The 57,671-nt window shown below is 46.0% G+C and carries 53 protein-coding genes and 1 other annotated feature; of the genes, 41 read left to right on the forward strand and 12 right to left on the reverse strand.

Annotated features, from left to right (window positions below; genetic code table 11):
* Positions 1-146: 146 nt before the first annotated feature.
* The 3 genes from aspP to sacB form a co-directional block, all read right to left on the reverse strand.
* On the reverse strand, positions 147-1,709 hold the full coding sequence (gene aspP, locus WA279_RS11525) for an aspartate/proton symporter AspP (RefSeq protein ID WP_015384716.1): 1,563 nt from the start codon (positions 1,707-1,709) through the stop codon (positions 147-149).
* A 107-nt stretch (positions 1,710-1,816) separates the two neighbouring features.
* The gene (levB, locus tag WA279_RS11530) at positions 1,817-3,361 is read right to left on the reverse strand and encodes a 2,6-beta-fructan 6-levanbiohydrolase (RefSeq protein ID WP_251188187.1); all 1,545 of its coding nucleotides are present in this window, start codon (positions 3,359-3,361) and stop codon (positions 1,817-1,819) included.
* Positions 3,362-3,434: 73 nt separating this feature from the next.
* Complete coding sequence (gene sacB / locus WA279_RS11535) at positions 3,435-4,856, reverse strand: levansucrase (protein ID WP_251188186.1); 1,422 nt, start codon at positions 4,854-4,856, stop codon at positions 3,435-3,437.
* A gap of 725 nt (positions 4,857-5,581) precedes the next feature.
* On the opposite strand from sacB, the gene WA279_RS11540 reads away from it, so the two are divergent.
* The 5 genes from WA279_RS11540 to padC all read left to right on the forward strand — a co-directional run bounded on the left by WA279_RS11540 (position 5,582) and on the right by padC (position 9,377).
* Positions 5,582-6,079, forward strand: a complete 498-nt coding sequence (locus WA279_RS11540) for a C1q-like domain-containing protein (RefSeq protein ID WP_336155549.1) — start codon at positions 5,582-5,584, stop codon at positions 6,077-6,079.
* Positions 6,080-6,227: 148 nt separating this feature from the next.
* Positions 6,228-7,583 carry a serine hydrolase gene (locus tag WA279_RS11545; protein ID WP_336155448.1) on the forward strand — a complete coding sequence of 452 codons (1,356 nt, stop codon included), beginning with the start codon at positions 6,228-6,230 and terminating at the stop codon, positions 7,581-7,583.
* 15 nt (positions 7,584-7,598) lie between these two features.
* The gene (gene racX / locus WA279_RS11550; RefSeq protein WP_336155450.1) at positions 7,599-8,282 is read left to right on the forward strand and encodes a broad specificity amino-acid racemase RacX; all 684 of its coding nucleotides are present in this window, start codon (positions 7,599-7,601) and stop codon (positions 8,280-8,282) included.
* A 131-nt stretch (positions 8,283-8,413) separates the two neighbouring features.
* Positions 8,414-8,869 (forward strand): DUF3237 domain-containing protein, encoded by a 456-nt coding sequence (locus tag WA279_RS11555; RefSeq protein WP_336155451.1) that lies wholly within the window; start codon positions 8,414-8,416, stop codon positions 8,867-8,869.
* A 22-nt stretch (positions 8,870-8,891) separates the two neighbouring features.
* Positions 8,892-9,377 carry a phenolic acid decarboxylase gene (gene padC, locus WA279_RS11560; RefSeq protein WP_003228238.1) on the forward strand — a complete coding sequence of 162 codons (486 nt, stop codon included), beginning with the start codon at positions 8,892-8,894 and terminating at the stop codon, positions 9,375-9,377.
* Positions 9,378-9,403: 26 nt separating this feature from the next.
* On the opposite strand, the gene WA279_RS11565 is transcribed toward padC, so the two are convergent.
* From WA279_RS11565 to slrR, 3 genes are all read right to left on the reverse strand, one after another.
* Positions 9,404-9,595, reverse strand: coding sequence for a hypothetical protein (locus WA279_RS11565; RefSeq protein ID WP_003228241.1), 192 nt, complete (start codon positions 9,593-9,595; stop codon positions 9,404-9,406).
* A 2-nt stretch (positions 9,596-9,597) separates the two neighbouring features.
* Entirely contained in the window at positions 9,598-11,067 is a 1,470-nt protein-coding gene (pnbA, locus tag WA279_RS11570; RefSeq protein ID WP_336155452.1) for a para-nitrobenzyl esterase, read from the reverse strand.
* 75 nt (positions 11,068-11,142) lie between these two features.
* On the reverse strand, positions 11,143-11,601 hold the full coding sequence (slrR, locus tag WA279_RS11575; RefSeq protein ID WP_014478046.1) for an HTH-type transcriptional regulator SlrR: 459 nt from the start codon (positions 11,599-11,601) through the stop codon (positions 11,143-11,145).
* 245 nt (positions 11,602-11,846) lie between these two features.
* Here slrR and WA279_RS11580 point away from each other — a divergent pair, with 245 nt between their 5' ends.
* The 15 genes from WA279_RS11580 (at position 11,847) to WA279_RS11650 (ending at position 27,587) form a co-directional block, all read left to right on the forward strand.
* Positions 11,847-12,551: a YveK family protein gene (locus WA279_RS11580; RefSeq protein WP_336155453.1), complete on the forward strand. Its 705-nt coding sequence runs from the start codon at positions 11,847-11,849 to the stop codon at positions 12,549-12,551.
* Between the two features lie 5 nt (positions 12,552-12,556).
* Positions 12,557-13,240 (forward strand): protein tyrosine kinase EpsB, encoded by a 684-nt coding sequence (gene epsB / locus WA279_RS11585; RefSeq protein WP_336155454.1) that lies wholly within the window; start codon positions 12,557-12,559, stop codon positions 13,238-13,240.
* Between the two features lie 234 nt (positions 13,241-13,474).
* Entirely contained in the window at positions 13,475-15,295 is a 1,821-nt protein-coding gene (locus tag WA279_RS11590) for a polysaccharide biosynthesis protein (protein WP_206734035.1), read from the forward strand.
* Between the two features lie 11 nt (positions 15,296-15,306).
* Positions 15,307-16,452 carry a glycosyltransferase family 4 protein gene (locus WA279_RS11595; protein WP_336155455.1) on the forward strand — a complete coding sequence of 382 codons (1,146 nt, stop codon included), beginning with the start codon at positions 15,307-15,309 and terminating at the stop codon, positions 16,450-16,452.
* Positions 16,449-17,285 (forward strand): glycosyltransferase EpsE, encoded by an 837-nt coding sequence (epsE, locus tag WA279_RS11600; RefSeq protein WP_003228255.1) that lies wholly within the window; start codon positions 16,449-16,451, stop codon positions 17,283-17,285. The genes WA279_RS11595 and epsE overlap by 4 nt, the downstream gene beginning before the upstream one ends.
* Positions 17,278-18,432, forward strand: a complete 1,155-nt coding sequence (locus WA279_RS11605; RefSeq protein WP_336155456.1) for a glycosyltransferase family 1 protein — start codon at positions 17,278-17,280, stop codon at positions 18,430-18,432. The genes epsE and WA279_RS11605 overlap by 8 nt, the downstream gene beginning before the upstream one ends.
* The gene (gene epsG / locus WA279_RS11610) at positions 18,429-19,532 is read left to right on the forward strand and encodes a biofilm exopolysaccharide biosynthesis protein EpsG (protein ID WP_251188177.1); all 1,104 of its coding nucleotides are present in this window, start codon (positions 18,429-18,431) and stop codon (positions 19,530-19,532) included. The genes WA279_RS11605 and epsG overlap by 4 nt, the downstream gene beginning before the upstream one ends.
* Before the next feature lie 24 nt (positions 19,533-19,556).
* On the forward strand, positions 19,557-20,591 hold the full coding sequence (locus WA279_RS11615) for a glycosyltransferase family 2 protein (protein ID WP_335449629.1): 1,035 nt from the start codon (positions 19,557-19,559) through the stop codon (positions 20,589-20,591).
* A gap of 4 nt (positions 20,592-20,595) precedes the next feature.
* Positions 20,596-21,672 (forward strand): polysaccharide pyruvyl transferase family protein, encoded by a 1,077-nt coding sequence (locus WA279_RS11620; RefSeq protein WP_336155457.1) that lies wholly within the window; start codon positions 20,596-20,598, stop codon positions 21,670-21,672.
* Positions 21,669-22,703, forward strand: coding sequence for a glycosyltransferase (locus WA279_RS11625; RefSeq protein ID WP_336155458.1), 1,035 nt, complete (start codon positions 21,669-21,671; stop codon positions 22,701-22,703). The genes WA279_RS11620 and WA279_RS11625 overlap by 4 nt, the downstream gene beginning before the upstream one ends.
* Positions 22,700-24,217, forward strand: a complete 1,518-nt coding sequence (locus WA279_RS11630; RefSeq protein ID WP_336155459.1) for an MATE family efflux transporter — start codon at positions 22,700-22,702, stop codon at positions 24,215-24,217. Before WA279_RS11625 ends, WA279_RS11630 begins: the two co-directional genes overlap by 4 nt.
* Positions 24,214-24,822, forward strand: a complete 609-nt coding sequence (locus tag WA279_RS11635; protein WP_014480945.1) for a sugar transferase — start codon at positions 24,214-24,216, stop codon at positions 24,820-24,822. Before WA279_RS11630 ends, WA279_RS11635 begins: the two co-directional genes overlap by 4 nt.
* Positions 24,819-25,469, forward strand: coding sequence for an acetyltransferase (locus tag WA279_RS11640; RefSeq protein ID WP_336155460.1), 651 nt, complete (start codon positions 24,819-24,821; stop codon positions 25,467-25,469). The genes WA279_RS11635 and WA279_RS11640 overlap by 4 nt, the downstream gene beginning before the upstream one ends.
* A 4-nt stretch (positions 25,470-25,473) precedes the next feature.
* Positions 25,474-26,640 (forward strand): DegT/DnrJ/EryC1/StrS family aminotransferase, encoded by a 1,167-nt coding sequence (locus tag WA279_RS11645; RefSeq protein WP_336155461.1) that lies wholly within the window; start codon positions 25,474-25,476, stop codon positions 26,638-26,640.
* A complete protein-coding gene (locus WA279_RS11650; RefSeq protein ID WP_336155462.1) occupies positions 26,619-27,587 on the forward strand; it encodes a polysaccharide pyruvyl transferase family protein in 969 nt (322 codons plus the stop codon). The genes WA279_RS11645 and WA279_RS11650 overlap by 22 nt, the downstream gene beginning before the upstream one ends.
* A 9-nt stretch (positions 27,588-27,596) precedes the next feature.
* On the opposite strand, the gene yvfG is transcribed toward WA279_RS11650, so the two are convergent.
* Positions 27,597-27,815 (reverse strand): protein YvfG, encoded by a 219-nt coding sequence (gene yvfG, locus WA279_RS11655; RefSeq protein WP_003219905.1) that lies wholly within the window; start codon positions 27,813-27,815, stop codon positions 27,597-27,599.
* Between the two features lie 78 nt (positions 27,816-27,893).
* On the opposite strand from yvfG, the gene rpoN reads away from it, so the two are divergent.
* Positions 27,894-29,204, forward strand: a complete 1,311-nt coding sequence (gene rpoN / locus WA279_RS11660) for an RNA polymerase factor sigma-54 (protein ID WP_336155463.1) — start codon at positions 27,894-27,896, stop codon at positions 29,202-29,204.
* A gap of 26 nt (positions 29,205-29,230) precedes the next feature.
* Here rpoN and lutP read toward each other — a convergent pair whose 3' ends face one another.
* Complete coding sequence (gene lutP / locus WA279_RS11665; protein ID WP_336155464.1) at positions 29,231-30,922, reverse strand: L-lactate permease LutP; 1,692 nt, start codon at positions 30,920-30,922, stop codon at positions 29,231-29,233.
* A 227-nt stretch (positions 30,923-31,149) separates the two neighbouring features.
* Between lutP and lutR the strand changes: the two genes are divergently transcribed.
* The 7 genes from lutR to ganB all read left to right on the forward strand — a co-directional run bounded on the left by lutR (position 31,150) and on the right by ganB (position 40,055).
* Positions 31,150-31,872 (forward strand): L-lactate utilization/bacilysin biosynthesis transcriptional regulator LutR, encoded by a 723-nt coding sequence (gene lutR, locus WA279_RS11670; RefSeq protein ID WP_029318374.1) that lies wholly within the window; start codon positions 31,150-31,152, stop codon positions 31,870-31,872.
* A gap of 181 nt (positions 31,873-32,053) precedes the next feature.
* Positions 32,054-33,052: a galactan degradation operon transcriptional regulator GanR gene (gene ganR / locus WA279_RS11675; RefSeq protein ID WP_021480639.1), complete on the forward strand. Its 999-nt coding sequence runs from the start codon at positions 32,054-32,056 to the stop codon at positions 33,050-33,052.
* 135 nt (positions 33,053-33,187) lie between these two features.
* Positions 33,188-34,453, forward strand: a complete 1,266-nt coding sequence (ganS, locus tag WA279_RS11680; RefSeq protein ID WP_046160865.1) for an arabinogalactan oligomer ABC transporter substrate-binding protein GanS — start codon at positions 33,188-33,190, stop codon at positions 34,451-34,453.
* Between the two features lie 39 nt (positions 34,454-34,492).
* Positions 34,493-35,749, forward strand: coding sequence for an arabinogalactan oligomer ABC transporter permease GanP (gene ganP / locus WA279_RS11685; RefSeq protein ID WP_014480936.1), 1,257 nt, complete (start codon positions 34,493-34,495; stop codon positions 35,747-35,749).
* 3 nt (positions 35,750-35,752) lie between these two features.
* On the forward strand, positions 35,753-36,604 hold the full coding sequence (gene ganQ, locus WA279_RS11690) for an arabinogalactan oligomer ABC transporter permease GanQ (protein WP_015714737.1): 852 nt from the start codon (positions 35,753-35,755) through the stop codon (positions 36,602-36,604).
* 18 nt (positions 36,605-36,622) lie between these two features.
* A complete protein-coding gene (ganA, locus tag WA279_RS11695) occupies positions 36,623-38,686 on the forward strand; it encodes a beta-galactosidase GanA (RefSeq protein WP_336155467.1) in 2,064 nt (687 codons plus the stop codon).
* Between the two features lie 79 nt (positions 38,687-38,765).
* Positions 38,766-40,055 carry an arabinogalactan endo-beta-1,4-galactanase gene (gene ganB, locus WA279_RS11700; RefSeq protein WP_336155468.1) on the forward strand — a complete coding sequence of 430 codons (1,290 nt, stop codon included), beginning with the start codon at positions 38,766-38,768 and terminating at the stop codon, positions 40,053-40,055.
* Between the two features lie 53 nt (positions 40,056-40,108).
* Here ganB and rsbP read toward each other — a convergent pair whose 3' ends face one another.
* Positions 40,109-41,320 (reverse strand): phosphoserine phosphatase RsbP, encoded by a 1,212-nt coding sequence (rsbP, locus tag WA279_RS11705; RefSeq protein WP_336155469.1) that lies wholly within the window; start codon positions 41,318-41,320, stop codon positions 40,109-40,111.
* A 35-nt stretch (positions 41,321-41,355) separates the two neighbouring features.
* Positions 41,356-42,165 carry a sigma factor SigB/phosphatase RsbP regulator RsbQ gene (gene rsbQ, locus WA279_RS11710; protein ID WP_003228292.1) on the reverse strand — a complete coding sequence of 270 codons (810 nt, stop codon included), beginning with the start codon at positions 42,163-42,165 and terminating at the stop codon, positions 41,356-41,358.
* 137 nt (positions 42,166-42,302) lie between these two features.
* On the opposite strand from rsbQ, the gene WA279_RS11715 reads away from it, so the two are divergent.
* The 10 genes from WA279_RS11715 (at position 42,303) to WA279_RS11760 (ending at position 51,803) form a co-directional block, all read left to right on the forward strand.
* Positions 42,303-42,431 (forward strand): hypothetical protein, encoded by a 129-nt coding sequence (locus tag WA279_RS11715; RefSeq protein ID WP_336155470.1) that lies wholly within the window; start codon positions 42,303-42,305, stop codon positions 42,429-42,431.
* A gap of 19 nt (positions 42,432-42,450) precedes the next feature.
* Positions 42,451-43,356 carry an ABC transporter ATP-binding protein gene (locus WA279_RS11720; protein WP_336155471.1) on the forward strand — a complete coding sequence of 302 codons (906 nt, stop codon included), beginning with the start codon at positions 42,451-42,453 and terminating at the stop codon, positions 43,354-43,356.
* Complete coding sequence (locus WA279_RS11725; protein WP_336155472.1) at positions 43,357-44,094, forward strand: ABC transporter permease; 738 nt, start codon at positions 43,357-43,359, stop codon at positions 44,092-44,094.
* Positions 44,095-44,097: 3 nt separating this feature from the next.
* Positions 44,098-45,213: a two-component system sensor histidine kinase YvfT gene (gene yvfT / locus WA279_RS11730; protein WP_336155473.1), complete on the forward strand. Its 1,116-nt coding sequence runs from the start codon at positions 44,098-44,100 to the stop codon at positions 45,211-45,213.
* Positions 45,214-45,229: 16 nt separating this feature from the next.
* Positions 45,230-45,832 carry a two-component system response regulator YvfU gene (gene yvfU, locus WA279_RS11735; protein WP_015251201.1) on the forward strand — a complete coding sequence of 201 codons (603 nt, stop codon included), beginning with the start codon at positions 45,230-45,232 and terminating at the stop codon, positions 45,830-45,832.
* 179 nt (positions 45,833-46,011) lie between these two features.
* A complete protein-coding gene (gene lutA, locus WA279_RS11740; protein WP_336155474.1) occupies positions 46,012-46,728 on the forward strand; it encodes a lactate utilization iron-sulfur protein LutA in 717 nt (238 codons plus the stop codon).
* A gap of 26 nt (positions 46,729-46,754) precedes the next feature.
* On the forward strand, positions 46,755-48,194 hold the full coding sequence (gene lutB / locus WA279_RS11745; protein WP_336155475.1) for a lactate utilization iron-sulfur protein LutB: 1,440 nt from the start codon (positions 46,755-46,757) through the stop codon (positions 48,192-48,194).
* The gene (lutC, locus tag WA279_RS11750; RefSeq protein WP_336155476.1) at positions 48,194-48,916 is read left to right on the forward strand and encodes a lactate utilization protein LutC; all 723 of its coding nucleotides are present in this window, start codon (positions 48,194-48,196) and stop codon (positions 48,914-48,916) included. Before lutB ends, lutC begins: the two co-directional genes overlap by 1 nt.
* 107 nt (positions 48,917-49,023) lie before the next feature.
* A complete protein-coding gene (locus WA279_RS11755) occupies positions 49,024-50,058 on the forward strand; it encodes a glycoside hydrolase family 18 protein (RefSeq protein ID WP_336155477.1) in 1,035 nt (344 codons plus the stop codon).
* Between the two features lie 97 nt (positions 50,059-50,155).
* Positions 50,156-50,391: a binding site (T-box leader), on the forward strand.
* 68 nt (positions 50,392-50,459) lie between these two features.
* Entirely contained in the window at positions 50,460-51,803 is a 1,344-nt protein-coding gene (locus WA279_RS11760) for an amino acid permease (RefSeq protein WP_003228313.1), read from the forward strand.
* 40 nt (positions 51,804-51,843) lie between these two features.
* Here WA279_RS11760 and WA279_RS11765 read toward each other — a convergent pair whose 3' ends face one another.
* Entirely contained in the window at positions 51,844-52,761 is a 918-nt protein-coding gene (locus tag WA279_RS11765; RefSeq protein ID WP_029946021.1) for a DMT family transporter, read from the reverse strand.
* 99 nt (positions 52,762-52,860) lie between these two features.
* On the opposite strand from WA279_RS11765, the gene WA279_RS11770 reads away from it, so the two are divergent.
* Complete coding sequence (locus WA279_RS11770; protein ID WP_003228316.1) at positions 52,861-53,739, forward strand: LysR family transcriptional regulator; 879 nt, start codon at positions 52,861-52,863, stop codon at positions 53,737-53,739.
* Positions 53,740-53,895: 156 nt separating this feature from the next.
* Positions 53,896-54,906 (forward strand): LLM class flavin-dependent oxidoreductase, encoded by a 1,011-nt coding sequence (locus WA279_RS11775; RefSeq protein WP_003228318.1) that lies wholly within the window; start codon positions 53,896-53,898, stop codon positions 54,904-54,906.
* A gap of 48 nt (positions 54,907-54,954) precedes the next feature.
* On the opposite strand, the gene araR is transcribed toward WA279_RS11775, so the two are convergent.
* Positions 54,955-56,043, reverse strand: coding sequence for an arabinose utilization transcriptional regulator AraR (gene araR, locus WA279_RS11780; RefSeq protein WP_047183208.1), 1,089 nt, complete (start codon positions 56,041-56,043; stop codon positions 54,955-54,957).
* Positions 56,044-56,246: 203 nt separating this feature from the next.
* On the opposite strand from araR, the gene araE reads away from it, so the two are divergent.
* Positions 56,247-57,641 carry an arabinose-proton symporter AraE gene (araE, locus tag WA279_RS11785; RefSeq protein WP_047183207.1) on the forward strand — a complete coding sequence of 465 codons (1,395 nt, stop codon included), beginning with the start codon at positions 56,247-56,249 and terminating at the stop codon, positions 57,639-57,641.
* Positions 57,642-57,671 lie beyond the last annotated feature (30 nt).

Below are 57,671 nucleotides of genomic sequence, written 5' to 3' on the forward strand. Positions count from 1 at the left end.
GAAGAGTTTCTTGTGTGGAACATGAGAAAGACACCGTCCTTTTCAGTCTTTCTTTTATTTTATTACAGGGGAATTGATATTTTAAGGGAAAAATAAAGGCTGTCGAGATTTTCTCGACAGCCTGAAGCAAGAAACCTCTTGCTTCTTTATTTATCGTAATCAATGGCGGCTTTTGGGAGCCCGGTATACTTTGCCCAGTAATAAATCGCAAGTGAGCCGATCGCGACTAAAATGAGGTCGACGGGATTGCTGATAATCCCTAAACCATGTCCGAAAGAACCGATGTAGGAAAAGATCAGCATCATAATATAAAACCCGATAAGCCACCAGGCTGATTTCAGCTGCTGAGCGAGGCTGACATCTTCTTTAGGCGTATATTTGCTGAAACAGAGATAGATCAAAAACATCACGAGCTGTGAACCGAGCAGCCAGGAGACTGTTTTCCATCCTGACCAGTACACGATAAACGCTGTAAATATAAAGGAAAGCGGCCCGATAATGCTCATTCCCTTTAAATAAAACGGCCTGTTTAAGTCCTTCGCGTTGACCCTCAGCGCAGCTGAAGAAATGGGTGCAATCGCATATGAAAGAATGAGCGCGACTGAACAGACATTGACGAGCGCGTTCCACGAAGGAAAGGGAAGTGTCCAGAAAATGGACAGGGCAAACGAAAGCCAAAGTGAAGCGCGGGGTGTCCCCGTATCTTTATTGACCTTTGAGAATATGCCAAATAATGTGCCGTTACGCGCCCAGGCGTAAACAAGGCGGGATGTCGTATTCATAAAGATATTCCCGTTTCCTCCGGGAGACAGAATGGCGTCTAAAATGACAAGCGTTGCAAGCCAGCCTAACCCGAGCATGACCGCAATATCCTTAAACGGCAATGAGAACTCCCGGCCAATTGCCGGCCAGCCATGTTTCAGTGTTTCTGTCGGGATTGCACCAATAAAGGTGACCTGCAAAACAGTATAAATGATGGTAGAAACGATGATGCAAATGATTAAAGCGATCGGGATATTGCGTTTTGGATTTTGGACTTCACCTGCTACAGATACAATCGGGTGCAGGCCGAGATACGCAAACATGACGCCGCCTGTCGAGATTGCAGCCTGAATACCTGTAAATCCAAACGGTGCAAATCCTTCAACAGATAAATTCTCCGGCTGAAAATGAAAGATCAGTACAATAATGATGGTAATCGGCACAATATATTTAAAAATCGATATGATGAAATTCGCCTTAGCAAAGGTTTTGACGCTCCAATAATTCAGCAGGAAAAACAAGCATAATAGGGCAAACTGCAAGATCCAGCCGGAAATGGTCGGCGAATCAGACCCTTTAATGGTCAGGCCGGGAAACCAATAGGCCACATACTGGCGCACAGCTGTCACTTCAATTGAAATCAAGCTTGTATAAGCGACAATCGTGACAAACGAAATTAAGTAGCCGACAAGGTGGCCATGTGAATAAACGGGGTATCGAATGATGCCTCCGGTACGGGGCAGAGCGGCTCCGAGCTCTGCATATACGAGCCCGATTAACAAAATAATGGCTCCTCCGAGGATCCAGGAAAAAGCGCCGGAGGGCCCTGCTTTTGAAGCGACATTACTGACAGCGAACAGCCACGCTGATCCAAAGATGGCTCCCATCCCAATCAAAATCAGATCAAACAGCGACATTGATTTTTGAAAATTTCCTTGTTTAGACATTCGCTTCCTCCTTTGAAACCAGCCTTATATTCCTTACAATGCCCAATATGTAACAGAGAATACCGCTCCTAATAAAAAAACAGGGGCAGCCTGCGCCGCCCCTGTTTTTATTCATGAATCGAATCAAAGTGTTTCACTGTTATATTCTTGAAGGAGGCTGTGCCGCCGTCAGAATAAAGGGTAATGCCTTTATCTTCAGGCTTTGGGAAGACTTCATTTGAAAAAACGGTTTTCCCGTCGCCTACAAATACTTCTATCGTTGTTTTATCGACAAGTATTTTCAAATGCACCTTATGTTTGCTTACATTGTAAGGTGCTTTGCTTTCGACAAAGGTATTGCTTTTGTCAGGCTGATTTGTGGCTGCTCTATTGACATATGCATAGCCGCCTTCAGCGAAAATGCCGACATCAATATGGCGTTTTTGGTCTTCTGATTCTCTGAGCCTGACGCCTGCATTCTTTAGCTCTGACCAAGAAAGATCCGTATCAAGCTGGTACGTATCACCTGTTATCGACAATGTTTTTGATCCGTTCACATCCTGATCCTCTATTTCGTCAGTTGAAACAGTCAGCTGCTCCAAAGCTTCAATCGGCTGTGAGACGAGGCTGTATGTTCCACCCTGCTCCTTCAGCCGGAGTTCGCGTATGACAGAATCTGTGCCGTTAAAGCCGTTCTTCATTGTCGGGGTGTTGTTGGCATAATCCCAATTGTTCATCCAGGCAAGCGCGTACCGCTTTTCTAATGGATCTGTGCTTTTGCTGTCTTCGAACGTCACACCGCCATACCAGTCGAAGCCATAGTCAAGCCATTGGGCTTCAGTCTGATCCGCTTTGAATTCTTTTCCGTCGAAGCTTCCGGTCCAGTAGGCGTACGTATTTGGTTTGCCCCACGGTTTGCCGTTCGCGCTGGCACCGAGAACCCACTTATTCGTTCCGTCGCTTGCCCGCATCATGTAGAGGTCGGGACATTCCACCATTCCCGCCTGTTCTGGGAAGAATCCGCTTGTGTAATGCCAGTCCTTAAGATTATCGGATTCATAAAAGCCGATTTTTGATCCTTCAGCCATGACCATGACCCATTTGTTATCCTGGTCATCCCATATGACTTTCGGATCTCTGAAATCGTCTGTACCCGGATTAGGCATAACGGGGTTGCCACTGTAGAATTTGAATGATTTTCCTTTGTCTGTGCTGTACCACAAATATTGTTCCTGTTTTTTGTCTTTGGCTGAGGGCTGTGTCACAATCGCGACAAGCGCATTTTTCCCGAAGCCGGCTGTGTTCTCTTTATCAACCACGACGGAACCGGTCCAAATGTCACCGTCCGGGTTTGTATATTTCGGAATCGCCACGCCTTCATCGGTCCAGTGCACCAAATCCTCTGAGACGGCATGGCGCCATTCTGTGCCGTTGCCTTTTGGGTAATCCCGGTTATATAGATAGAAATAATGATACTTGCCATCAAAATAGATCGGTTTTTGAGGGTCATTTTTCCATTTATCCGGCGTCGTAAAATGATATGCCGCCCGGTAGTCCGGCTTCTGTTTTGTTTTTTGGTCATGTTCTTCTTTTGGAAATAAGTCGATAAACAGCAATATTCCTAAAAAGGTTAGGAATACGGTTAGCCATTTGCCTGCTTTTATATAGTTCATATGGGATTCACCTTTATGTTGATAAGAAATAAAAGAAAATGCCAATAGGATATCGGCATTTTCTTTTGCGTTTTTATTTGTTAACTGTTAATTGTCCTTGTTCAAGGATGCTGTCTTTGACAACAGATGTTTTCTTGCCTTTGATGTTCAGCAGGAAGCTTGGCGCAAACGTTGATTGTTTGTCTGCGTAGAACCCTCTGTTTGTCATGTAGCTTGTAATCACGACATTGTTTCCTTTAGCTTGAGGTACAGCAAAGTGTGAGTAAGTAAAGGTTACATCGTTAGGATCAAGATCCATTTTTAACACAAGGCCAGTTTTGTTCAGCGGCTTGTATGGGCCAGTTAAAGAATTAGAAACATAGCCAAGCATGTAAATATCGTTAGACGTAATGCCGTCAATCGTCATTTTTGATCCGCGGGAGTCAGTGAACAGGTACCATTTGCCGTTCATTTTAAAGACGTTCGCGCGTTCAATTTCATCTGTTACTGTGTTAGATGCAATCAGCGGTTTCATCACTTTTTTCAGTGTGTAGTCATCATTTAGCTCGATCATGCCGAGGGCGCCGTTTGCTAACTCAGCCGTGCGTTTTTTATCGCTTTGCAGAAGCTTTTGACTTTCTTGACGGAAGAACGATGTGCTTTTGCCATAGTATGCTTTGTTAAATAAAGATTCTTCGCCTTGGTAGCCATCTTCAGTTCCAGTGTTTGCTTCAAATACTAAGTATTTGTGGCCTTTATCTTCTACGTAGTGAGGATCTCTCAGCGTATGGTTGTCGCCTGAGCTGTAGTTGCCTTCATCGATGAACTGCTGTACATTTTGATACGTTTTGCCGTCACCGTCAAAGATTGATTTATAATCCTCTACACCGTTGATGTTCAAAGAGCTGTCTGATGCTGATACGTTAACCTGTGCAGTTGTCAGTGTTTGTTTGCCGTAATGTTTACCGGAGAAATCAGTGTAGAATAAACGGATGTGACCGTCAGATGTGAATGTCGCTGAGCCAGACCATTCTTGTGTTTGGTCTTTCAGGATTGAATCATTTGCATCGAATTTGTCGCTGTCTTTGAAGACGCGGCCAGCGTTTTTCCAGCTGTCAATAGAAGTTTCGCCGACTTTTTGATAGAACATGTAAATCGATGTGTCATCCGCGTTTTTAGGATCTCCGGCTAATGCAAAGACGATGTGGTAGCCGTGATAGTTTGCGACAGTGCCGTCAGCGTTTTGTAATGGCCAGCTGTCCCAAACGTCCAGGCCTTTTGCAGAAGAGATATTTTTAATTGTGGACGAATCGAATTCAGGCACTTGATATTTTTTATTTTTTTGCTGTTCAGGGATTTGCAGCATATCATGGCGTGTAATATGGGAAATGCCGTACGTTTCCTTATATGGCTTTTGGTTCGTTTCTTTCGCAAACGCTTGAGTTGCGCCTCCTGCCAGCAGTGCGGTAGTAAAGGTTAATACTGTTGCTTGTTTTGCAAACTTTTTGATGTTCATCGTTCATGTCTCCTTTTTTATGTACTGTGTTAGCGGTCTGCTTCTTCCAGCCCTCCTGTTTGAAGATGGCAAGTTAGTTACGCACAATAAAAAAAGACCTAAAATATGTAAGGGGTGACGCCAAAGTATACACTTTGCCCTTTACACATTTTAGGTCTTGCCTGCTTTATCAGTAACAAACCCGCGCGATTTACTTTTCGACCTCATTCTATTAGACTCTCGTTTGGATTGCAACTGGTCTATTTTCCTCTTTTGTTTGATAGTAAATCATAAAAGGATTTGCGGAATACAGGCCTAAAGAACTAAAAAATCTATCTGTTTCTTTTCATTCTCTGTATTTTTTATAGCTTCTGTTGCATGGGCATAAAGTTGCCTTTTTCATCATAATTCAGAAAATATGACAATATCTCATTTTCCTATTGATCGATTAAAAAGGATCTCTAACTGAGGTCTTTCATATAAGATTAGCTGATGCCTTGGTGAAGCATGCCTCTTGGATTAAAAAGCAGTAATTCGTTTTGGGAACATGCTGCTGTTATTTCTATTTTTGAGTACAGTCGGGCAGATACCGTTTCAATGTCTGTAACGATCAATATAATAATGTATTCACTAGCAAAAAAAGATAGAAGCTTAAGGCTTATAAGGAGGAAAAAGTTATGCCGCCACGGCCAACTAAATGGATTAAGAGGAACGATCGACCGGAACCTCTTTTATCACCAAGTGTCATGCAAGGCAGAAATGGAAATACCCCGCCAGCTCAACAAAACCAGCTCTTCGCACCAATTACAGCAAATAGTAACCAGCCTATTTCTGCTTTCCGAGCTACCAGCAATGCGAATCTGTCAGTGGCTGCAAATGCAGCTAGCGGAGTCCTTTTTCAAAATGTGCAATTTGATTTAGCGAATGAATATAACCCTAACACATCTACATTTTCACCGAGAACAGCAGGCGTGTATTCTCTTAATGCATCAGTTGAGTTTCAACCGAATGCAATTGTTGACTTCAACTTAGAAGTCGTATTTCTCGTGAATCAAGATGTGGTAGGCGGAAATAACAAATCTCAAGCAGGGAACATCCCGGCAGTCGTAGCAATAACTGAAATTCTTCAGTTAAACGCCGGAGATACGGTGACAGTTGCAATGAGGAGTACTGCCGCCGGAGTCATTCAAGCGACTACGAGAACCCATTTTGCAGCCGCTAGAGTTCCTTCTCCGACTTCATAAAAGGGGATTTTTTGATTCATACAGATCTAATACCGCTATATTAAAGTTGATTTTTCCTGTTTGAGGATTGATCAGCTTTTTTTATTATCTTCAAAATATTTGAAACGTTAGTAGCTTAGTAACGTACAGAGATATGGGAGGTGGAGGAATGAAGCAGAATAAAAGAAAGCATCTTCAGACGTTATTTGAGACATTAGGCGAAAAACATCAGTTTAACGGGACGGTTCTGGCTGCGGAGGGTGGCGATATTTTATATCACCACTCTTTTGGTTATGCGGAAATGACGGAAAAACGCCCGTTGCAAACCAACTCTTTGTTTGAGTTAGCGTCTTTGTCAAAGCCTTTTACAGCATTGGGAATCATCTTGCTGGAGGAGAAGGGGATTCTTGGCTATGAAGATAAAGTGGATCGCTGGCTGCCCGGTTTTCCGTATCAGGGCGTAACGATTCGGCATTTATTGAACCATACGTCAGGGCTTCCTGATTATATGGGATGGTTTTTTGCCAATTGGGATTCACACAAGATTGCGGTGAATCAGGATATTGTCGATATGCTGATGAATGAGGGGCTGCCCGGTTATTTTGAGCCGAATGAAGGCTGGATGTACAGCAATACGGGGTATGTGCTGCTGGCGGTTATCATTGAAAAAGCGTCTGGTATGAGCTATGCGGATTTTATGAAAACAAGTATTTTTTCACCGATCGGCATGAATGAAACAAGAGTGTATAACAGGAGGCTTTCGCCTGAGCGAATAGATCATTATGCATATGGATATGTGTATGATGTACACTCCGAAACATACGTCCTCCCTGATGATTTAGAGGAAACGGACTATGTTGTGTATCTCGATGGCATACAGGGAGACGGGACGGTGAACTCTGTCACAAGTGATTTGTTTCGATTTGATCAGGCTTTATATGAGGACGATTTAATCAGCAAGGCTTCTAAGGAATCCGCGTTTTCTCCAGTGCGCCTCAACAATGGAGAAACAATTGATTATGGCTTTGGCTGGGTACTGCAAAATAGTCCTGAAAAAGGGCGGATTGTCAGCCACAGCGGAGGGTGGCCCGGCTATTCGACGTTGATGATCCGATATATCGATCATCGTAAAACACTGATCTATTTGAGTAATAAGGAAGAGGATACTGAATATGAACAAGCGATTCTGAAGGCGGCGGAACATATTCTATTTGGCCAGCCATATGAGGTCCCGGAACGTCCTGCTGATAAAAAGAAAAAAGCAATTGATACGGCGATATACAGCCGCTACGTTGGCAGCTACTTGTTTCAGGATGGGACGGCTGCACAGGTGACAGCCCAGAATGAAAGGCTTTATTTGGAGATCACTGGACAGCTGAGACTGGAGTTATTTCCTTCCTCGGAAACCCGTTTCTTTCTACGAGCATTGTCTGTTGAAGTCGAGTTTATGTTAGGCGAGGATGCTGCGAAAAGCTTTATCCTCTATGAGGATGGCTCAGAAGAAGAAGCGGTCCGTACGAATTAGAAAGGAATGAACTAGATGATCGGAATATTAGCCGGAATGGGGCCGAAATCGACCTCGCCGTTTATTGATAAGGTGATTGATTACTGTCAGAAGCTGTATGGGGCTTCAAACGATATTGACTACCCGCACATGATGATCTATTCATGCCCGACGCCCTTCTATGCAGATCGTCCAATTGACCATGACGAGATGAAAAAAGCGATTATCGACGGAGCGGTAAAGCTCGAGAAAACAGGCGTGGATTTCATTGCGCTGCCTTGTAATACAGCGCATGTCTACTATGAAGAGATTCAGCAGGCATTGTCGGTTCCTATGTTGCATATTGTTGAGGAAACGATAAAAGAGATTCCGCATCCCGCAAAAAAAGCGGTGGTTTTAGGAACAGAGCCAACCATCCAATCCGCCATCTACCAAAAAGTTCTGAAGGGAAATGGACAAGAAGTTATTTACAAGGACCATTGGCAGCAGGCTGTGAACCAGCTTATCGCCGCAATCAAACAGCCAAATCATATGCAGCATACACAAGCATTGTGGCAGACGCTATATGAAGAAATCAGTCAGCATGCAGACATCATCATTTCAGCCTGCACGGATTTAAATGCGGTGTTAGATCATATTCAAAGTGAGATTCCGATGATAGATTCCTCTGCCTGTCTTGCCAAAAGCACTGTCAGCACATATCTTGCTTATCAAAGCTAGCTTCAGACAAGGACTGTCTTCAAACAGTCCTTGTTTTTTTATGTTCCTATTGTTTGACAGTTAACTGCAATGGTGTTAAAGTAAACATGTAAATAGTTACATGATTTTTTTCTGAAGGTGAGGTGGTTCTCGTGAAGAATCCGGTTTTAAAACCATTCGCCTCTTTAGAAATCAAGGTTGATCCGCCTATCACGATTGGTGAGACAAGCCTGGGACTGAGACGATTCATTCCGATTCGTTCGGGAACAATAACCGGGGAAGTAAAGGGACGTATTTTGCCGGGCGGTGCCGATTCACAAATGATTCGCGCTAACGGCAGAACAGATTTATCTGCCAGGTATGTGATTGAAACAGCAGATCATGAACTGATTTACATTGAAAACAATGGAATACGGCAAGTCAGCGAGCCGTTTCGAAAACAAGCGGCAGCCGGGGAAATTATTGAACCGGAGCATGTTTATTTTCGTACGGTACCGACGTTTGAAACAGGCAGTGAAGTCTATCAATGGCTCCATGACCGCTTGTTTATCGGTTCCGCAGAAAGAACCCCTGATTACGTTCTACTAGACATTTATGAAGTACAGTAAAAGACTAAGGAGAGTGTGTAAGATGGAAAACTTTATCGGAAGCCACATGATTTATACGTATGAAAACGGATGGGAATACGAGATTTATATTAAAAACGACCATACAATCGATTATAGAATTCATAGCGGAATGGTTGCCGGGCGCTGGGTTCGGGATCAGGAAGTGAATATTGTCAAACTGACAGAAGGCGTATATAAAGTGTCTTGGACAGAGCCGACTGGCACGGATGTTTCATTAAACTTTATGCCAAATGAAAAACGCATGCATGGCATTATTTTCTTCCCGAAATGGGTGCATGAACATCCTGAAATTACGGTTTGCTACCAAAATGACCACATTGATTTGATGGAGGAATCCCGCGAAAAATATGAAACGTATCCAAAATACGTTGTACCTGAATTTGCGGAAATTACATTTCTGAAAAATGAAGGAGTCGACAACGAAGAAGTGATTTCGAAGGCACCTTATGAGGGAATGACAGACGATATTCGCGCGGGAAGATTATAATAAACATAAAAACCCGGAAAAGAGAATTACTTCTCTTTTCCGGGTTTTCTTTTTGCTGAGTATGCGGGAACCATCACAATTCCCGCGAAAAACAGTATGATGCCAGTCCAGCGCATAGGCTGGTAATAGACTGTGTCCCGTAAACATACCACGGCCGACAAAATAATGATACAAGCTGCCACAACAATGGCAGCACCAATGTATCCTGTTTTCCCCATATTTATTCTCCTTTTGAAGGGAATAGCTTCTGCCTTTTTTCAGATTCGGGATCGTTTTCGATCGTAATCTCTGAGTCTAAAATCAGCGTCTCTCTCGTTTCTTCATGATACGCCGGCCAATTCACAGCTTCGGTGCTTGGGTTTCCTGTTTTAGCGAACGTGATCCACGCTGATTGTATCGTGTGAGAAAGCTGTTTCACCTCATCCGTAATCTCCGCTTTTGCCATTCGTTCCAATCCGTCCAGATTTCCAAAGACAAAAGGAAGTTCTAATGCGTGAAACGCTTTATTGTACGGCGGCTTCTTCGGGTGCCAATCGAACCTGTACATCCAGACAGGGGCGTAATGAGACTGTGCGGATGCATAGGCGACGGCAGGGCGCCAAAATAATAAATCAGTCATCATATGAATTTGGCTTTCCAGAGAACGCGGATACAAATCGGCAACTTTCTCTGCCAGCGGCTTCCCTAGTAAATACTCGAGCGCTGCATCAAGCGTTTCTTGAGAATGAACGTCTGAATCCGGGGTGAAAAATAAATATCCTTCATCACGGGTTGTTCCGATTAATAGCGGAATGCCGGAAGCAGCCCCTTCTGCGATCGCTTTTTCTGGTTCTTCAGGCAGCGTTTTCGGATCAAGGGCGGGCTGAAAGAACAGCTGAAAGATATTTTCTTTTTCTGCGATCCGAAGCTGATCGGCCGCTTTAAGCAAATCTTCCGCTGCTACAGTATGCAATCTGTCCAGCTGGCTCTCATTAATCCCAAGGACTTGTAAAAAGGCAGCCGCAGTGCTCGCCGCTTGTTCTTTCGTCATCGTTCGAGAAGCGCCGCTTTCCATGATTGCTTTCTGGAACAGGCCTTTTGCCGCAGGCATAGCAAGCAGCGCGGCAATGCTCATCCCGCCGGCGGATTCTCCAAATACTGTTACGTTATCGGGATCACCGCCAAACGCTGAAATATTCTCCCGCACCCATTTCAGCGCTGCGGCTTGGTCTAAAAGCCCAAGGTTATCGGAATACGCCTCATCAAACGAAGACAAGTGCAAAAAGCCAAACGGCCCCAGCCGATAGTTCAATGTAACGACAATGACTTCTCCCTGTGCCGCAAGTTTTGATCCGTCATACAATGGCTCACTGCCCGCTCCTAGATAAAAAGCGCCTCCGTGAATCCACACCATGACAGGAAGATTTTGACTTGGAGTGTCAGGCGCAAATACATTGACATACAAGCAATCCTCGGACTGGCGGGGCAGCTCTGTATACGACAGTGACAGCAAATCAGACGGCTGCGGGCAAATAGGGCCGTACGCTGTGGCATCAAGCACATCTTCCCACACTTCAGGCGGCTCAGGTGCTTTAAAACGCCATTGTCCGACAGGCGGCTTGGCATAGGGGATGCCTTTCCACTTATGTACGCCGTTTTCCGTTGTGCCTTTTACTTTGCCGTATTGAGTCGTTACTATTTGATGAGTCATTGTGTTCTCTCCCTTTTTCCCCCATTATAAACAGATTTCCCCTATAGATGCGAACGTTAGCCCTTTAACCGATCATCATCTTCCCATTGTTTTTAAAAAGGATTTGACTTCATGGACAGACAAGCCGATTTCTCTTGCCTCCGCCATCAGCGCTTTCCATTCTTCTATATTGGATTCCGTCAGTTTGCGGTTGCGGTAAGAGGCAGTTTCAGGCTGTTCTTTCTTGAGTCTGTTCGTAAAAGTGAACAATTCTTCTTTTTCCATCCCGGCTTGTACGGCTTGCACTAAATGTACGCGCCATTCTTCTTCACCGCCGCTGATTTTTTCATACATCATTGTTTCTGCGTCAAATAATTCTGTTAATTCAACTTCCAGTGTGGCAGAAACCTTTTTTAAAAATTGAACGGACGGATTCGTGTGAACGCCTCTTTCAATCTTGCTTAAATAGGATTTGGATACGCCTGACTCAACAGCCAGCTGATTAATAGAATAGCCTTTTCTTTTACGGTACAAACGGATAATTCTTCCAATCATAATATGAAATTCTCCTCTATTCCTGTCGTTATTTCGTTCATTATAAGGAATTTTTCGTTCTTTATAAAATTTAAAATAATAAGGGAAGTGCAGTAAATTAGAGGAAAATCATGATTTTGTTCTCTAAAGAGAACTTATTGGCTTATTTTGCAATTTTTAAATAATAACGTTTTCTTTTATAATCCAATCATTAACAGAAAGGGGCGCGGGAAGCCAGCCGCGGGAAGGCTGAAGGCTATGAATACATGAATGAGAATATGAGTTTCAAAGAATTATATGCGATTGTCAGACACAGATTCGTGCTGATTCTGCTCATCACAATCGGCGTCACCCTTATGATGGGTTTTGTGCAATTTAAGGTCATTTCACCGACCTACCAGGCGTCGACACAGGTGCTGGTTCATGAATCAGACGGTGAAGAAAACTCGAATCTCAGTGACATCCAGCGAAATCTTCAGTATAGCAGCACGTTCCAATCGATTATGAAAAGCACTGCCTTGATGGAAGAAGTTAAGGCGGAATTGCACCTAACTGAATCGGCTTCCTCGCTGAAAGGAAAAGTAATCACCAGCAGTGAAAATGAATCAGAAATTATCAACGTTGCCGTCCAGGATCACGATCCGGCGAAAGCGGCTGAGATTGCGAACACGTTAGTGAACAAGTTTGAAAAAGAAGTAGATGAAAGAATGAATGTACAAGGCGTACATATATTATCAGAGGCGAAGGCTTCTGAAAGCCCGATGATCAAGCCGGCCAGGCTGCGAAATATGGTCATGGCTTTTGGCGCTGCTGTCATGGGCGGCATTACACTGGCATTTTTTCTGCATTTTCTCGATGATACGTGCAAAAGCGCACGGCAGCTCAGCGAGAGAACCGGATTGCCATGCTTAGGCTCCGTTCCTGATGTCCACAAAGGGCGGAATCGCGGGATAAAACATTTCGGGGAGTGAAGCGAGTGATCTTTAGAAAAAAGAAAGCAAGGCGAGGTTTGGCTCAAATATCTGTTTTACACAATAAATCAGTTGTTGCGGAACAATATCGCACCATTCGGACAAACATTGAGTTCTCATCTGTCCAGACCAACTTGCGATCTATCCTCGTCACCTCCTCTGTGCCTGGTGAAGGTAAATCGTTCAGTGCAGCGAATCTTGCGGCTGTCTTTGCGCAGCAGCAGGAAAAGAAAGTACTGCTGGTGGATGCCGATTTAAGAAAGCCGACCATCAATCAGACGTTTCAGGTTGATAATGTAACCGGGCTGACAAATGTGCTGGTCGGTAATGCTTCACTCAGTGAGACGGTGCAAAAGACGCCGATCGATAACTTATATATACTGACAAGCGGGCCGACCCCGCCAAACCCGGCAGAACTGCTGTCTTCAAAAGCAATGGGAGATTTAATATCTGAGATCTATGAACAATTCAGCCTCGTCATCTTTGATTCCCCTCCGCTTTTGGCTGTTGCAGATGCTCAGATTCTAGCAAATCAAACAGACGGAAGCGTGCTCGTCGTTTTAAGCGGAAAAACAAAAACCGATACCGTTCTGAAAGCAAAAGATGCACTGGAACAATCCAATGCGAAGCTGTTAGGCGCTCTTTTAAACAAAAAGAAAATGAAAAAATCGGAACACTATTCCTACTAGTTTTTGTAAAGGTGATGTCTCCTGACCTGTATCAATGGAGGCACTCGGCTCTGCTGTGGGCAGCTGAAGTTGCTGCCTTAGATGCTGGTCGTCGCTGGCGGGGCGTGAGGATGGGTTAAATGCCCACTTATCTGATATATACATAGGACGTATTGTCGGTTTAGCTGCTGCCGATTTTTTGGAGAGACGAAAACCGCCGCAGCTAAACCGATAAAAGAATTAGGGGGGAAAAGGTTGAGTTACCGGAGAAGACTGTCAATGATTATTGCGCTGGATACTTACCTCGTTTTAAATTCAGTTATTGCAGGATATCAATTTTTAAAAGATTCCTATCAATTTTATGACTCCGGAGCATTACTGCTTACCGCTGTCAGCTTGCTTCTCAGCTATCATGTGTGTGCTTTCCTGTTCAATCAGTATAAACAGGTGTGGACATACACCGGACTTGGCGAGCTGATTGTCCTGCTTAAGGGCATTACGCTTTCCGCCGCTGTGACCGGCATCATTCAATATGCTGTGTATCACACGATGTTCTTCCGTCTGTTAACCGCGTGCTGGGTGCTTCAGCTTTTGTCTATTGGAGGGACCCGTATTTTATCGAGAGTATTAAACGAAAGCATCAGGAAAAAACGCTGCGCCTCGTCCCGCGCGCTGATTATCGGGGCGGGCTCAGGTGGGACTCTGATGGTCAGGCAGCTGCTTTCGAAAGATGAACCTGATATCATACCTGTCGCTTTTATTGATGACGACCAAACGAAGCATAAATTAGAAATTATGGGGCTGCCCGTAATCGGCGGAAAAGAAAGTATCATGCCTGCGGTGCAAAAACTCAAAATTAATTATATTATTATTGCCATTCCTTCACTCCGCACCCATGAGCTTCAGGTGTTATATAAAGAATGTGTGCGAACCGGAGTAAGCATTAAAATTATGCCTCATTTTGATGAAATGCTGCTTGGCACACGAACTGCCGGACAAATCAGAGATGTAAAAGCTGAGGACTTGCTCGGCAGAAAGCCGGTAACCCTCGACACTAGCGAAATTTCGAACCGCATCAAAGGAAAAACAGTTCTCGTCACGGGAGCGGGCGGATCAATCGGCTCAGAAATCTGCCGCCAGATCAGCGCGTTTCAGCCTAAGGAAATTATTCTGCTCGGCCATGGGGAAAACAGCATTCATTCGATTTATACAGAGCTGAACGGACGATTCGGCAAACACATTGTGTTCCATACGGAAATCGCTGATGTGCAGGACCGCGATAAAATGTTTACCTTGATGAAAAAATACGAGCCGCATGTTGTCTATCATGCAGCTGCCCATAAGCATGTGCCTTTAATGGAACATAATCCTGAAGAGGCGGTCAAAAACAATATTATCGGAACAAAAAATGTCGCGGAAGCAGCCGATATGTCGGGAACAGAGACATTCGTGCTGATTTCATCGGACAAAGCGGTGAATCCAGCCAATGTAATGGGGGCGACAAAACGATTCGCAGAGATGATTATTATGAATCTTGGGAAAGTCAGCAGAACCAAATTTGTCGCTGTTCGCTTCGGCAATGTACTCGGGAGCCGCGGCAGCGTCATTCCGATTTTCAAAAAACAGATTGAAAAAGGCGGCCCGGTGACAGTAACACATCCGGCAATGACCCGCTATTTCATGACGATTCCCGAGGCATCAAGGCTTGTGATTCAGGCTGGGGCACTGGCGAAAGGGCGTCAGATTTTCGTTCTCGATATGGGAGAGCCCGTAAAGATTGTGGATCTTGCCAAAAACCTCATTCATTTGTCCGGCTACACGACTGAGCAGGTTCCAATTGAATTCACAGGCATTCGTCCGGGCGAAAAAATGTATGAAGAATTACTGAACAAAAATGAAGTCCATGCTGAACAAATCTTTCCGAAAATTCACATCGGTAAAGCGGTGGACGGCGATTGGCCGGTGCTGATGCGCTTTATCGAGGATTTTCATGAGCTGCCGGAAGCCGACCTGAGAGCGAGGCTGTTTGCGGCGATCAATACATCAGACAAAATGACGGCTGCCAGCGTTCATTAGGGGGAGTGAAAATGACGAAAAAGATCTTGTTTTGCGCGACTGTTGATTATCATTTTAAGGCCTTTCACCTCCCTTATTTTAAATGGTTCAAACAAAGGGGCTGGGAGGTTCATGTCGCCGCGAACGGACAAACCAAGCTGCCGTATGTGGATGAGAAATTCTCCATCCCGATTCGCAGGTCACCTTTTGACCCTCAGAACCTGGCCGTTTATAGGCAGTTGAAGAAAGTGATCGACACTTATGAATACGACATTGTCCATTGCCATACACCGGTCGGCGGTGTTCTCGCCAGACTGGCGGCGAGGCAGGCACGGCGGCACGGAACAAAGGTACTGTACACAGCGCACGGATTTCACTTCTGCAAAGGAGCACCAATGAAAAATTGGCTTCTCTACTATCCGGTCGAGAAATGGCTTTCAGCATATACGGACTGCCTGATTACGATTAATGAAGAGGATTACACACGGGCGAAAGGACTTCAAAGGCCGGGCGGAAGGACGCAGAAAATTCACGGCATTGGTGTCAATACCGAGCGTTTCCGGCCTGTCAGTCCGATAGAGCAGCAAAGACTCAGAGAAAAGCACGGGTTCCGTGAAGATGATTTTATATTGGTTTATCCGGCTGAGCTCAATCTGAACAAAAACCAGAAGCAGTTAATTGAAGCCGCAGCCTTGCTAAAAGAAAAAATTCCCTCGCTCCGCCTTGTGTTTGCCGGGGAAGGGGCCATGGAACAAACGTATCAAACGTTAGCTGAAAAGCTTGGTGCCTCCGCCAATGTCTGTTTTTACGGCTTTTGCAGCAACATACATGAGCTGATTCAGCTTGCGGATGTATCTGTCGCATCCAGCATTAGAGAGGGCCTCGGCATGAATGTGCTTGAGGGAATGGCGGCAGAAAAACCGGCGATCGCCACAGATAATCGCGGGCATCGGGAAATCATTCGCGACGGAGAAAACGGTTTTCTGATCAAAATCGGTGACAGTGCTGCTTTTGCCCGCCGGATTGAACAGCTTTACCATAAGCCGGAGCTCTGCCAAAAGCTGGGACAGGAAGGCCGAAAAACAGCCTTGCGCTTCTCGGAGGCGCGAACGGTGGAAGAAATGGCAGATATTTATTCCGCGTACATGGATATGGATACAAAGGAGAAAAGCGTATGAACTCAGGACCGAAAGTTTCTGTCATTATGGGCATTTATAATTGCGAACGCACTTTGGCAGAAAGCATAGAATCCATTCTCAGCCAATCCTATAAAAATTGGGAGCTGATTTTGTGCGATGATGCGTCAACAGACGGCACGCTCCGTATCGCGAAGCAGTATGCCGCTCATTACAGCGACCGCATCAAACTGATTCAAAACAAAACAAATAAGCGGCTTGCCGCATCATTAAATCATTGTCTTTCGCATGCGACAGGCGATTATATCGCACGTCAGGACGGAGATGACCTTTCGTTTCCGCGCCGTCTGGAAAAGCAGGTCGCGTTTTTAGAAAAGCACCGACACTATCAGGTGGTTGGCACCGGCATGCTTGTGTTTGATGAATTTGGCGTAAGAGGCACCCGCATTCTGCCTTCTGTTCCGGAGCCGGGCATCATGGCAAAAGGGACTCCATTTTGCCACGGCACGATTATGATGAGAGCGAGTGCCTACCGCACGCTGAAAGGCTACCGGTCGGTGCGGCGGACGAGACGAATGGAAGATATTGATTTGTGGCTTCGCTTTTTTGAAGAGGGCTTCAGGGGCTATAATCTTCAGGAAGCCTTGTATAAAGTGAGGGAAGACAGCGATGCATTCAAACGGCGGTCATTTACGTATTCAATCGACAATGCCATCCTTGTCTATCAGGCGTGCAGACGCTTGAAGCTTCCTTTATCTGATTACATATATATCGCAAAACCGTTAATCCGCGCCTTTATGCCTGCAGCCGTGATGAATCGCTACCACAAAAAAAGAGTAATGAACCAAAAGGAAGGGCTTGTCAAGCATGAATAGCAGCCAAAAACGCGTGCTCCATGTTCTCAGCGGCATGAACAGGGGCGGCGCGGAAACCATGGTGATGAATTTATATCGGAAAATGGACAAAAGCAAAGTGCAATTTGACTTTTTAACGTATCGAAATGATCCGTGCGCTTACGATGAAGAGATTTTATCTTTAGGCGGGCGGCTTTTTTATGTCCCGAGCATTGGGCAAAGCAATCCCCTTACATTTGTGAGGAATGTGAGAAACGCGATAAAAGAAAACGGGCCGTTCAGCGCCGTTCATGCGCACACGGATTTCCAAACGGGTTTTATCGCCCTTGCGGCAAGGCTCGCCGGAGTGCCGGTCAGGGTATGCCATTCCCACAATACGTCTTGGAAGACCGGCTTCAATTGGAAGGATCGCTTGCAGCTGATGGTGTTCAGGCGGCTCATTTTGGCAAATGCGACAGCGCTGTGTGCCTGCGGAGAGGATGCGGGCAGGTTTTTATTTGGACAGTCCAATATGGAGCGGAAGCGTGTTCACCTTCTTCCTAACGGGATTGACCTTGAGTTGTTCGCCCCAAATGGGCAGGCGGCTGATGAAGAAAAAGCAGCACGCGGCATTGCAGCCGACCGGCTCATCATTGGCCATGTGGCCCGGTTTCATGAAGTGAAAAACCACGCGTTCCTGCTGAAGCTTGCCGCACATCTCAAGGAAAGAGGCGTTCGCTTTCAGCTCGTTCTGGCGGGAGACGGGCCGTTGCGCGGGGAGATAGAGGAGGAGGCGCGGCAGCAGAATTTGCTATCAGACGTCCTCTTTTTAGGCACGGAAGAACGGATCCATGAACTAATGCGAACATTCGATGTATTTGTCATGCCGTCTCTGTACGAAGGCTTGCCGGTTGTGCTTGTGGAAGCGCAGGCGTCGGGGCTTCCATGCATCATTTCAGACAGCATTACAGAAAAAGTCGACGCCGGTCTCGGGCTTGTCACAAGATTAAGTCTTTCTGAGCCGATCAGCGTCTGGGCTGAAACCATTGCAAGGGCGGCCGCCGCAGGCAGGCCGAAGCGTGAGTTCATCAAAGAAACACTCGCTCAACTTGGCTACGATGCACAGCAAAATGTAGGAGCGCTGCTGAATGTATACAACATCAGCACGGAAAAGGACCATAACCGATGATTGTATATGCCGTCAATATGGGGATCGTATTTGTTTGGTCTTGGTTCGCTAAAATGTGCGGCGGCCGTGACGATTCGCTTGCCACGGGGTATCGGCCGAATAAACTTTTGATCTGGATTCCGCTCGCTTCACTTGTGCTCGTGTCAGGTCTCCGCTATCGAGTCGGCACGGATTTTCAGACGTACACGCTGCTGTACGAATTGGCGGGCGATTATCAAAATGTGTGGCAGATATTCGGTTTCGGCACAGCAAAAACGGCGACCGATCCGGGGTTTACCGCACTCCTTTGGCTGATGAATTTCATCACGGAAGATCCGCAAATCATGTATTTTACGGTTGCGGTCGTGACCTACAGCTTTATTATGAAGACACTCGCCGACTATGGCAGGCCGTTTGAGCTGAGTGTCTTTTTGTTTTTGGGAACCTTTCATTACTACGCGTCTTTTAACGGCATCAGGCAATACATGGTCGCAGCTGCTTTGTTTTGGGCGATCCGTTACATCATCAGTGGGAACTGGAAGCGATATTTCCTGATTGTGCTGGTCAGCTCGCTCTTTCATTCGTCGGCGCTGATTATGATTCCAGTGTACTTTATTGTCAGAAGAAAAGCCTGGTCACCGGCGATATTCGGCCTATCCGCTTTATTTCTCGGCATGACATTTTTATATCAAAAATTTATTTCTGTGTTTGTCGTTGTACTTGAAAACAGCTCATACAGCCATTATGAAAAATGGCTCATGACGAACACAAATGGAATGAATGTAATCAAAATCGCTGTTTTGGTTCTGCCGCTGTTCCTTGCATTTTGCTATAAAGAACGACTGCGGAGTCTGTGGCCGCAAATTGATATTGTCGTCAATTTGTGCCTGCTAGGTTTTTTGTTCGGCCTTTTGGCCACAAAGGACGTGATTTTTGCCAGATTCAATATTTATTTCGGTCTGTATCAAATGATCTTAGTCCCTTATTTTGTCAGGATATTTGATGAAAAATCGAACGCCCTTATCTATATCGCTATTGTTGTTTGTTATTTTCTTTACAGTTATTTGCTTATGCCGGTTGATTCATCCGTTCTGCCTTACAGAACGATTTTTTCCCGGTAATTTATGCAAGAGGAGCCGGTCATTATGGAAACACCTGCGGTTAGTCTGTTAGTCGCTGTTTATAACACAGAAACATATATCAGAACGTGTCTCGAATCCCTGCGGAACCAGACAGTGGACAATATAGAAATCATCATTGTTAATGACGGTTCAGCAGACGCCAGCCCGGATATCGCAGAAGAATACGCCAAAGTGGACAACAGGTTCAAGGTGATTCATCAGGAGAACCAGGGTCTCGGTGCGGTTCGGAATAAAGGCATTGAGGCGGCAAGCGGCGAATTTATCGCGTTTATCGATTCAGACGATTGGATCGAACCTGATTATTGCGAGCAGATGCTCCGGGCAGCAGGCGATGAAACTGATCTGGTCATTTGCAATTACGCCGCAGAGTTTGAGGACACTGGCAAAACCATGGACTCAGACATTGCCCAAACCTATCAGGATCAGCCGAAGGAGCACTATATCAAGGCGTTATTCGAAGGGAAGGTCAGAGGGTTTTCATGGAACAAACTGTACAGAAGAAGCATGATTGAAGCCCATCGGCTGTCGTTTCCGCTCCGAGGCGAGCTGGAGCATGTCGAGGATCAGTTTTTCAGCTTCAGGGCTCACTTTTTCGCCCGCTCAGTATCCTACGTAAAAACGCCGCTCTATCATTATCGAATTCACCTTTCCTCCATTGTGCAGCGCTATCAGAAAAAATTGTTTGAATCAGGACTTGCGCTGTATGAGGCGAATGCGGCGTTTTTACAGGAGAACAACAAACTGGAGGAGTATCGCAAGGAGCTTGATACCTTTATCGTTCTTCACAGCAGCATCTGTATGCTGAATGAATGGAAAACGAGCGGCAGCCGCCGGCTGTTTGAAAAGCTTAGAAATGTTGGCGTGATATGCGCGGACCCGGTGTTTCAAGAAAGTCTTTCAAAAACGGGTACCGCTCCTTTTGACGCAAAACGGTCATGCCTGCTTCTGATGGCGAAATACAGAATGATTCCGTTCGTCGCTATGGCATCGGCTGTGTATCAGCGGGTGATCGAGTACAAAATGAGAAACAGAGGGTGAGGACATGTCGTTACAATCGTTGAAAATCAATTTTGCAGAATGGCTGCTGCTAAAGGTCAAATACCCGTCCCAATATTGGCTGGGAGCGGCAGATCAACCGGTAAAGGCCGCAGCACATCAGAAAAAAATCATACTGACCCTGCTGCCGTCCCATGACAATTTGGGTGATCACGCAATTGCTTATGCCAGCAAGGCATTTCTGGAGCAAGAATACCCGGACTTTGACATCGTCGAGGTCGATATGAAGGACATTTACAAATCAGCAAAAAATCTGATCCGCTCGCGCCATCCGGAGGATATGGTCTTTATCATCGGCGGCGGAAACATGGGGGATTTATACTGTTATGAGGAGTGGACGCGCCGCTTCATCATTAAAACATTCCGTGACTATCGGGTTGTCCAGCTTCCGGCAACGGCTCATTTTTCTGACACGAAAAAGGGGCGCAAAGAGCTGAAACGGGCACAGAAAATTTATAATGCGCACCCCGGCCTATTGCTCATGGCACGGGATGAAACAACGTATCAATTTATGAAACAGCATTTTCAAGAAAAAACAATTTTGAAGCAGCCGGACATGGTGCTGTATTTAGACAGAAGCAAGACCCCCGCAGAACGCGAAGGGGTTTATATGTGTTTGCGCGAGGATCAGGAAAGCGTGCTTCAGGAGGACCAGAGGAACCGGGTCAAGGCTGCGCTATTTGAGGAATTCGGCGAGATCAAATCCTTTACGACAACGATCGGGCGCCGGGTCAGCCGCGATACACGCGAACAAGAACTTGAAGCGCTGTGGTCTAAGCTGCAAAGCGCAGAAGCCGTCGTCACTGACAGGCTTCATGGCATGATTTTTTGCGCGCTGACAGGAACGCCGTGTGTTGTCATTCGCTCCTTTGACCATAAGGTGATGGAGGGCTATCAATGGCTTAAAGACATCCCGTTCATGAAGCTGATAGAACATCCGGAGCCAGAGCGCGTAACAGCCGCAGTCAATGAGCTTTTAACAAAAGAAACACCCCGTGCAGGCTTTCCGAGAGATGTGTATTTTAAAGGTCTGCGTGACAAAATCAGCGGTGAAGCGCAATGACCCCGCTCGTCAGCATTATTGTCCCGATGTATAATGTTGAACCATTTATAGGGGAGTGCATTGATTCTTTGCTTTGCCAAACGCTTTCGGATATTGAAATCATCCTCGTGAATGACGGAACACCGGATCGTTCAGGCGAAATTGCAGAGGACTATGCAAAACGGGATGCGAGAATCCGGGTCATTCATCAGGCAAACGGCGGGCTTAGTTCAGCGCGAAATACGGGAATAAAGGCCGCGCGGGGCACTTACATCGGCTTTGTAGACGGAGACGATTATGTATCTTCCTCCATGTTCCAGAGACTGGCTGAAGAAGCGGAGGAAAATCGGCTCGACATCGTCGGATGCGGTTTTTACAAACAGTCATCGGACAGGCGGACATATGTGCCGCCGCAGCTTGAGGCAAACCGCGTGCTGACAAAACGAGAAATGACTGAACGGCTTAAACATGCTCACGAAACGAGATTTATCTGGTATGTATGGCGTTATCTTTACCGCCGTGAGCTTTTTGATAGGGCGAATCTGATGTTTGATGAAGACATCCGTTTTGCTGAAGACTCTCCCTTCAATTTGTCCGCTTTTTGCGAAGCGGAGCGGGTGAAAATGCTTGATGAGGGATTGTACATTTATCGTGAAAACCCGAACAGCCTGACAGAAATCCCTTATAAGCCGGCGATGGATGAACATCTTCAAAAACAATATCAAGCTAAAATCGCATTCTACAATCACTATGGCTTAGCAGGCGCATGCCAAGAAGATTTGAATGTGTACATTTGCAGGCACCAGCTTCCGATGCTTTTGGCAAATGCCTGTGCTTCTCCGAATTCGCCGAAAGACATCAAAAAGAAGATCAGGCAGATTTTATCCTATGACATGGTGCGGCAGGCTGTCAGACATACACCGTTTCAGCATGAGAAATTATTAAGAGGAGAGCGCTTGGTATTAGCACTGTGTAAATGGCGGCTCACTTTTCTCATCAAGCTGTTTTTCGAGCATCGGGGGACAATGAAAGGCAGTGCGAAGCAAGCATGAAATTCACAATAAACTTCAGCGCTAATCTCACGGCTTTTCTCTTGTCCGTTTTCCTATCGGTTTGGATGACGCCTTTTATTGTCAAAACGCTCGGTGTGGAAGCGTTTGGCTTTGTTCACTTGACACAAAATGTGATTAATTACTTTTCGATTATTACCGTGGCGCTCAGCTCGGTTGTCGTTCGGTTCTTTTCTGTTGCTGCCCACAGGGGAGAGCGGGAGAAAGCAAATGCGTATATCAGCAATTATTTAGCGGCCTCTGTTTTGATTTCATTGCTGCTCTTGCTGCCGCTTGCGGGTTCGGCTTTTTTTATTGACCGCGTCATGAATGTGCCGCAAGCGCTTTTGGCTGATGTGCGTTTGTCGATTTTAATCGGCAGTTTGCTGTTTATTTTAACGTTTCTGATGGCGGGTTTCGGCGCTGCACCATTTTATGCCAACCGCCTTTATATCACCAGTTCCATTCAGGCGGTGCAAATGCTTATACGGGTGCTGTCTGTGCTGCTCCTGTTTGCATGCTTTGCGCCGAAAATCTGGCAGATCCAGCTTGCAGCTTTAGCTGGTGCTGTTATTGCGTCTGTGCTGTCTTTCTATTTCTTCAAAAAGCTGATTCCGTGGTTTTCGTTTCGTATGAAGGATCTTTCATTCCGCACAAGCAAGGAGCTGTTTCAAGCGGGCGCATGGAGCTCCGTCAATCAAATCGGCGTCCTGCTTTTTTTGCAGATTGATCTGTTAACCGCCAATTTGATGCTGGGGGCATCCGCATCCGGGAAATACGCGGCGATTATCCAGTTTCCGCTGCTTTTGCGCAGCTTGGCCGGAACGGTCGCATCCCTGTTTGCGCCTATCATGACTTCATATTATTCAAAAGACGATATGGACGGATTGATGAATTATGCCAATAAGGCAGTAAGGCTCAATGGTCTTTTGCTTGCACTTCCTGCTGCCTTATTGGGCGGATTGGCGGGACCTTTTTTGACAATCTGGCTCGGACCGTCCTTTTCAACGATAGCACCGCTTTTATTTATTCATGCCGGATACTTGGTTGTCAGCCTCGCCTTTATGCCGCTGTTTTATATATGGACCGCTTTTAATCAACAAAAAACACCGGCGATTGTTACCCTGCTGTTAGGTGCGGTGAATGTGGTGCTGGCGGTCACGCTGAGCGGGCCGGCTCATCTCGGTCTGTACGGCATAACATTGGCAGGGGCCATTTCTCTTATTTTAAAAAATGCCATCTTTACGCCGCTTTACGTATCCCGCATTACAGGCTACAAAAAGCACGTGTTCTTTAAAGGCATCATCGGGCCTCTTTCAGCCGCTGTGTTTGCCTGGACGGTCTGTAAGGCAATTCAGTTCATTGTGAAGATTGACAGCTGGCCGTCATTGATAGCGACGGGAGTGACAGTCAGCTTTTTCTACGCTGTTTTCGCTTTTATGCTCGTTTGTACAAAAGAGGAAAGACAGCTGGTATTAAAACGGTTTCGAAAAACGAAAGGAGCTGTGAATCTTTGATCCTGAAACGACTTTTTGATCTGACGGCCGCCATTTTTTTGTTGTGCTGTACAAGTGTGATCATTCTGTTCACCATCGCCGTTGTCAGGCTGAAAATAGGATCACCTGTCTTCTTTAAGCAAGTAAGGCCGGGCCTGCATGGCAAACCGTTCACCCTATATAAGTTCCGGACAATGACGGATGAACGGGACAGTGAAGGAAATCTGCTGCCTGATGAAGTCCGGCTGACGAAAACGGGCAGGCTGATCAGAAAGCTGAGCATTGATGAGCTTCCACAGCTCCTGAATGTCCTAAAGGGCGATCTGAGCCTTGTCGGGCCGCGGCCGCTTTTGATGGACTATTTGCCTCTTTATACAGAAAAACAGGCACGGCGCCATGAGGTGAAGCCGGGTATCACAGGTTGGGCGCAAATCAATGGCAGAAACGCGATTTCCTGGGAAAAGAAATTTGAATTAGATGTTTGGTACGTTGACAACCGGTCATTTTTTCTCGATTTGAAAATTTTATGTTTGACGGTGCGAAAGGTCCTTGTTTCAGAAGGGATTCAGCAAACCAATCATGTGACCGCGGAACGGTTTACCGGAAGCGGAGATGTGTCCTCATGAAAAATGTGGCCATTGTGGGTGACGGCGGACACGGAAAGGTGATCAGAGAGCTGATAAACGCCCGTTCAGATACGCGCTTAGCCGCGGTGCTGGATGATAAATTCAAAACGTTCGAAGGCGGAAAAGAATGGTACACAGGACCGCCGGAAGCCGTTACTGAACTGCGCAGGCTCATTCCTGATGTGCTGTTTCTGATTGCTGTTGGAAATAACAATGTCAGAAAACAGCTGGCGGAGCGACTGGGACTGAAGAAAGGTGATTTTATTACATTGATTCACCCGTCAGCCATCGTCAGCAGGTCGGCTGTCATTGGGGAAGGGACAGTAATTATGGCGGGCGCGATCATTCAGGCGGATGCGCGCATCGGCGCTCATTGCATCATCAATACGGGTGCAGTGGCAGAGCACGATAATCAAATCAGCGATTACGTTCATCTGTCCCCGCGTGTCACGCTGTCAGGAGCGGTTTCCGTTCAGGAAGGCGCTCACGTCGGAACTGGTGCATCCGTCATACCGCAGATCACAATCGGGGCTTGGAGCATTGTCGGAGCCGGCTCCGCGGTGATCCGTCCCATACCGGACAGGGTAACGGCGGCCGGTGCACCGGCACGCATCATTTCTTCCATTCAAACATCAAACAAAGGATGATTCTATGCATAAAAAAATCTACTTATCTCCCCCTCATATGAGCGGCAGGGAGCAGCACTATATTTCAAAAGCCTTTCGCTCAAACTGGATCGCGCCGCTTGGGCCGCTCGTGAATACATTTGAAGAACAGCTGGCAGAACGAGTCAGTGTAAAAGCAGCAGCTGCGGTCAGCTCAGGAACGGCGGCGATTCATCTCGCGCTGCGTTTACTTGAGGTAAAAGAAGGTGACAGCGTGTTTTGCCAGTCCTTCACATTTGTAGCAACCGCCAATCCGATTCTATATGAAAAAGCGGTGCCCGTCTTTATTGATTCTGAGCCTGATACGTGGAATATGTCGCCGACAGCCCTTGAAAGAGCATTGGAGGAAGCGAAAAGAAATGGAACACTGCCAAAAGCGGTGATTGCCGTCAATCTATATGGGCAGAGCGCGAAAATGGATGAAATCGTAAGCCTGTGTGATGCATACGGAGTTCCTGTCATTGAGGACGCAGCCGAATCTCTGGGGACAGTCTATAAAGGGAAGCAAAGCGGAACTTTCGGGCGCTTCGGCATTTTTTCATTTAACGGGAACAAAATCATTACCACATCAGGGGGAGGGATGCTCGTTTCAAATGATGAAGCCGCAATTGATAAAGCAAGATTTCTCGCTTCGCAGGCACGAGAGCCGGCTGTTCATTATCAGCACAGTGAAATGGGGCATAATTACAGGCTGAGCAATATCTTAGCCGGCGTCGGCATTGCCCAGCTTGAGGTGCTGGATGAGCGAGTGGAGAAAAGAAGGGCCATTTTCACGAGATACAAAAATGCGCTCGGTCACATAGACGGCGTCCGCTTTATGCCGGAGTACGCAGCAGGCGTATCCAATCGATGGCTCACCACGCTCACACTTGATAACGGGCTCAGCCCATATGACGTAGTTCAACGTCTTGCTGAAGAAAACATTGAAGCCCGTCCGCTGTGGAAGCCGCTCCATACCCAGCCGCTGTTCGATCCGGCTTTATTTTATTCTTATGAAGATACAGGAAGCGTATGCGAAGATTTGTTCAAGCGGGGAATCTGTCTCCCATCGGGGTCCAATATGACAGAAGATGAGCAAGACCGGGTCATTGAAGTGCTACTGCACTTATTCCAAACTGCCGAGGTGAAGAAATGGACAGCAAGCATTCGATGATCAGCCTGAAGCAGAAACTGTCCGGGCTGCTCGACGTCATTCCGAAACAATCAGAGATTATATATGCGGACTATCCTCTATATGGGAATGTAGGGGATTTATTTATTATGAAAGGAACAGAAGCCTTCTTTAAAGAACACGGGATTCGGGTCAGAAAACGCTGGAATCCTGACAATTTTCCAGTCGGGCGAAAGCTGGATCCTAATCTCATCATCGTCTGCCAGGGAGGCGGAAACTTCGGGGATTTGTATCCGTATTATCAAGGCTTTAGAGAGAAAATCGTCCAAACCTATCCGAACCACAAAATTGTGATCCTGCCGCAATCGATTTATTTCCAAAACAAAGACAACCTCAAACGGACGGCAGAGATATTTTCTAAGCATGCGAACCTTCACATCATGACAAGGGAAAAAGCCTCCTATGCTACGGCACAGGCATATTTTTCAAAAAATCACATTCAGCTTCTGCCTGATATGGCTCATCAGCTGTTTCCCGTCATTCCCACGCAGCAGCCGTCCAATCAAAAGCTGAGATTTATCCGAACAGATCATGAAGCAAACCAGGCGCTTCAGGAACACACAGAAGCGGAAAGCTACGACTGGCGCACGGTGCTGTCAGCTTCAGACCGCCGGACGATTGCTTTTCTGCAAACGCTGAACGTCCTGAATAAAAAAGCAGGCAACCCTTTGCCCATTGCGTATATATGGGGAAAATACTCGGATTATATCGTCCAAAAAGCCATTCGGTTTTTCAGCCGTTACGAATCGGTGGAAACGTCAAGGCTGCACGGACACATCTTGTCCTCTCTTCTTCAAAAAGAAAACACGGTCATTGATAATTCCTATGGGAAAAACGCCAATTACTTTCATACCTGGATGGAAGGAGTGCCAGGCACCCGGCTCATCCAGCACGCCTCAAAGAAGGAAAACCTTCCTGCTCACGTGTGAGCGGAAGGTTTATTTTGATTCTCCACGTTTGACTTTGTTGTATGCTTCATCTAAATGCTGAATCCGTTTCAGTACGACTGCGTTTTTCGTCAGCTGGTCCTGCACTAGTGTTGAGACGACGGAACGGTAGTAGCTGTTCATCGCGTGGATTTTATCCTCAGACTGATTCATTTCAATATGCTGTTTTAAATTCTCAATAAAATAAGGGACGGAAAAAAGTTCAGACATTTCTTTGGCAGCTCCTTTTTCATAAATGTATACGGTGTGATCTCAATCATGTACAATGAAGAAAGGGGAGTGAGCAAGATGGATATGAAACTTCAGCAAGTACAAGTATTAAAGCCTCAACTGACACAGGAGCTCAGGCAGGCCATCACGCTGCTTGGCTATCACTCGGCAGAACTCGCCGAGTACATTGATGAGCTCTCACTGGAAAACCCTCTTATTGAACGAAAGGAAACAGACACACCGCCACTATCTTACCATAAAACAAACAAAAACAGGATGAATGCACAGGAAGCGGGCCTTCAATTAAGTAATCCGCAAAAAACATTGCAGGATGCGTTAAAACAGCAGTCACTCGATATGAATCTGACAAATACTGAAAAAAAGATTTTTAATTATCTGATTCATTCGCTTGATTCAAATGGATACTTGGAAGAAGATGTGGAGGAGGCAGCACGGCGCCTATCTGTATCGGCCAAGGAAGCGGAGGCTGTTTTGGCAAAACTCCAGTCATTAGAACCGGCTGGAATCGGCGCGAGATCTTTGCAGGAATGCATCCTTCTTCAATTACAGCGGCTGCCGAACAGAAATGAACAAGCAGAAATGCTGGTTTCAGCTCATTTTGATGCTTTTGCGCAAAAAAAATGGAAAGCGCTTTCAGTGGAGTCAGGAATTCCGCTTCATACCATTCAAGATATCTCAGATGATATCGCGGCTCTTCATCCTAGACCTGGCCTTCTGTTTGCCCGGCCAGAGCAAGATGTGTATATTGAGCCTGACATTTTTATCACCGTAAAAAACGGGCACATCGCAGCGGAACTGAATACCCGCTCGTTTCCCGAGATCGATTTGCATCCGCAGTACAGAACGCTTTTATCATCCGGCTCTTGTCAGGATACTGTCTCCTATTTATCTGCGAAATATCAGGAGTGGCGCTGGCTGAGCCGCGCGCTGCGGCAGCGAAAACAGACAATCACGAGAATTATCAATGAACTGATCACACGCCAAAAGGATTTCTTTCTGAAAGGGCGAAGCGCAATGAAGCCGCTGACTCTCAGAGAGGTGGCGGACTGTCTAAGCCTTCATGAATCAACTGTGAGCCGGGCCATTAAAGGGAAAACAATACAAACGCCTTACGGGCTGTTTGAGATGAAACTCTTTTTCTCAGCAAAAGCCGAGGCTTCAGGAGAGGGAGATGCGTCGAATTATGCAGTCAAAATGCATCTTGAAGACCTGATCAATCAAGAGGACAAAACAAAACCGCTTTCAGATCAAAAGCTTGTCGATTTGCTGTATGAACAACACGGCATCCAAATCTCGAGACGCACCGTGGCAAAATATCGCGATCAAATGAATATTCCGTCATCGGCAGCGAGAAAGCGATATAAATAAAATCCTCCCTAGACGGGAGGATTTTTTTAAGGAATCATCCAGCTGAATACGTGATGCTGCAAAAAGGTGATGATACAAACGAGCAGCAGCAAAAACAGACTGTGTTTAATGGTAAAGCGGAAAAGATCTGATTCCTTTCCGGCGAGTCCTACCGCGGCGCACGCCACCGCTATCGACTGCGGCGAAATCATTTTTCCTGTGACACCGCCTGAAGAGTTGGCGGCGACAGACAGAACAGGGTCCATACCGACCGATAATGCGGTGACTTTCTGCAGGTTGCCGAACAGCAGGTTGGCGGAAGTATCCGAGCCGGTAATGAAGACGCCGAGCCAGCCGAGAACGGGCGAAAAGAAGGTAAACATCGAACCTGTCAGCGCGAGTGTCATCCCGAGTGTCGTGCTCATTCCCGAGGAGTTGGTGACATAGGCAAAACCAACGACAGAAGCAATGGTCAAAATCGGAAGCTTCAATTCTTGGACTGTTTCTTTAAAAACGGTTCCCCAGTCTTTCCACGAAATCGCCGTGATGAACTTTGACAGCACTGCGGCAATCAATATCGCGGTGCCGGCTGAACCAAGCACCTCCAACTTGTAAACCGCTTCAATCGGCGTACCGTCAGCATTGACAATCTGATTGTTCAAAAAAGGCACACCGGGGGAAAAAGTCAGTTTTTCTCCAACAGCATTCAGCCACTTTAAGAACACCGCAGAGCCTTCATAATGCCCAGTCAGTGCAGATTTGACAGATGGAATGCCCCATACGGAAATCATCGCCGTCAGCAGCAGAAATGGCGACCAAGCCTTAAAAATCTGTCCGCCGCTGTATGCAGGCGCTGCCGGATTTATGCGCGCCGTTTCAATTGAGGCGGCTGACTCTTGTTCACCGGCAAACCGGAATGTTGTTTTCGGCTTCCACCATTTCAAAAACACAGCAAGTGCAGCCATTGAAACAAGAGCTGACAAAACATCGGGCAGCTCAGGCCCTAAAAAATTGGAACTGAGATATTGAACAACAGCAAAGGAAACACCGGATACGAGAATCGCCGGCCAGATCTCCAAGGCTTTCCTGAACCCGCTCATGATGATGATTAAATAAAGAGGAATAAATACGGATAAAAACGGCAGCTGCCGCCCGACCATTTGCGAAATCTCCATCGCCGGAATCCCTGTCGGCCCTTCTACGGCTGTAATTGGAATCCCAATCGCCCCAAAGGCAACCGGCGCCGTATTGGCGATCAAACAGATCCCCGCAGCATAAAGAGGATTAAAGCCGAGACCGACCAGCAGCGCGGCAGAAATGGCGACCGGCGCTCCGAAGCCTGCTGCCCCTTCTAAAAAAGCCCCGAATGAAAAAGCGATCAAGAGAGCTTGAAGCCGTCGGTCATCAGTAATCGAGAGAACAGAGCTGCGAATGATATCAAACTGTCCCGTTTTCACAGTGATTTTATACAAAAAAACAGACGTCACAATGATCCAGCCGATCGGCAACAATCCGTATACGGCTCCTTGTGTCGCGGACATCAGCGCTTTTTCCGCCGGCATCCGATAAACCAATACAGCAATGATAAGGGCGATCCCCAATGTGGCCAAGCCTGCTGTATACCCCTTCATCCGTTTAATCGCGAGTGCCCAAAAAAAGAAAATAATCGGTACAAGTGCGGCAAGCGCTGATAATAGCAAATTTCCCCCTATAGGCGTATATGCCTGTGTCCATTGCATCCCAAACCCCTCCTTGAAACATAAACTGGCGCCGTATGTAAGCGGTTTCTATAGATGATATGATCATCTGATGACTGGGTAATAAGACCAGTTACCTAGCATTATATTTTGAAAAAAATCAAAGTACAAGACTTTTTGACAAAATAGTCAAAATCTTTTGGCGGCCCACAAAACAGAGTATAATAGATCGTAAACAGCCAGACCTACAAGTTACGGGGTGAATTGCATTGAAATACAAACAGATTAAAACAAAAAAAATATATGAAGAAGTAGCAGATGCCCTATTAGATATGATCAAAAACGGCGAATTGAAGCCGGGGGATAAACTGGACTCTGTTCAGGCGCTTGCTGAGAGCTTTCAAGTCAGCCGTTCAGCGGTTCGCGAAGCACTTTCTGCGCTAAAAGCGATGGGGCTTGTCGAAATGAAACAGGGAGAAGGCACGTATCTGAAGGAATTTGAGCTCAATCAAATCTCTCAGCCGCTCTCAGCGGCCCTTCTGATGAAAAAAGAGGACGTCAAGCAGCTGCTCGAGGTCAGAAAACTGCTTGAAATCGGCGTGGCTTCACTAGCGGCTGAAAAAAGGACAGAAGCAGATCTCGAAAGAATTCAGGATGCACTAAAGGAAATGGGCAGCATTGAAGCGGACGGTGAGCTGGGAGAGAAAGCAGACTTTGCATTTCATCTTGCGCTTGCGGACGCTTCTCAAAATGAACTTCTTAAACACTTGATGAATCACGTGTCATCATTGCTGCTGGAAACAATGAGGGAAACGAGGAAAATCTGGCTGTTTTCCAAGAAGACCTCCGTTCAGCGGCTGTATGAGGAGCACGAACGGATTTACAATGCTGTGGCTGCCGGGAACGGTGCAGAGGCGGAAGCCGCCATGCTGGCACATTTGACGAATGTGGAAGATGTGCTTTCGGGATATTTCGAGGAAAATGTGCAATAACCAACTCATTTCCCGGGCAATTCCGCCGGTTCCGAATGATACGAACAACTGAGACTGAGCCGCAAATGGTTCAGTCTTTTTACATGAGGCAGCCAGAGGGCTTTGTGCACTTGACATTTGCGAAAAAGAAAGTAAAATATTTTACTAAAACAATGCGAGCTGAATAATGGAGGCAGATGCAATGGCGACAATTAAAGATATCGCGCAGGAAGCGGGATTTTCAATCTCAACCGTTTCCCGCGTTTTAAATAACGATGAAAGCCTTTCTGTTCCTGATGAGACACGGGAGAAAATCTATGAAGCGGCGGAAAAGCTCAATTACCGCAAAAAAACAGTAAGGCCGCTGGTGAAACATATTGCGTTTTTATATTGGCTGACAGATAAAGAAGAATTAGAAGATGTCTATTTTAAAACGATGAGATTAGAAGTAGAGAAACTGGCGAAGGCATTCAATGTCGATATGACCACTTATAAAATAGCGGATGGAATCGAGAGCATTCCTGAACATACGGAAGGGTTTATTGCCGTTGGCACATTTTCAGATGAAGAGCTGGCTTTCCTCAGAAATCTCACTGAAAACGGCGTGTTCATCGATTCAACTCCTGATCCCGATCATTTTGACTCGGTAAGGCCCGATTTGGCACAAATGACAAAGAAGACGGTAAACATCCTGACTGAGAAGGGGCATAAGAGCATCGGTTTTATCGGCGGCACATACAAAAATCCGAATACCAATCAGGATGAAATGGACATCCGTGAACAAACCTTCAGATCCTATATGAGGGAAAAAGCCATGCTGGACGAGCGCTATATTTTTTGTCATCGCGGATTCTCTGTAGAAAACGGCTACCGCCTGATGTCAGCAGCGATCGACACATTAGGCGATCAGCTTCCGACTGCTTTTATGATTGCAGCGGACCCGATTGCAGTGGGCTGTCTGCAAGCCCTGAACGAAAAAGGAATTGCCATACCAAACAGGGTAAGCATTGTGAGTATCAACAACATCAGCTTCGCGAAGTATGTCTCGCCACCTCTGACGACGTTTCATATTGATATACATGAATTATGTAAAAATGCTGTTCAATTACTGCTTGAACAAGTGCAGGACAAGAGAAGAACGGTAAAAACATTATATGTGGGGGCAGAATTAATCGTCAGGAAGAGTATGAATGAAGGATGACTTAGGACACTAAGTCATTTTTTTATTTAGGTAAAAAAATTTACTCTAGGAGGTAAATAGTTTGTTTACACATTTTCTCAGGCGTGCTATATTATCTTTAAAGCGCTTTCATTCCTACCGAAAGGGTGACAATCAATGAAAATGGCAAAAAAGTGTTCCGTATTCATGCTCTGCGCAGCTGTCAGTTTATCCTTGGCGGCTTGCGGCCCAAAGGAAAGCAGCAGCGCCAAATCGAGTTCAAAAGGGTCAGAGCTTGTTGTATGGGAGGATAAAGAAAAGAGCATCGGCATTAAAGACGCCGTTGCTGCGTTTGAAAAAGAGCATGATGTGAAGGTCAAAGTCGTTGAAAAACCGTATGCCAAGCAGATTGAAGATTTGCGAATGGACGGACCGGCCGGCACAGGCCCTGACGTGTTAACAATGCCAGGGGACCAAATCGGAACCGCTGTCACGGAAGGATTACTCAAGGAATTACATGTCAAAAAAGACGTTCAATCACTTTATACTGACGCTTCCATTCAGTCTCAAATGGTAGATCAAAAGCTTTATGGACTGCCAAAAGCGGTCGAAACGACTGTCCTTTTTTACAACAAAGATCTCATCTCCGAAAAGGAATTGCCCAAAACGCTGGAAGAGTGGTACGACTATTCCAAAAAGACTGCTAATGGCAGCAAATTTGGCTTTTTAGCCCTATTTGATCAAATTTATTATGCAGAAAGTGTGATGAGCGGATATGGCGGATACATTTTTGGAAAGGCCAAAGATGGGAGCTATAACCCGTCAGACATTGGAATTAATAATGAAGGAGCTGTCAAAGGTGCGGCGCTGATTCAGAAGTTTTACAAAGATGGCCTGTTCCCCGCTGGCATTATTGGAGAACAAGGGATTAACGTATTGGAATCGCTGTTCACAGAAGGAAAAGCCGCCGCAATTATCTCTGGGCCATGGAATGTAGAAGCTTTTTCGAAAGCAGGAATCAATTATGGCATTACGAAACTGCCGAAGCTGGAAAATGGGAAAAACATGAGCTCCTTTATCGGCGTCAAAAGCTACAACGTTAGTGCATTTTCAAAGAATGAAGAGCTGGCGCAAGAATTAGCCGTTTTCCTGGCAAATGAAAAAAATTCTAAAACACGATATGAAGAAACGAAAGAAGTTCCTGCTGTGAAATCCCTAGCCAATGACCCGGCTATTATGAAAAGCGAGGCGGCACGGGCAGTTACTGAACAATCCCGTTTCTCAGAGCCAACACCAAATATTCCGGAAATGAATGAAATATGGACGCCGGCTGATTCAGCATTACAGACGGTTGCAACAGGGAAGGCAGATCCGAAACAAGCATTGGATCAAGCAGCTGAAACGGCCAAAGGACAAATTAAGGCAAAGCACAGCGGAAAATAAAGAGAAAGCTAGATTTGTATTGTAAGAGAGGTGAAAACGGTGCAGCATCGTCAAGTCGCTTTGTTGCTTTCTATCATTCCGGGACTCGGGCAATTTTATAACAAGCAATGGATAAAAGGTATTGTCTTTCTTTTCTTAGGCGCATCGTTTTTTGCGGTCTTTGGAGATCTGCTCAATATGGGGTTTTGGGGAATCTTTACACTGGGAACAGAAGTGCCGCGGGATAATTCCGTTTTTCTGCTGGCGGAAGGGATTATTGCTGTCATCGTGACCTGCTTTGGCCTTGCGGTGTATTATGTAAATCTTCGCGATGCGTTCCAAAGCGGAAAACAGCGTGATGAAAATAAGCCATTAAGTTCCTTAAAGGAACAATACCAGCATATCATTTCTGAGGGCTATCCTTATGTCGTCAGCGGCCCATCTTTGTTTATTTTAATTTTCGCCGTGATCTTTCCTATCTTATTCAGCTTTGCATTAGCGTTTACAAACTATGATTTGTATCATTCTCCTCCTGCAAAATTAATTGATTGGGTCGGTTTTCAAACGTTCGCAAATATTTTCACAGTTGATATTTGGAGGTCGACTTTTTTTGATGTACTGGCTTGGACGGTGGTTTGGACACTTGCTGCATCCACACTGCAAGTCACCTTGGGGATTTTTCTCGCGATCATTGTTAACCAGAAAGACCTTCGGTTTAAACGTTTTTTTCGGACGATTCTGATTTTGCCATGGGCCGTTCCCGGTTTTGTGACGATTTTAATTTTTGCGGGACTGTTTAATGATAGCTTCGGTGCGATGAATCACGATATCTTGGCTTTCTTCGGGATAGATCCGCTTCCGTGGATGACAGATGCCAATTGGTCGAGGCTTGCATTGATTCTCATGCAGGGCTGGCTTGGATTTCCGTACATCTTTCTCGTCTCAACAGGCGTATTGCAATCCATCCCGGACGATCTGTATGAAGCAGCTACGATTGATGGCGCTTCTGTCTTTTCAAAGTTGAGATACATCACGCTTCCAATGGTGTTCATTGCAATGGCTCCGATTATCATTACCCAGTTTACGTTTAATTTTAATAACTTTAATATTATCTATCTATTCAATGGCGGAGGTCCGGCTGTAACCGGATCAACAGCCGGCGGGACAGATATCCTCGTTTCATGGATTTATAAATTGACAATGCAGTCCAGTCAATATTCTCTTGCTGCGGCTTTAACCATTTTATTATCTGTATTTGTTATCTCCATCGCATTGTGGCAATTCAGACAGACAAAGTCTTTTAAAGAGGGGGCATAAGGTATGCTGGCAGATATGAAAGTCAGAAAATATATCCGTCTCCTTTTCTCTTACTTGTTGCTAGCCTTTATGGCGGTCATCATTGTTTATCCTCTCCTTTGGACGGCAGGCGCAAGCTTTAATCCCGGCAACAGCTTAATCAGTACATCCATCATTCCGAAGCATCCGACATTCGATCATTACAAGGAATTATTTGCGGGCAAAGAAAGCCTTCAATATGTGCAGTGGTATGTCAACTCTATGAAGATCAGCCTGTTTACAATGGCAGGGTCTTTGCTCTGTGTGACGTTTACAGCCTATGCGTTTTCACGCTTTCGGTTTAAAGGGAGGAAATATGCTTTAACGCTCTTTTTATTGCTACAGATGATTCCTCAGTTTTCAGCTTTAATTGCCTTGTTTGTGCTGGCGCAAATCTTGGGAATGATCAATAGCCACTGGCTGCTAATCTTGCTTTATATCGGCGGCCTGATCCCGATGAATACGTATTTGATGAAAGGGTACATGGATTCCATTCCGATGGATTTAGACGAAAGCGCCAAGATTGACGGAGCTAGCAGCACCAGAATCTTCTTCCAGATCATTCTGCCATTATCAAAACCGATGGCGGCAGTCGTGGCCATGAACGGCTTTACCGGTCCGCTCGGAGATTTTGTGCTGTCCTCAACCATATTGAGAACGCCTGAATCATATACATTGCCCGTCGGTCTATTTAATTTAGTGAATGATGTCATGGGGGCCAGCTATACGACATTTGCGGCCGGAGCCCTGCTTATCAGCATACCGGTGGCCATCATCTTTATCATGCTGCAAAAGAATTTTGTGTCCGGACTAACCGCAGGCGGAACGAAGGGCTAAGAGAAAAAGGAGGAGAATGTGATGTCAAAGCTTGAAAAAACGCACGTAACAAAAGCGAAATTTATGCTCCATGGGGGAGACTACAACCCCGATCAGTGGCTGGATCGGCCCGATATTTTAGCTGACGATATCAAACTGATGAAGCTTTCTCATACGAATACGTTTTCTGTCGGCATTTTTGCATGGAGCGCACTTGAGTCGGAGGAGGGCGTATATCAATTTGAATGGCTGGATGATATTTTTGAGCGGATTCACAGTATAGGCGGCCGGGTCATATTAGCAACGCCGAGCGGAGCCCGTCCGGCCTGGCTGTCGCAAACCTATCCGGAAGTTTTGCGTGTCAATGCCTCCCGCGTCAAACAGCTGCACGGCGGAAGGCACAACCACTGCCTCACATCTAAAGTCTACCGAGAAAAAACACGGCACATCAACCGCTTATTAGCAGAACGATACGGACATCACCCGACGCTGTTAATGTGGCACATTTCAAACGAATACGGGGGAGATTGCCACTGTGATCTATGCCAGCATGCTTTCCGGGAGTGGCTGAAATCGAAATATGACAACAGCCTCAAGGCATTGAACCATGCGTGGTGGACTCCTTTTTGGAGCCATACGTTCAATGACTGGTCACAAATTGAAAGCCCTTCGCCGATCGGTGAAAATGGCTTGCATGGCCTGAATTTAGATTGGCGCCGGTTCGTCACCGATCAAACGATTTCGTTTTATAAAAATGAAATCATTCCGCTGAAAGAATTGACGCCTGATATCCCTATCACAACGAATTTTATGGCTGACACACCGGATTTGATCCCGTATCAGGGCCTCGACTACAGCAAATTTGCAAAGCATGTCGATGTCATCAGCTGGGACGCTTATCCTGTCTGGCACAATGACTGGGAAAGCACAGCTGATTTGGCGATGAAGGTCGGTTTTATCAACGATCTGTACCGAAGCTTGAAGCAGCAGCCTTTCTTATTAATGGAGTGTACGCCAAGCGCGGTCAATTGGCATAACGTCAACAAGGCAAAGCGCCCGGGCATGAATCTGCTGTCATCCATGCAAATGATTGCCCACGGCTCGGACAGCGTACTCTATTTCCAATACCGCAAATCACGCGGGGCATCAGAAAAATTACACGGAGCGGTTGTGGATCATGACAATAGCCCGAAGAACCGCGTCTTTCAAGAAGTGGCCAAGGTAGGCGAGACATTGGAACGGCTGTCCGAAGTTGTCGGAACGAAGAGGCCGGCTCAAACCGCGATTTTATATGACTGGGAAAATCATTGGGCGCTCGAGGATGCTCAGGGGTTTGCGAAGGCGACAAAACGTTATCCGCAAACGCTTCAGCAGCATTACCGCACATTCTGGGAACACGATATCCCTGTCGACGTCATCACGAAAGAACAAGACTTTTCACCATATAAACTGCTGATCGTCCCGATGTTGTATTTAATCAGCGAGGACACCATTTCCCGTTTAAAAGCGTTTACGGCTGACGGCGGCACCTTAGTCATGACGTATATCAGCGGGGTTGTGAATGAGCATGACTTAACATACACAGGCGGATGGCATCCGGACCTTCAAGCTATATTTGGAGTTGAGCCTCTTGAAACGGACACCCTGTATCCGAAGGATCGAAACGCTGTCAGCTACCGCAGCCAAATATATGAATTGAAGGATTATGCAACCGTGATTGATGTAAAGACAGCTTCAGTGGAAGCGGTGTATCAAGAAGATTTTTATGCGCGCACGCCAGCGGTCACAAGCCATGAGTATCAGCAGGGCAAGGCGTATTTTATCGGCGCGCGTTTGGAGGATCAATTTCAGCGTGATTTCTATGAGTGTCTGATCACAGACCTGTCTCTTTCTCCAGTTTTTCCGGTTCGGCACGGAAAAGGCGTCTCCGTACAAGCGAGGCAGGATCAGGACAATGATTATATTTTTGTCATGAATTTTACGGAAGAAAAACAACTGGTCACGTTTGATCAGAGTGTGAAGGACATAATGACAGGAGACATATTGTCAGGCGACCTGACGATGGAAAAGTATGAAGTAAGAATTTTCGTAAACACACATTAGGCTGATGCTCCGCTCGATATGGGCGGATTCTTTTTTCTATAGAATGAAAACGCTCACTAAGTCTTGGGAGGATGAAATCATGAAAAGCAAAGTGAAAATGTTCTTTGCGGCTGCCATCGTGTGGAGTGCATGTAGTTCAACAGGATATGCCGCTGCCATTGAGAAGGAGAAGCACGTGTCAGAGCTTCGGGCAGAGGATCTTTTTGTTAAAAAAGTAGAGGGAATGAACAAGGACTTTATCAAAGGGGCAGATGTATCCAGCGTTATTGCTTTGGAAAACAGCGGTGTCACCTTTTACAATACAAGCGGAAAACGCCAGGACATCTTTACAACCTTAAAACAGGCTGGGGTCAACTATGTTCGCGTCCGCATCTGGAATCACCCGTATGATTCAAATGGCAATGGGTATGGCGGGGGGAACAATGATGTTCAAAAAGCCATCGAAATCGGAAAAAGAGCGACAGCGAACGGAATGAAGGTGCTGGCCGACTTTCACTACTCTGATTTCTGGGCCGATCCAGCGAAACAAAAGGTGCCCAAAGCCTGGGCGAGTCTCAGCTTTGAAGCAAAAAAAGCAAAGCTCTATGAGTATACGAAACAAAGCCTGCAAAAGATGATCAAGGAAGGCGTTGACATCGGCATGGTTCAGGTCGGAAATGAAACAACAGGAGGATTTGCCGGTGAGACTGATTGGACGAAGATGTGCCAATTATTTAATGAAGGAAGCCGAGCGGTCAGGGAGACAAATTCAAATATTTTGGTCGCCCTGCATTTTACCAATCCTGAAACGGCTGGAAGGTATTCATTTATTGCGGAAACACTCAGCAAAAACAAAGTGGACTATGATGTGTTTGCGAGCTCCTATTATCCTTTCTGGCATGGGACATTACAAAATTTGACCTCCGTGCTGAAGGCTGTTGCCAACACGTACGGCAAAAAAGTCATGGTGGCGGAGACATCGTACACCTATACCGCTGAGGATGGCGATGGGCATGGAAATACAGCACCAAAAAGCGGCCAGACGCTGCCATATCCAATTTCTGTTCAAGGCCAGGCAACCGCAGTAAGAGATGTAATGGAGGCAGTGGCGAATACGGGCAAAGCAGGACTTGGTGTTTTCTACTGGGAGCCGGCGTGGATTCCAGTTGGGCCGAAGACACAGATAGAGAAAAACAAAGTGTTATGGGAAACATACGGATCAGGGTGGGCCTCCAGCTATGCTGCTGAATACGACCCTGAAGACGCCGGGAAGTGGTATGGGGGAAGTGCTGTAGATAATCAAGCTTTATTTGATTTTAATGGACACCCGCTGCCTTCCTTGCAGGTGTTTCAATATGCGGAGTCAGGACATATTCCAAAGAAACGCTGAAACAGAAAAATCCATGAGATGTAACAAATCATTGTTATGTCTCATGGATCATTTTATTTTACATCAACTAATATAAAACATTCGTCATCACTCTTATGATGAGCTTCCTTTTGATGCTTGAGTGATGTAAGGATTTTCTCCTTCAGGTCTGTGATCGGCGAATCAGGATGTTCTTTTAGTAAATCAAATAAATAACATGAAGCCGTAGGATCCATCACGCCATCCGTATACAGAAGCAATCTTCCGCCCTCCGTATATGAAAGGCTGCTTGACTGAAACACTAAGTCTTCAAACATCCCGATCGGAGGCGAAGTCGCGTGAAGCAGATGTTGAGTTCCGCTATCGTCCTGCCAAAGTGCCGGCGGATGCCCTGCGTTGACATAATCAATTCTTTGCCGTGCTATGTCAATCTCGAGATAAATAGCAGTGCAATAATGTCTTGCTTCCTCATCATTTTGAAACAAGCTGTGAAGGTGCCGGTCCAATTCCTTCATAACTTTAACAGGGCTGAGACCTTGCGTGATTTGGCGCTGGAACAAAGGATGAAGAGACATCGTAATCAATGCAGATGAAATTCCGTGCCCCATCACATCAAGGATAATAATGCCGTAACGGTGTTCATCGATTTGATAATATCCGTAAAGATCACCTGACAATTCACTCGATGCATTGTAATAAGAGTCAATCTGAACCTGATCGTTTACAATCGGTTCAGTCAACGAGTTTTTCTGGATCTTTCTGGCGAGTTCAAGCTCTCTTTTGGTGTTTAATTTAAATTGTTGATTTTGTTTGTTGATCTCAAGAAGTTCTTCTTGTTTTGCTTTCAGCGTTTCCAAGGCAATCTCTAACTCCGCATTGGCTTTCTGTTTGGCAAGCAAAGCTTCCTGAGCCTCATTTCTGGCTATCAGCAGCTCATTTTCATATTCATTTCGCTTTCGCATGGGAATAAGAACACAATCAAAGACAGAAGCCCCGCTACCGTGTCTCGCAATAGCATTGATAAGGACGGGAATTTCTTCTCCATCTCTAGCTTTCAGGGAAATGTATATTTCTTCGATGTGATGCTCCAATTTCAAAAGCGGAAAAAAATAAAGCTGGCAGAAAAGCTGTGCGGGAATGGTCAACATCATATTCATATGCTGGCCGATAACCTGCTCCGGTTCATAATCCAGAATCTTGATAAGGGTACGGTTGGCAGCTATGATCGCCCCCTCTTCTGACAAAGCGAGGAAACCGCATGGTGCATCATTCAATTGTTTGTCCATCTAAGAGGGTCACCTCTATCCCTTTCGTTCCTATATCACACGTGTGCTTTTAAATAATCGCCGATCAGCTGTATCGTCTCATCTGGATGGCTCATATGAGGGCAATGTCCGCGAGCCTCCATTTGTTTCAGACTGCTATAAGGCAGATGCTGATGCATATACTTACCTACTGTTGCAGGTGCGATGATATCATCTGCACATTGGAGAATAAGAGAGGGAACCGTTACCTTCGAAAGATCCTCTCGGTGATCAGAAAAAAACGCCGCTTTCGCGAATTGGCGGGCAATGACAGGATCAGTAGAACAAAAACGGCTTTCAAGCTCTTCCTTAATTTCAGGCCGATCTGGCTGATTCAGAACGGTTGCCGCAAATACAGTTGCCCAGCCGATATAATTTTTCTCCATCATCTCCAGCAAGCCAAGGAGCTGCTCCTCTTCAAATCCTCCGTAATACTCAGGCGGATCATTCAAATAGCAAGGAGAAGGCCCCACCATCACCAGATGGGAAAAAAGCTCCGGGCGGCGGATGGATGCAAGCATCCCAATCAAGGCCCCGACGGAGTGCCCCACAAACACGGTTTCCTTCAGATCTAAAGCTTCACAAACATCAAGAACATCTTGGGCATAGCCGTCAAGTGTCTGGTAACGATTCAGGTCATATGCGCGCAAATCTGAATGTCCCGAACCGACGTAATCAAATAAAATCACCCGATGATCTTCTTCAAAGGCAGGTGCCACGGCATTCCACACACTTTGATCGCATCCAAAACCAGGTGCGAACATGATAGATGCTTTGCCGCTGCCTTTCACCTTCACATGATTTCTAGACAAAATCGCTTCGTTCATGATTGGCTCCTTTCAGCCGGAAAGTAATATAAAGTTCAATATGTCTATCATAACACTCGGATGGTTTGAAGAGTGTATCTTTCTATGAAAGTCACAGCAGTTTAAAAGAAAGAGGACATGGGAGATAAAAAAGGTGGATGAATTGGAAGATGCAGGAGGAGGATTGCCTAGATATCGGCGGTGAGAAAGAAAATGACATTTGTCACTCCATCATTATGACACCCCATACTAACATCGTCTTCTCCGTCATTTTACAATCAATGTAAACGATCAGGAGGTGCTCATGTGATGAAAGAAGTAGTAACAGTAAGCAACGTGACAAAACATTTCCATCGAAAAACCGCTGTAAACCACATCAGTTTCAGTATTGAAAAAGGAGAAATTGCAGCCATTCTCGGGCCAAATGGGGCAGGGAAGACGACCGTCATCTCTATGATATTAGGATTGCTGAAACCGAGTGAGGGAGAAATCAAACTATTTAACCGGGTTCCTGATGATCAACAGGTTCGTGAAAAAATAGGTGTAATGCTTCAGGAAGTAAGTGTCATGCCGGGCCTTAAGGTGGATGAAATCCTTGAACTCTTCCGGAGCTATTATCCGAATCCATTGTCCATGAAAGAACTCGTTTCGTTAACAGCACTCACCAAAGAAGATTTGAAAACAAGAGCAGAAAAATTATCCGGCGGACAAAAACGCCGTTTGAGCTTTGCTTTGGCTCTTGCCGGGAACCCGGAGCTGCTTATACTTGATGAACCGACAGTCGGTATGGATACTTCATCAAGACATCGATTCTGGCAGACCATTCACGGACTGTCGGACCAAGGAAAAACAATTATTTTTTCAACTCATTATTTACAGGAAGCAGACGATGCCGCACAGCGAATCCTATTTTTTACTGAAGGACAGCTTGTTGCAGACGACTCACCAATGCAAATCCGCTCAAGAATTCAAAAACAGTCTGTTTCCTTTACGCTTCATTCAAGTGAATCATTGGAAAGGCTGTCTAATCACCCGGAAGTCGAGAGAGTGATCCATGAGTATGAGAGAACCATCATCCAGACATCAAATACAGACAAAGTGTTGGCGCTGATCTTTCAAGAAAACATCCCAGCACGGGATATTCGAATTGAGCAAGCGACGCTCGATGAGGCATTTCGCCAGCTGGCTGACGGCAACAGGGAGGCGATGTGAGTGAACATGCTGCAAAAGCAAAGCATCGCTGAAATGAAAAGGGTGCTTAGGAACAAGTACTTTGTGCTTTGGTCTCTGATCATGCCGATTGCCTTTTATTATTTCTTTACAAATGTAGTGAATACCAACGTCCCTGATCAACGTGCATGGGAAGCCCATTACCTGATGTCGATGACAGTCTTCAGCGTGATGGGTTCCTCTATCATGACGCTGGGCATCCGAATGGTACAAGAACGGTCACAAGGCTGGGCCGCCTTTATCCGCCTTACGCCTCTTCCGGATCATATCTATTTATCAGCTCAGATGATCGGCCAAAGTGTCATTCACGTTTTATCAATTACCGTCATATTTCTGTTCGGCGCAATCATCAATGATATTGCTTTGTCACCGTTTGAATGGATGATGAGCGGACTGTGGATTTTGTTTGGCGCATTGCCTTTTTTAGCATTAGGCACACTAATCGGCCTCATGAGAAAAGTAGAAACAGCGGCCGGAATCAGTAATGTGCTTTATATGCTGCTGGCTTTAGGCGGAGGGATGTGGATGCCGTTTGAGGTCATGCCTGACATGATGCAGAACATTGGCCAGTGGCTTCCGTCTTATCATTTCGGAAGCGGAGCGTGGGAGCTTGTCCGGGGTGGGAGTCCGACCTGGAAAAATATTCTGATATTAATCGCTTATATGATGCTCTTCATGCTACTATCTAAATATATAAGAAGAAAACAAGAAGCGGTGTAATACATGAAAAAGGCAATATCTATTTTCCCGAAGGAATTCGGGTTTTTCCCTTATATCTTTCTGGTGTATACGATTATGCCGTTCCTCTCCTTATTAAAAGAATCAGGTGTCAAACAGGGGATCGGATATGGCATGCTGCTCCTTTTTGTAGCGGCATATCGCCAGTTATTCTGCAGCGTGGGCAAAGCTTCGTTTACATATTGGCTTATCGTGCAAATGGCGGTTATTTTGATATATAGTGTGTTTTACAATATCACCTATATATACTTAGGTTTTTTCCCGGCAAACTTTGTTGGTTATTACAAAGAGAAAACGAATTTTAACCGTGCGTTCTGCGCTTTAATCTTTATACTGCTTTTTCCATGCCTATACCAATTTATCGCGAATCTGGTCTCGCTCCGGGAGCTTTTTTCTGTTCTCCCGTTTCTCGTCATTATGCTCATTTCTCCATTCGGCATTCGTTCTATGTTTCGGAGGATTGAGCTTGAAAATAAGCTTGCACAAGCCAACGAACAGATAAAAGAACTCTCTAAAAGGGAGGAGCGTGTTCGAATCGCCCGTGATCTTCACGATACTCTTGGCCACACCCTGTCGCTGCTTACATTAAAAAGCCAGCTCATTCAGCGGCTGGCTGCATCTGATCCAGAACGGACCAAGCTTGAGGCAAAAGAAATGGAAACCAGCTCGCGAGCCGCACTCAAGCAAGTCCGAGAGCTGGTTTCTGATATGAGAACAGTCACGATAACAGAGGAGCTCGTAAACATTCAGCACATATTAAGAGCGGGGAACATTACCTTTCAATACGAAGGAGCCGACGACTTTTCAGCGATATCTCCCGTCACTCAAAATATTATCAGTATGTGTATGCGGGAAGCCGTGACTAACATCATCAAGCACAGCAAAGCAACCCACTGTGCCATCACCATTTCTCAGTTTGCTGACAAAATGAAGATCGTAATACGGGATGACGGAAAGGGAGCGGCGAAGGAGAAAATGTTTGGAAATGGCCTGCGGGGAATGGAAGAACGGCTCATGCTCATTGAAGGGGGATTAACGGTTTCAGATCATAACGGAACGGTTGTGGCACTGACGATTCCGCTTATTAAAAAAGCAGAATGATTGGAGGACGAAAAGAATGATTCGTCTGTTTATTGCTGAGGACCAGCGCATGCTTTTAGGCGCTTTGGGATCTCTGCTTGATTTAGAAGAGGATATGACAGTCATCGGACAAGCATTGAACGGGGAAGAGGCGCTACATGCTATTTTGAAGCTGGAGCCGGATGTATGCATTATGGACATTGAAATGCCGGTTCGAAGCGGGCTGGATGTGGCAGAGGAATTAATGAAAAAAGGCTGCGTCAGCAAGGTCATTATTTTAACCACCTTTGCCCGCCCCGGATATTTTGAACGCGCCGTAAAGGCCGGTGCACATGGCTATCTGCTGAAAGACGGCGAAATTGACGATCTGGCCGATGCCATTCGAAAATGTGTAAAGGGAAAACGTGTCTTCAGCCCTGAGCTGACGTTTAATATGATGCGAGACGAAAATCCGCTAACCGTAAGAGAGCAAGAAATTCTGAGGCTTGCGGCTTTAGGCAAGACAACAAAAGACATTACGCTGGAGCTCTATTTATCTCAAGGCACAGTTCGAAACTATATCTCAGAAATCATCCAAAAGCTTAATGCGAAAAATCGGACAGAAGCCGCCAGCATCGCTGAGGAAAAGGGCTGGATCTAACCATATACTGCACTCCTGGGAGATCGGGAGTGTTTTTATATTTATATGCCACAAATGAAAATATCCCTAGAAAACCCTTCCCTTCCATTGTCAGAATAGTGTACGATATTCATATAGTTATTTTAACTCAGGTCATCAGATGACCTGATCATATATTGGGGATGAGAGAGGGGTTCATCATGAAAGTCTCACTTTTTGTCACTTGTCTTGTTGATATGTTTCAAACAAATGTCGGAAAAGCAACGGTTGAGCTGCTGGAGCGGCTTGGGTGTGAGGTTGATTTTCCGGAAGGGCAGATTTGCTGCGGGCAGCCGGCTTACAACAGCGGCTATGTACATGACGCCAAAAAAGCAATGAAACGGATGATCGAAACGTTTCAGGATTCCGAATATGTTGTCAGTCCTTCCGGTTCCTGCACAACGATGTTCCGGGAGTATCCGCACCTGTTTCAGGATGATCCGAAATGGGCCGATAAAGCGCAAAAGCTGGCGGATAAAACGTATGAACTGACAGATTTTATTGTGAACGTCCTTGGGGTAGAGAATGTCGGCGCGACCCTTCATACAAAAGCGACCTTACATACGTCGTGCCATATGACAAGGCTGCTGGGTGTTCGGGAGGAGCCGATGAAGCTGTTGAGCCATGTGAAGGGCCTGCAGTTTACAGAGCTTCCGGGCAAACATAACTGCTGCGGATTTGGAGGAACGTTCTCAGTCAAGATGGCGCAGATTTCTGAGCAGATGGTCGATGAAAAAGTCGAATGTGTGGAGGAAACGGGAGCAGAGGTGCTGATCGGTGCTGACTGCGGCTGTTTGATGAATATCGGGGGACGGCTTGGCCGAAAAGATAAAAATGTCAAAGTGATGCACATCGCCGAAGTGCTCAACAGCAGATAAAACTGGATTCAGAGGGGGAAAGGATCATGGCGATGAAAATCGGTACTGACGCTTTTAAAGAGCGGGTATCACAGGGGATTGATAATGAATTTATGAGAGGCGCTGTTTCAGGTGCACAGGAGCGTCTGCGGACGCGGCGCCTAGAGGCAGCAGAAGAACTGGGAAATTGGGAGGAGTGGCGCTCTTTATCAGAGGAAATCAGGCAGCATGTCCTTGAAAACCTTGATTTCTATCTCGGACAGCTTGCCGAAAATGTGGCGAAAAGAGGCGGACATGTCTATTTCGCGGAAACAGCGGAAGAGGCGTCTTCTTATATTCGCGGCGTCATTCAAAAGAAGAACGGGAAGAAAATCGTAAAATCAAAATCAATGGTTACAGAGGAAATCAATCTGAATGAGGTGCTGGAGAAGGAAGGCTGTGAAGTCGTCGAAACCGACCTCGGCGAGTATATTTTGCAGATTGATGATCACGATCCGCCGTCACATATCGTCGCGCCCGCCCTTCATAAAAATAAAGAGCAGATACGCGATGTGTTTAAAGAAAGACTGGACTATCAACATACAGAAAAACCGGAAGAGCTGGTGATGCATGCGCGCGCCATTCTCCGGAAAAAGTTTCTGGAAGCGGATATCGGCATTACCGGCTGTAACTTCGCCATCGCTGACACGGGTTCCGTCAGCCTTGTGACCAATGAAGGAAATGGACGGCTTGTGAGCACCTTGCCGAAAACACAAATTACCGTCATGGGAATGGAGCGGATTGTCCCGTCATTTTCTGAATTTGAAGTGCTAGTCAGCATGCTGACAAGAAGTGCTGTCGGACAGCGGCTGACAAGTTATATTACAGCTTTGACGGGTCCGAAGCTGGAAGGTGAAGTGGACGGTCCGGAGGAATTCCATCTTGTCATCGTTGACAATGGACGATCCAATATCCTTGGAACGGAATTCCAGTCTGTGCTGCAATGTATCCGCTGTGCCGCCTGTATCAATGTCTGTCCTGTGTACCGCCATGTCGGCGGACATTCATACGGCTCAATCTACTCGGGGCCGATCGGAGCGGTTTTATCGCCGTTGCTCGGCGGTTATGACGATTATAAGGAGCTGCCGTACGCGTCTTCACTGTGCGCTGCTTGTTCAGAAGCCTGCCCGGTCAAAATCCCGCTTCATGAGCTGCTACTCAAGCATCGTCAGAATATCGTCGAAAAAGAAGGCAGGGCGCCGATCAGTGAAAAGCTTGCAATGAAAGCATTCGGACTTGGCGCATCCTCCTTATCGCTTTACAAAATGGGCTCAAAATGGGCGCCGGCCGCCATGACGCCTTTTACAGAGGACGAAAAAATTTCGAAAGGGCCCGGCCCGCTTAAAAATTGGACCCAGATCCGCGACTTCCCGGCACCGCATAAATCGAGATTCAGAGACTGGTTTGCGGACAGAGAAACAAGTGAACGCACGAAGGAGGAGCAGTGATGACGAAGGGAACCATTCAGAATCAAGAGAGCTTTTTAAACCGAATCGCATCCAGCCTGGGCCGTGAAAGAAGAACAGGGGGCGTGTCAGTCCCTGAATGGGCGAATCAGCCGCAATATAAAACACTTGAAGGTTATTCAGCGGATGACTTAGTCACAGTGCTCAAAAACCATTGTGTCAAAATCCATACAGAGCTGATTGAAACGGATTCAACCGGCCTTTACGATGCCCTGCGCGAGCAAGTCAGCCGCTTTTCCGGAGGCCCTGTCATCATTCCGAAGGACCCCCGCTTTGAAGAATACGGACTGAAAAGCCTGCTCGCCAAGGACTGGCCGAGTGAAGGAACGCCGGTCTGGGAGTGGGATGCTGACAAAGGCGAGGACAATATCAAAAAAGCGGAGCAAGCCAATGTAGGGATTACATTCAGCGAAATGACATTGGCTGAGTCGGGGACGGTTGTCCTCTTCTCTTCAAAAGACATCGGCCGATCTGTCAGCCTTCTGCCGACGACTTATATTGCGATCGTGCCGAAATCAAGCATTGTACCGAGAATGACACAAGCCAGTGATATCATCCGCCAAAACATTGCGGACGGTGTCACTGTTCCTTCATGTATCAACTACATTACCGGACCGAGCAACTCAGCAGACATTGAAATGGATTTAGTTGTGGGAGTGCACGGACCTGTAAAGGCAGCATATATTCTCGTCTCTGACCGCTGAACTCAGGAAGCCCGGCAGGCATATGCCGGGCTTTTTGCTTGTAAAAACTTCAACTTCCAATTTTTTGGCCGATGAGAAGAGTATGACTTGAAATAGGAGGAAATGCGATGAAAAAATGGCTGATCATAGCGGTTTCACTGGCGATTGCGATTGTTCTGTTTATGTATACAAAAACAGAAGCGAAGGCAGCCGGAATGACACTAGGCTACACGACTGGGGATACGGCTTCATACAATTCTCTTACGAAATATCATACATACATGAATGCCATCGCAACCGATACATTTGCGTTTGAAAAAAACGGACGAATCATTGGCGATGCCCCAAGCAAGCAGCTGACATATGCGAAAAAGAAAAAAATCAAGACATGGGCTGTCATTTCAAACTATAATGATGCCATTTATGATTTTGACGGAGATTTAGCGAGTCGAGTCATGAGTAATAAAACAGCGAAAAAACGATTCACAGATCAGTTAATTACACTGGCCAAAAAGCACTCATATTACGGAATTAATATCGATTTTGAAGCAGTAAATCCAGAAGACCGCGCTGCGTACTCGACCTTCATTCAATATGTCTCACAGGCTTTGAACAAGAAACATATTAAAACAATGGTATCCGTTCCGGCCAAAAGCGTCGATGATAAAAATGATGACTGGAGCTGGCCGTATGATTATGCGAAAATCGGCAATTATGCCGACTTCGTACAAGTCATGACCTACGACGAACATGGCATTTGGGGTGAGCCAGGGTCAGTGGCAAGCACAAACTGGATCAAAAGCTCTCTGCAGTTTTCAGTCAAAAAGATCAAAGCCAATAAAGTCATCATGGGAATCCCTGCGTACGGCTATGACTGGGATGTAAAAGACGGAAGTACCAGCACAATAAGGGAATGGAATGAGCTCAAATCCCTCATCCAAAAACAAAAAGCAAAGCCGGCATTCAACAAAAAATCAGGTTCGATGACGTTTTCTTATGTTGACAAAAAGAAGCATAAACATGTCGTGTGGTATGAAAACGAAAAAACCGTTCAAACGAAAAGCCATCTGGCAAAGCAATATAAAATAGCAGGTGTTTCAGTTTACGCATTAGGAAACGAGTCAGAATCCTTTTGGAAAGCCATTCGAAAAGGGACAAAATAACAGTTTCTTTTTTCTCTGAAGTTATTGACAGTTAAAAGAGAAGCACGTATATTATGTTAATATATTCAGATCATAAAATTTGAGTTTTTCAGAAAACTAAAACACATAGATTGGGAGCAGTAAAAGAAAGTGATCAGAACAGAGAGCTGCGGGGTGGTGCGACGCAGCCTGATTCTTCTTTGAACTCGCCCGGGAGTGGTAAGACGGAACGGAATAGATTGAATATTCCCTATGTTTTAACGGCTAACCTTCGTTACAGGTCAAAAGCAGGATTCTTCATGAAGAATCAACAAGAGTGGTACCGCGGTCAGCCGAAGGCTCGTCGTCTCTTTATCTATTAGATTAGGTAGGAGACGGCGGGCTTTTTTGTTTTTGAAAACGAGAAGGAGAGGTAGAAGAGGATGAAAAACGACAATCAAACGTTAAAACGCACGATGACGTCCCGCCATATTATGATGATGGCGCTGGGCGGAGCAATCGGCGCAGGTTTATTTAAGGGGAGCAGCTCAGCGATCGATGTGGCAGGGCCATCTGTCATTATCGCATACCTGCTCGGCGGGATTATTTTGCTGTTTATTATGCAGGGGCTGGCGGAAATGGCTGTTCGAAACCGTAACGCCAGAACCTTCCGTGATCTTGTCCAGCAGGTATTGGGAAATTACGCTGCTTACTTTTTGGACTGGATCTACTGGAAAATGTGGGTGCTTAACATTGCGGCTGAAGCTGTTGTAGCTGCGATTTTCATTCAATATTGGCTGCCGGGCTGCCCGATCTGGGTGTTGGCATTAGGAATTTCTCTTATCGTCACGATTGTAAACTTGCTTTCTGTTAAAATCTTCGCCGAAACCGAATATTGGCTGGCAATGATCAAGATTACCGTTATTATTATCTTTATTATTCTGGGATTGCTGCTCTTATTTGTATCATTCGGTGATCATACAGCATCCGGATTTTCCAACCTGACAGACCACGGCGGATTTTTCCCGCACGGCGGCACAGGGCTGATCACGGCGATGCTTGTCGTCATCTACTCTTACGGCGGTACAGAAATTATCGGTGTAACGCTTGCAGAGACAAAAAATCCGGAAAAGGTTGTCCCGAAAGCTGTCCGCAGCACACTGACACGGATTGTCGCGTTTTACCTGCTGCCGTTTTTCATCATCGTCAGCCTGATTCCATGGAACCAAGTCAATTCGGTTCCGGAAAGTCCTTTCGTGATGGTCTTTAAAATGGTAGGCATTCCGGGCGCGGATCATATCATGAATGCAGTCATCCTGCTGGCGATCATTTCTTCTATGAATTCAGGTTTATACGGATCATCACGCATTTTGTATACACAGGCAAGTGACGGAAGGCTTCCAAAGGTCTTCTCGAAGCTTTCATCGAAAAACGTACCGATGTTTGCGATTCTGATGTGCACTTCTTCTCTCTATATTGGCGTATTGATTTCTCTGTTCGCAGGAAGCCAAACATTTAATTATTTAATGGGATCATTGGGATATACCGTTTTATTCATTTGGCTGATCATCGGATTCGCTCATTTAAAATCGAGAAAACAGCAAACGGAAACACCGGCCTATTATGTAAAATGGTTCCCGTACACGACATGGTTTGCGATTGTGGCATTACTCGCCATTCTGATCGGGGTCATCATGACAACATCAATTGTCATTACCGGCATTACTGCGGCGATCTACCTTTTGATTACAGTTGCATATTTGGTCAAAGGACGCAAGCATCAGTAAATAAGAAACCCTCTTGCCGCATCCGGCAAGAGGGTTTTTATTATTGTGCAGCTTTCTCGTTTATACCAATCGCCGCAGCTTTCTGCGCTTTTGATTTTGTATTCACGAGACAGATGCTCGTGACAATCAGCAGCAGCCCTGCCAAGAGGCTAAGGGTGAGCGGTTCATGCAGGAAAATGGAGCTGGCCACGATTGATATGAGCGGAATCAAAAAAGTATAAGATGCGACCTTGCTTGCTTCTCCTGAACCGACAAGCGTAAAAAAGACAAGCCAGCCGAGTGCGATAACGAATACGGAGATAAACAGCAGGCTCGTAATGAACGGAGCTGTCCATTGGATCGCCGAAAAGCTTTCTGTCCAAAAGCCGGATATAAGCAGAAACACGCTTCCGATCGTCAGCTGCAGAGCGACCATCCAGATGGAATCGACGCGGCTGCCTGTTTTTTTCATATATACCGTCCCGAGCGCCCAGCTGATTGCGGAGCCGAGAGCCAGCAGAACCCCAATGACAGAAATATGCCCGCCAAAGCCCGCAGCACTAATGACGGCTACTCCTGCAAAACCGAGGATGAGGCCGATCACTTTCATTACAAACATGGATTCGCCGAGCCACAGCCAAGAAAATACACCCATCAGAACAGGCTGGAAGAAGACGATTGCAGAAAACAGGCCGGCCGGAAGATAATTCAGCCCGATCGTTTGCAGGCCGTAGAATAACGTAATATTTAAAAGAGCAGAAACAAGATAAATCGGCCACGTTTCTTTTAAGCGTAATTTATGAATACGCGGCAGTGCGACAATGACTAATAAAAGCCCGCCGATCAGCGTTCGGATGCCCGCGAACAATAACGGCGGAGAATAGGCGAGCGCGGCTTTGGACAGCGGCCAATTGACGCCCCACATGATGACGAGAAATGCGAGCAGGAGAGCTGTCCGCGTTTTTGAGAGCTGCTTCATTGTTCATTCACTCCTTGTAGAACTTTTCCATCATATGATACGGTAGAACATAAGATAAATAAAATGAATCTTTTTTATAAGGAGCATAAGTAAATTGTTATGACCATTACACAATTAAAGGTTTTTGTGAAAATAGCTGAAACGGGAAGCTTTACAAAAGCGGGTCAGGCGCTGAACATGACACAGCCGGCTGTCAGCCATGCGATTTCTGCGATCGAAGCTGAGCTTGATGTAAAGCTGATCATTCGTGACCGCCGCAATGGCCTGATGCTGACAGATACGGGAAAACAGATCTTAGTACACATCAGAGAAGTCTTAAAAGGCATTGAAAAAGTTGAGCAGGTAGCAGCAGCGGAAAAAGGGCTTGAACTGGGAACGATCCATATCGGCACATTCTCAACTGCCTCGGCTTATTTTATGCCGAAGCTGATCAGTGAATTTAAACAAAAATATCCAAAACTTGAGCTCGTGCTGCACGAGGGAACTGTAAATGAAGTCAAGGAGTGGCTTCATACACGGATGATAGATGTCGGCATTCTTTTGTATCCAACAGAGGAGATGGAGTACATCCATTTGAAAAAAGACAAAATGGCTGTCGTGCTCAGGGACGATCACCCGCTTGCCAGTCATTCGGCCATTACGCTGAAAGATCTTGACCATGAACCGATGATCGTCTGTGACGGAGGCTATGAATCACCATTTGTCGATATGTTCAGGCAGGCGGGCGCTACGCTGCACCCAGCTTTCACGGTCTATAACATCAACACCTCGATCAGTATGATCAGAGAAGGCTTGGGCCTGGCCATTTTATCAGAAATGTCCATGTCGGGGATGCCGCTTCCGGAGCATGTGGTGACCCGGGAATTGGACCCGCAGGTATACCGTGATGTGCAGCTTGCTGTTCCGTCGCTAAAGGAGGCTTCTCTGGCGGCTAAGCTCTTTATTGAGATGGCTAAGGAGCTGTTTGGAGCAGAATAATGCTCCAAACCGTTCGTTTTATATTGTTCGAATTTCATCGAATCAAATTCTTTTATTCCTGAATGCAGTTGTGTTATGGTGTGATAGAAGTTCTTTCAATCATGACCTGACAGCTTTGGGCTGTTTACTGATAACACATTTGCAAAGGAGAACAATATGTCTAACAACCAACGCAAAGATACCTTGCTTTCTGTCTTGAATTTATCTCCGGTTGTTCAGGGAGGAACGATTGCAGAATCATTCCGAAACAGCATGGACTTGGCGCGCCGGGCAGAGGAATGGGGCTATCACCGTTACTGGCTTGCTGAACATCATAATATAGAAGGTGTTGCAAGCTCCGCCACTGCAGTTTTGATTGGCCATATTGCCGGAGGCACGAAGAAAATCCGCGTCGGTTCCGGCGGCATTATGCTCCCGAACCACTCTTCATTAGTCATTGCTGAACAATTCGGCACACTGGAAACACTGTATCCCGGGCGGATTGATCTGGGGCTTGGACGTGCGCCGGGAACAGACCAATTGACAGCCAGAGCGCTCCGCAGAAACATCAACAGCGGGGAGGATTTTCCAGAACAATTAGAGGAACTGCGCAATTATTTTAAACCGTCAGGAAATGTGCGCAATCAAGTTCGCGCCATTCCCGGAGAGGGCATAGATGTGCCGATTTGGCTGCTGGGCTCAAGCGGCTTCAGCGCCCGTCTGGCAGGTGAACTAGGTCTTCCGTTTGCCTTTGCCGCTCATTTCTCACCAGCGAATACGGTTCCTGCATTGGAGCTTTACCGCAATTCCTTCACGCCGTCAGACGTGCTCGACGAACCGTATGCGATGGTCGGTGTCACCATTATCGCGGCAGATACAAACGAGAAAGCGCAGCACCTTGCGACTTCGCATTATCAAAGGTTTCTTGATCTTGTCCGCGGTACGCCGAACCAGCTTAAACCGCCTGTTGAGGATATGGATCAAATCTGGAGCCCGTATGAAAAAGCGATGGTCAATGAGCAGCTGAGCTCCACGATTGTCGGAGGTCCGGAAGAAGTGAAGGCGAAGCTTGAAGATTTCGTCAAAACGACACAGGCTGACGAAATTATGGTTAACTCAGAAACCTTTGAACACGCAGACAGAATGCGTTCGTTTGAAATCATCGCTGACGTTTGGAAAAACAGATAACAGCTATAAAAAAAGCAATGTAGCGGGGAGACCCATACATTGCTTTTTTTATTCATTCAGTTTTCGTGCGGACTGGCGAATGATCAACTCAGGCTCAAATATGACATCCTCTTGCTTCGGCTTTTTATGCTCTAAGCAGTCAATGACATATTTGGCGGCTGCTTTTCCAAGCACTGATTTCGGATGTTTGACAGAGGTTAGTTTCACTTCTGAGATTTGGGCGAAATGTGAATCATCATACCCGACGATAGACATATCCTCCGGCACTTTAAGATCCATCTCCCTCAGCATATCAATCACCTTCAGCGCAATTTCATCGTTATAACAAAGAATGGCTGTCGGCATGTGCTTGCTGTTTTTCTCCAGTGTGGCTTTTACTTTCTCCAGAAGTTTTGATTCTTTTTCTTCCGTTGTAAATGTCACGATCATATCCGGAGAAGGAAACAACTCACGCTCCCGGTGCGCCTGTATAAATCCGTTCATCCGTTTCACGCCTTGTGTGTCATCAGCTTTAAAAATACCCATCATATGCGTGTGGCCGAGAGAAAGCAAATGCTCCGCCGCCATCATCCCGCCTTTCACATCATCCAAGGTAAAACTTGGCGCGGCAAGCTCGGCATATGACGCGTTAATCATCGCAAAAGGAATGCCGTTTTTCTCCAAGTTCAGATAGTAGCCGATGTTTGGGGTTTGAAGGGCGCTTTTTGTCGGTTCTACGATGAGTCCGTCAATATGCTGGGACAGCAGGTTTTCTAAGCCTCTTCTTTCATTGTCCGGGTTGTTGTTTGTGCTTGTCAAAAGCATAGAATACCCCTGCTCGCTTAAATAGGACTCGATTCCTCTGATGATGCTCGGGAAAATATAGTCTGATATGTAAGTTGTCAAAACACCGATCGTTTTATTGGAATGCAGCGCTGACTTAGCAGAGCGTGAAGCGACAAAGGTGCCTCCGCCTTGCACGCTGTACAGCAGACCTTGTGTTACGAGGTCTCCGATCGCTTTGCGGATGGTATGCCGGCTGACGCCGAATTGCTGCATTAATTCGTTTTCGGTAGGGATTTTTTGATCGGGCAGTATTTTGCCTTGATTAATCCATGAACTGATTTCTTCTTTTACTTGCGCGTATTTTGGTAACATATCCATTCCTCCAAAATGTATACGGACAAATTTCAGTATATCACAGCGTTCTTTGTAAGAAAACATTGACAGAAAATGCAAACAAGATTATTCTATATTTGTACGTACTAATTAAATGTAATTTTCGTTAAATTTTAATATAAGTACGTACAATTGAAAAGTATAATGTAAACGCTTTACTCAACATTCGGGAGGGCAGGGAAATGAAGAATACTCCAACTCAATTAGAACCAAATGTTCCTGTAACAAAAAGCCATTCAATGGGATTTGTCATTTTGATCTCATGTGCGGCGGGGCTTGGCGGCTTATTGTATGGCTATGACACGGCAGTGATTTCTGGCGCCATCGGTTTTCTGAAAGATTTATACAGCCTGAGTCCGTTTATGGAGGGACTTGTCATTTCAAGCATTATGATTGGAGGAGTTGTGGGCGTCGGGATATCCGGATTTTTAAGTGACAGATTCGGCCGGAGGAAAATTTTAATGACAGCCGCTTTGTTATTTGCGATATCAGCAATCGTTTCAGCGCTTTCTCAAGACGTGTCCACCTTAATCATTGCAAGGATTATCGGGGGGCTGGGAATCGGGATGGGCTCATCGCTCTCTGTTACGTATATTACAGAAGCGGCACCGCCCGCCATACGCGGAAGTTTATCTTCCTTATATCAGCTCTTTACGATACTGGGTATTTCCGCAACATACTTTATTAATCTAGCTGTGCAGCGGTCTGGAACATACGAATGGGGCGTGCACACCGGCTGGAGATGGATGCTTGCTTATGGAATGGTGCCGTCCGTCATTTTTTTCCTTGTCCTGCTCGTCGTCCCGGAAAGTCCGAGATGGCTGGCGAAAGCGGGCAAAACAAATGAAGCTTTAAAGATCCTGACACGTATTAATGGAGAAACTGTTGCAAAAGAAGAATTAAAGAACATTGAGAACTCTTTAAAAATAGAACAAATGGGGTCGCTCTCCCAGCTGTTTAAGCCGGGTCTCAGAAAGGCGCTTGTCATTGGAATCCTGCTGGCGCTCTTTAACCAAGTCATCGGCATGAACGCGATTACTTACTACGGGCCGGAAATCTTTAAAATGATGGGATTCGGGCAAAACGCCGGATTTGTGACGACTTGTATCGTCGGAGTTGTAGAAGTCATCTTTACCGTTATTGCCGTGTTGTTGATTGATAAAGTCGGACGAAAAAAACTGATGTCCATCGGTTCTGCTTTTATGGCTATTTTTATGATTTTAATCGGGACGTCGTTTTATTTTGAGTTAACAAGCGGGATCATGATGATCGTCCTTATATTAGGTTTTGTCGCTGCTTTCTGTGTCTCGGTCGGACCGATCACATGGATTATGATTTCTGAAATCTTCCCGAACCATCTGCGTGCGCGGGCTGCGGGCATTGCGACCATCTTTTTATGGGGAGCAAACTGGGCGATCGGACAGTTTGTGCCAATGATGATCGATTCTTTCGGGCTCGCCTATACATTTTGGATCTTTGCGGTGATTAACATCCTTTGTTTCCTGTTTGTCGTTACGATCTGTCCGGAAACGAAGAACAAATCGCTCGAGGAAATTGAAAAGCTTTGGATAAAATGAAAACGCTTTAATGAAACGGCCCTTTTTACA

It is taken from the genome of Bacillus sp. 204(2023) (genome assembly GCF_037027505.1).
Taxonomy (GTDB): Bacteria; Bacillota; Bacilli; order Bacillales; family Bacillaceae; genus Bacillus; species Bacillus subtilis.

Coding starts and splice junctions, on each gene's coding strand:
- WA279_RS11620 (WP_336155457.1), top strand. CDS start 20,596: ATGTCGTTACAATCGTTGAAAATCAATTTTGCAGAATGGCTGCTGCTA.
- aspP (WP_015384716.1), bottom strand. CDS start 1,709: ATGTCTAAACAAGGAAATTTTCAAAAATCAATGTCGCTGTTTGATCTG.
- rsbQ (WP_003228292.1), bottom strand. CDS start 42,165: ATGAACGAAGCGATTTTGTCTAGAAATCATGTGAAGGTGAAAGGCAGC.
- WA279_RS11640 (WP_336155460.1), top strand. CDS start 24,819: ATGAAAAATGTGGCCATTGTGGGTGACGGCGGACACGGAAAGGTGATC.
- WA279_RS11645 (WP_336155461.1), top strand. CDS start 25,474: ATGCATAAAAAAATCTACTTATCTCCCCCTCATATGAGCGGCAGGGAG.
- WA279_RS11595 (WP_336155455.1), top strand. CDS start 15,307: ATGACGAAAAAGATCTTGTTTTGCGCGACTGTTGATTATCATTTTAAG.
- yvfG (WP_003219905.1), bottom strand. CDS start 27,815: ATGTCTGAACTTTTTTCCGTCCCTTATTTTATTGAGAATTTAAAACAG.
- WA279_RS11760 (WP_003228313.1), top strand. CDS start 50,460: ATGAAAAACGACAATCAAACGTTAAAACGCACGATGACGTCCCGCCAT.
- WA279_RS11615 (WP_335449629.1), top strand. CDS start 19,557: ATGGAAACACCTGCGGTTAGTCTGTTAGTCGCTGTTTATAACACAGAA.
- epsG (WP_251188177.1), top strand. CDS start 18,429: ATGATTGTATATGCCGTCAATATGGGGATCGTATTTGTTTGGTCTTGG.
- rpoN (WP_336155463.1), top strand. CDS start 27,894: ATGGATATGAAACTTCAGCAAGTACAAGTATTAAAGCCTCAACTGACA.
- lutP (WP_336155464.1), bottom strand. CDS start 30,922: ATGCAATGGACACAGGCATATACGCCTATAGGGGGAAATTTGCTATTA.
- ganS (WP_046160865.1), top strand. CDS start 33,188: ATGAAAATGGCAAAAAAGTGTTCCGTATTCATGCTCTGCGCAGCTGTC.
- lutA (WP_336155474.1), top strand. CDS start 46,012: ATGAAAGTCTCACTTTTTGTCACTTGTCTTGTTGATATGTTTCAAACA.
- WA279_RS11630 (WP_336155459.1), top strand. CDS start 22,700: ATGAAATTCACAATAAACTTCAGCGCTAATCTCACGGCTTTTCTCTTG.
- WA279_RS11765 (WP_029946021.1), bottom strand. CDS start 52,761: ATGAAGCAGCTCTCAAAAACGCGGACAGCTCTCCTGCTCGCATTTCTC.
- rsbP (WP_336155469.1), bottom strand. CDS start 41,320: ATGGACAAACAATTGAATGATGCACCATGCGGTTTCCTCGCTTTGTCA.
- racX (WP_336155450.1), top strand. CDS start 7,599: ATGATCGGAATATTAGCCGGAATGGGGCCGAAATCGACCTCGCCGTTT.
- WA279_RS11650 (WP_336155462.1), top strand. CDS start 26,619: ATGGACAGCAAGCATTCGATGATCAGCCTGAAGCAGAAACTGTCCGGG.
- WA279_RS11770 (WP_003228316.1), top strand. CDS start 52,861: ATGACCATTACACAATTAAAGGTTTTTGTGAAAATAGCTGAAACGGGA.
- ganQ (WP_015714737.1), top strand. CDS start 35,753: ATGCTGGCAGATATGAAAGTCAGAAAATATATCCGTCTCCTTTTCTCT.
- pnbA (WP_336155452.1), bottom strand. CDS start 11,067: ATGACTCATCAAATAGTAACGACTCAATACGGCAAAGTAAAAGGCACA.
- WA279_RS11625 (WP_336155458.1), top strand. CDS start 21,669: ATGACCCCGCTCGTCAGCATTATTGTCCCGATGTATAATGTTGAACCA.
- slrR (WP_014478046.1), bottom strand. CDS start 11,601: ATGATTGGAAGAATTATCCGTTTGTACCGTAAAAGAAAAGGCTATTCT.
- WA279_RS11715 (WP_336155470.1), top strand. CDS start 42,303: ATGAATTGGAAGATGCAGGAGGAGGATTGCCTAGATATCGGCGGTGAG.
- WA279_RS11580 (WP_336155453.1), top strand. CDS start 11,847: ATGAATGAGAATATGAGTTTCAAAGAATTATATGCGATTGTCAGACAC.
- levB (WP_251188187.1), bottom strand. CDS start 3,361: ATGAACTATATAAAAGCAGGCAAATGGCTAACCGTATTCCTAACCTTT.
- araR (WP_047183208.1), bottom strand. CDS start 56,043: ATGTTACCAAAATACGCGCAAGTAAAAGAAGAAATCAGTTCATGGATT.
- ganB (WP_336155468.1), top strand. CDS start 38,766: ATGAAAAGCAAAGTGAAAATGTTCTTTGCGGCTGCCATCGTGTGGAGT.
- WA279_RS11540 (WP_336155549.1), top strand. CDS start 5,582: ATGCAAGGCAGAAATGGAAATACCCCGCCAGCTCAACAAAACCAGCTC.
- WA279_RS11545 (WP_336155448.1), top strand. CDS start 6,228: ATGAAGCAGAATAAAAGAAAGCATCTTCAGACGTTATTTGAGACATTA.
- araE (WP_047183207.1), top strand. CDS start 56,247: ATGAAGAATACTCCAACTCAATTAGAACCAAATGTTCCTGTAACAAAA.
- WA279_RS11775 (WP_003228318.1), top strand. CDS start 53,896: ATGTCTAACAACCAACGCAAAGATACCTTGCTTTCTGTCTTGAATTTA.
- padC (WP_003228238.1), top strand. CDS start 8,892: ATGGAAAACTTTATCGGAAGCCACATGATTTATACGTATGAAAACGGA.
- WA279_RS11565 (WP_003228241.1), bottom strand. CDS start 9,595: ATGGGGAAAACAGGATACATTGGTGCTGCCATTGTTGTGGCAGCTTGT.
- yvfU (WP_015251201.1), top strand. CDS start 45,230: ATGATTCGTCTGTTTATTGCTGAGGACCAGCGCATGCTTTTAGGCGCT.
- yvfT (WP_336155473.1), top strand. CDS start 44,098: ATGAAAAAGGCAATATCTATTTTCCCGAAGGAATTCGGGTTTTTCCCT.
- sacB (WP_251188186.1), bottom strand. CDS start 4,856: ATGAACATCAAAAAGTTTGCAAAACAAGCAACAGTATTAACCTTTACT.
- lutB (WP_336155475.1), top strand. CDS start 46,755: ATGGCGATGAAAATCGGTACTGACGCTTTTAAAGAGCGGGTATCACAG.
- ganR (WP_021480639.1), top strand. CDS start 32,054: ATGGCGACAATTAAAGATATCGCGCAGGAAGCGGGATTTTCAATCTCA.
- epsE (WP_003228255.1), top strand. CDS start 16,449: ATGAACTCAGGACCGAAAGTTTCTGTCATTATGGGCATTTATAATTGC.
- WA279_RS11605 (WP_336155456.1), top strand. CDS start 17,278: ATGAATAGCAGCCAAAAACGCGTGCTCCATGTTCTCAGCGGCATGAAC.
- lutC (WP_336155476.1), top strand. CDS start 48,194: ATGACGAAGGGAACCATTCAGAATCAAGAGAGCTTTTTAAACCGAATC.
- WA279_RS11755 (WP_336155477.1), top strand. CDS start 49,024: ATGAAAAAATGGCTGATCATAGCGGTTTCACTGGCGATTGCGATTGTT.